The organism is Vibrio sp. 1CM23M (assembly GCF_023161755.1).
Lineage (GTDB): Bacteria > Pseudomonadota > Gammaproteobacteria > Enterobacterales > Vibrionaceae > Vibrio > Vibrio coralliirubri.
This window is the reverse complement of the sequence record NZ_JALNTR010000013.1, coordinates 1-57,671: the sequence shown is the minus strand read 5'-3', so window position 1 is coordinate 57,671 and position 57,671 is coordinate 1. Positions and strand designations below refer to the sequence as shown.

At 45.1% G+C, this 57,671-nt stretch carries 53 protein-coding genes, 4 tRNA genes and 1 other RNA gene (1 of these 58 running past the window's edge); 42 read left to right on the top strand and 16 right to left on the bottom strand.

Annotated features, from left to right (window positions below; all coding sequences use genetic code 11):
- Both fbaA and mscS read left to right on the top strand, forming a co-directional pair.
- A protein-coding gene (gene fbaA / locus MSG35_RS22525) for a class II fructose-bisphosphate aldolase (protein WP_010435694.1) crosses the window boundary here: on the top strand, nucleotides 1-684 show its 3' portion. Its footprint begins 393 nt before the window's first position; only the last 684 of its 1,077 coding nucleotides appear in the window; the start codon falls outside the window, past its left edge; the stop codon is at nucleotides 682-684.
- A gap of 377 nt (nucleotides 685-1,061) precedes the next feature.
- Entirely contained in the window at nucleotides 1,062-1,928 is an 867-nt protein-coding gene (mscS, locus tag MSG35_RS22520; RefSeq protein WP_048605830.1) for a small-conductance mechanosensitive channel MscS, read from the top strand.
- 95 nt (nucleotides 1,929-2,023) lie between these two features.
- Here mscS and MSG35_RS22515 read toward each other — a convergent pair whose 3' ends face one another.
- Nucleotides 2,024-2,653, bottom strand: a complete 630-nt coding sequence (locus MSG35_RS22515; RefSeq protein ID WP_248385034.1) for a LysE/ArgO family amino acid transporter — start codon at nucleotides 2,651-2,653, stop codon at nucleotides 2,024-2,026.
- Between the two features lie 142 nt (nucleotides 2,654-2,795).
- Here MSG35_RS22515 and MSG35_RS22510 point away from each other — a divergent pair, with 142 nt between their 5' ends.
- Together MSG35_RS22510 and MSG35_RS22505 are read left to right on the top strand one after the other, a co-directional pair.
- Nucleotides 2,796-3,692 (top strand): LysR family transcriptional regulator ArgP, encoded by an 897-nt coding sequence (locus MSG35_RS22510; protein ID WP_017059060.1) that lies wholly within the window; start codon nucleotides 2,796-2,798, stop codon nucleotides 3,690-3,692.
- Nucleotides 3,693-3,803: 111 nt separating this feature from the next.
- Complete coding sequence (locus tag MSG35_RS22505) at nucleotides 3,804-4,517, top strand: oxidative stress defense protein (RefSeq protein ID WP_048611414.1); 714 nt, start codon at nucleotides 3,804-3,806, stop codon at nucleotides 4,515-4,517.
- A 113-nt stretch (nucleotides 4,518-4,630) separates the two neighbouring features.
- Here the strand turns inward: MSG35_RS22505 and serA are convergent, their stop codons facing one another.
- From serA to zapA, 5 genes are all read right to left on the bottom strand, one after another.
- Nucleotides 4,631-5,860 (bottom strand): phosphoglycerate dehydrogenase, encoded by a 1,230-nt coding sequence (gene serA / locus MSG35_RS22500; protein ID WP_017059058.1) that lies wholly within the window; start codon nucleotides 5,858-5,860, stop codon nucleotides 4,631-4,633.
- Nucleotides 5,861-6,121: 261 nt separating this feature from the next.
- On the bottom strand, nucleotides 6,122-6,778 hold the full coding sequence (rpiA, locus tag MSG35_RS22495; protein WP_048605825.1) for a ribose-5-phosphate isomerase RpiA: 657 nt from the start codon (nucleotides 6,776-6,778) through the stop codon (nucleotides 6,122-6,124).
- Between the two features lie 102 nt (nucleotides 6,779-6,880).
- Entirely contained in the window at nucleotides 6,881-7,480 is a 600-nt protein-coding gene (locus tag MSG35_RS22490) for a 5-formyltetrahydrofolate cyclo-ligase (RefSeq protein ID WP_248366722.1), read from the bottom strand.
- Between the two features lie 6 nt (nucleotides 7,481-7,486).
- Nucleotides 7,487-7,670: non-coding RNA, 6S RNA (gene ssrS / locus MSG35_RS22485), on the bottom strand.
- Nucleotides 7,671-7,681: 11 nt separating this feature from the next.
- The gene (zapA, locus tag MSG35_RS22480) at nucleotides 7,682-7,990 is read right to left on the bottom strand and encodes a cell division protein ZapA (protein WP_004735366.1); all 309 of its coding nucleotides are present in this window, start codon (nucleotides 7,988-7,990) and stop codon (nucleotides 7,682-7,684) included.
- A gap of 308 nt (nucleotides 7,991-8,298) precedes the next feature.
- Here zapA and MSG35_RS22475 point away from each other — a divergent pair, with 308 nt between their 5' ends.
- Genes MSG35_RS22475 through MSG35_RS22465 form a run of 3 tightly spaced genes read left to right on the top strand, consistent with a single transcriptional unit; the run spans nucleotide 8,299 to nucleotide 11,312 of the window.
- Nucleotides 8,299-8,874 carry a YecA family protein gene (locus MSG35_RS22475; RefSeq protein WP_048605821.1) on the top strand — a complete coding sequence of 192 codons (576 nt, stop codon included), beginning with the start codon at nucleotides 8,299-8,301 and terminating at the stop codon, nucleotides 8,872-8,874.
- A gap of 24 nt (nucleotides 8,875-8,898) precedes the next feature.
- On the top strand, nucleotides 8,899-10,077 hold the full coding sequence (gene ubiH, locus MSG35_RS22470; RefSeq protein WP_172380401.1) for a 2-octaprenyl-6-methoxyphenyl hydroxylase: 1,179 nt from the start codon (nucleotides 8,899-8,901) through the stop codon (nucleotides 10,075-10,077).
- Between the two features lie 11 nt (nucleotides 10,078-10,088).
- Nucleotides 10,089-11,312: an FAD-dependent 2-octaprenylphenol hydroxylase gene (locus MSG35_RS22465; protein WP_048605817.1), complete on the top strand. Its 1,224-nt coding sequence runs from the start codon at nucleotides 10,089-10,091 to the stop codon at nucleotides 11,310-11,312.
- Nucleotides 11,313-11,423: 111 nt separating this feature from the next.
- On the opposite strand, the gene MSG35_RS22460 is transcribed toward MSG35_RS22465, so the two are convergent.
- The 3 genes from MSG35_RS22460 to ygfZ form a co-directional block, all read right to left on the bottom strand.
- A complete protein-coding gene (locus MSG35_RS22460; protein ID WP_009847660.1) occupies nucleotides 11,424-11,630 on the bottom strand; it encodes a DUF1107 domain-containing protein in 207 nt (68 codons plus the stop codon).
- Nucleotides 11,631-12,192: 562 nt separating this feature from the next.
- Nucleotides 12,193-12,654 carry a YbaK/EbsC family protein gene (locus MSG35_RS22455; protein WP_248385033.1) on the bottom strand — a complete coding sequence of 154 codons (462 nt, stop codon included), beginning with the start codon at nucleotides 12,652-12,654 and terminating at the stop codon, nucleotides 12,193-12,195.
- Between the two features lie 4 nt (nucleotides 12,655-12,658).
- The gene (gene ygfZ, locus MSG35_RS22450) at nucleotides 12,659-13,630 is read right to left on the bottom strand and encodes a tRNA-modifying protein YgfZ (protein WP_248385032.1); all 972 of its coding nucleotides are present in this window, start codon (nucleotides 13,628-13,630) and stop codon (nucleotides 12,659-12,661) included.
- 167 nt (nucleotides 13,631-13,797) lie between these two features.
- Between ygfZ and MSG35_RS22445 the strand changes: the two genes are divergently transcribed.
- Both MSG35_RS22445 and MSG35_RS24110 read left to right on the top strand, forming a co-directional pair.
- Complete coding sequence (locus MSG35_RS22445) at nucleotides 13,798-14,058, top strand: succinate dehydrogenase assembly factor 2 (protein WP_004735374.1); 261 nt, start codon at nucleotides 13,798-13,800, stop codon at nucleotides 14,056-14,058.
- Entirely contained in the window at nucleotides 14,006-14,425 is a 420-nt protein-coding gene (locus MSG35_RS24110; protein ID WP_348983491.1) for a protein YgfX, read from the top strand. Before MSG35_RS22445 ends, MSG35_RS24110 begins: the two co-directional genes overlap by 53 nt.
- Before the next feature lie 101 nt (nucleotides 14,426-14,526).
- On the opposite strand, the gene nadB is transcribed toward MSG35_RS24110, so the two are convergent.
- The gene (gene nadB / locus MSG35_RS22435; protein WP_050620518.1) at nucleotides 14,527-16,143 is read right to left on the bottom strand and encodes an L-aspartate oxidase; all 1,617 of its coding nucleotides are present in this window, start codon (nucleotides 16,141-16,143) and stop codon (nucleotides 14,527-14,529) included.
- A 389-nt stretch (nucleotides 16,144-16,532) separates the two neighbouring features.
- Here nadB and rpoE point away from each other — a divergent pair, with 389 nt between their 5' ends.
- From rpoE to acpS, 11 genes are all read left to right on the top strand, one after another.
- The gene (gene rpoE, locus MSG35_RS22430; RefSeq protein WP_008223963.1) at nucleotides 16,533-17,111 is read left to right on the top strand and encodes an RNA polymerase sigma factor RpoE; all 579 of its coding nucleotides are present in this window, start codon (nucleotides 16,533-16,535) and stop codon (nucleotides 17,109-17,111) included.
- Between the two features lie 26 nt (nucleotides 17,112-17,137).
- The gene (locus MSG35_RS22425) at nucleotides 17,138-17,761 is read left to right on the top strand and encodes a sigma-E factor negative regulatory protein (protein WP_048605810.1); all 624 of its coding nucleotides are present in this window, start codon (nucleotides 17,138-17,140) and stop codon (nucleotides 17,759-17,761) included.
- Nucleotides 17,758-18,720, top strand: coding sequence for a sigma-E factor regulatory protein RseB (gene rseB, locus MSG35_RS22420; protein ID WP_048605809.1), 963 nt, complete (start codon nucleotides 17,758-17,760; stop codon nucleotides 18,718-18,720). Before MSG35_RS22425 ends, rseB begins: the two co-directional genes overlap by 4 nt.
- Nucleotides 18,717-19,187: a SoxR reducing system RseC family protein gene (locus tag MSG35_RS22415; protein WP_248385030.1), complete on the top strand. Its 471-nt coding sequence runs from the start codon at nucleotides 18,717-18,719 to the stop codon at nucleotides 19,185-19,187. The genes rseB and MSG35_RS22415 overlap by 4 nt, the downstream gene beginning before the upstream one ends.
- Before the next feature lie 137 nt (nucleotides 19,188-19,324).
- Entirely contained in the window at nucleotides 19,325-21,118 is a 1,794-nt protein-coding gene (lepA, locus tag MSG35_RS22410) for a translation elongation factor 4 (protein WP_017059045.1), read from the top strand.
- Nucleotides 21,119-21,364: 246 nt separating this feature from the next.
- On the top strand, nucleotides 21,365-22,261 hold the full coding sequence (lepB, locus tag MSG35_RS22405) for a signal peptidase I (RefSeq protein WP_248385029.1): 897 nt from the start codon (nucleotides 21,365-21,367) through the stop codon (nucleotides 22,259-22,261).
- A 26-nt stretch (nucleotides 22,262-22,287) separates the two neighbouring features.
- Nucleotides 22,288-22,965, top strand: a complete 678-nt coding sequence (gene rnc, locus MSG35_RS22400) for a ribonuclease III (RefSeq protein WP_017059043.1) — start codon at nucleotides 22,288-22,290, stop codon at nucleotides 22,963-22,965.
- Nucleotides 22,958-23,929 (top strand): GTPase Era, encoded by a 972-nt coding sequence (gene era / locus MSG35_RS22395; RefSeq protein ID WP_017629580.1) that lies wholly within the window; start codon nucleotides 22,958-22,960, stop codon nucleotides 23,927-23,929. Before rnc ends, era begins: the two co-directional genes overlap by 8 nt.
- Nucleotides 23,930-24,031: 102 nt before the next feature.
- Nucleotides 24,032-24,760, top strand: a complete 729-nt coding sequence (gene recO, locus MSG35_RS22390) for a DNA repair protein RecO (protein WP_019826299.1) — start codon at nucleotides 24,032-24,034, stop codon at nucleotides 24,758-24,760.
- Nucleotides 24,757-25,494 (top strand): pyridoxine 5'-phosphate synthase, encoded by a 738-nt coding sequence (pdxJ, locus tag MSG35_RS22385; protein ID WP_048605801.1) that lies wholly within the window; start codon nucleotides 24,757-24,759, stop codon nucleotides 25,492-25,494. Before recO ends, pdxJ begins: the two co-directional genes overlap by 4 nt.
- A 78-nt stretch (nucleotides 25,495-25,572) precedes the next feature.
- Complete coding sequence (acpS, locus tag MSG35_RS22380) at nucleotides 25,573-25,953, top strand: holo-ACP synthase (protein ID WP_017059039.1); 381 nt, start codon at nucleotides 25,573-25,575, stop codon at nucleotides 25,951-25,953.
- Nucleotides 25,954-26,078: 125 nt separating this feature from the next.
- Here acpS and barA read toward each other — a convergent pair whose 3' ends face one another.
- Nucleotides 26,079-28,892 carry a two-component sensor histidine kinase BarA gene (gene barA / locus MSG35_RS22375; RefSeq protein ID WP_248385028.1) on the bottom strand — a complete coding sequence of 938 codons (2,814 nt, stop codon included), beginning with the start codon at nucleotides 28,890-28,892 and terminating at the stop codon, nucleotides 26,079-26,081.
- A 165-nt stretch (nucleotides 28,893-29,057) separates the two neighbouring features.
- On the opposite strand from barA, the gene rlmD reads away from it, so the two are divergent.
- The 13 genes from rlmD to rpoS all read left to right on the top strand — a co-directional run bounded on the left by rlmD (nucleotide 29,058) and on the right by rpoS (nucleotide 43,435).
- Nucleotides 29,058-30,377, top strand: a complete 1,320-nt coding sequence (rlmD, locus tag MSG35_RS22370; protein ID WP_248385027.1) for a 23S rRNA (uracil(1939)-C(5))-methyltransferase RlmD — start codon at nucleotides 29,058-29,060, stop codon at nucleotides 30,375-30,377.
- Between the two features lie 134 nt (nucleotides 30,378-30,511).
- Nucleotides 30,512-32,734, top strand: a complete 2,223-nt coding sequence (relA, locus tag MSG35_RS22365) for a GTP diphosphokinase (RefSeq protein ID WP_061040293.1) — start codon at nucleotides 30,512-30,514, stop codon at nucleotides 32,732-32,734.
- 330 nt (nucleotides 32,735-33,064) lie between these two features.
- Nucleotides 33,065-33,862: a nucleoside triphosphate pyrophosphohydrolase gene (mazG, locus tag MSG35_RS22360; protein WP_248385026.1), complete on the top strand. Its 798-nt coding sequence runs from the start codon at nucleotides 33,065-33,067 to the stop codon at nucleotides 33,860-33,862.
- A 150-nt stretch (nucleotides 33,863-34,012) separates the two neighbouring features.
- Nucleotides 34,013-35,653, top strand: coding sequence for a CTP synthase (locus tag MSG35_RS22355; RefSeq protein WP_017063214.1), 1,641 nt, complete (start codon nucleotides 34,013-34,015; stop codon nucleotides 35,651-35,653).
- Between the two features lie 81 nt (nucleotides 35,654-35,734).
- Nucleotides 35,735-37,033: a phosphopyruvate hydratase gene (gene eno, locus MSG35_RS22350; RefSeq protein WP_017059033.1), complete on the top strand. Its 1,299-nt coding sequence runs from the start codon at nucleotides 35,735-35,737 to the stop codon at nucleotides 37,031-37,033.
- A gap of 388 nt (nucleotides 37,034-37,421) precedes the next feature.
- Nucleotides 37,422-37,703, top strand: a complete 282-nt coding sequence (ftsB, locus tag MSG35_RS22345; protein ID WP_010435786.1) for a cell division protein FtsB — start codon at nucleotides 37,422-37,424, stop codon at nucleotides 37,701-37,703.
- Nucleotides 37,703-38,404, top strand: coding sequence for a 2-C-methyl-D-erythritol 4-phosphate cytidylyltransferase (ispD, locus tag MSG35_RS22340; RefSeq protein ID WP_050711945.1), 702 nt, complete (start codon nucleotides 37,703-37,705; stop codon nucleotides 38,402-38,404). Before ftsB ends, ispD begins: the two co-directional genes overlap by 1 nt.
- A gap of 2 nt (nucleotides 38,405-38,406) precedes the next feature.
- A complete protein-coding gene (gene ispF / locus MSG35_RS22335) occupies nucleotides 38,407-38,886 on the top strand; it encodes a 2-C-methyl-D-erythritol 2,4-cyclodiphosphate synthase (protein ID WP_004739053.1) in 480 nt (159 codons plus the stop codon).
- A gap of 22 nt (nucleotides 38,887-38,908) precedes the next feature.
- On the top strand, nucleotides 38,909-39,955 hold the full coding sequence (truD, locus tag MSG35_RS22330) for a tRNA pseudouridine(13) synthase TruD (RefSeq protein ID WP_248385025.1): 1,047 nt from the start codon (nucleotides 38,909-38,911) through the stop codon (nucleotides 39,953-39,955).
- A gap of 81 nt (nucleotides 39,956-40,036) precedes the next feature.
- Entirely contained in the window at nucleotides 40,037-40,780 is a 744-nt protein-coding gene (surE, locus tag MSG35_RS22325) for a 5'/3'-nucleotidase SurE (RefSeq protein ID WP_248385024.1), read from the top strand.
- Nucleotides 40,781-41,407: a protein-L-isoaspartate(D-aspartate) O-methyltransferase gene (locus MSG35_RS22320; RefSeq protein ID WP_017059029.1), complete on the top strand. Its 627-nt coding sequence runs from the start codon at nucleotides 40,781-40,783 to the stop codon at nucleotides 41,405-41,407. It begins immediately after the preceding gene.
- 34 nt (nucleotides 41,408-41,441) lie between these two features.
- The gene (gene nlpD / locus MSG35_RS22315) at nucleotides 41,442-42,356 is read left to right on the top strand and encodes a murein hydrolase activator NlpD (RefSeq protein ID WP_050620526.1); all 915 of its coding nucleotides are present in this window, start codon (nucleotides 41,442-41,444) and stop codon (nucleotides 42,354-42,356) included.
- 98 nt (nucleotides 42,357-42,454) lie between these two features.
- The gene (gene rpoS / locus MSG35_RS22310; RefSeq protein ID WP_017059027.1) at nucleotides 42,455-43,435 is read left to right on the top strand and encodes an RNA polymerase sigma factor RpoS; all 981 of its coding nucleotides are present in this window, start codon (nucleotides 42,455-42,457) and stop codon (nucleotides 43,433-43,435) included.
- Nucleotides 43,436-43,575: 140 nt separating this feature from the next.
- On the opposite strand, the gene mutS is transcribed toward rpoS, so the two are convergent.
- From mutS to cobA, 5 genes are all read right to left on the bottom strand, one after another.
- A complete protein-coding gene (gene mutS / locus MSG35_RS22305) occupies nucleotides 43,576-46,137 on the bottom strand; it encodes a DNA mismatch repair protein MutS (protein ID WP_050634018.1) in 2,562 nt (853 codons plus the stop codon).
- A 149-nt stretch (nucleotides 46,138-46,286) separates the two neighbouring features.
- The gene (gene asrC / locus MSG35_RS22300) at nucleotides 46,287-47,288 is read right to left on the bottom strand and encodes a sulfite reductase subunit C (protein WP_248385023.1); all 1,002 of its coding nucleotides are present in this window, start codon (nucleotides 47,286-47,288) and stop codon (nucleotides 46,287-46,289) included.
- A gap of 10 nt (nucleotides 47,289-47,298) precedes the next feature.
- The gene (asrB, locus tag MSG35_RS22295; RefSeq protein WP_248385022.1) at nucleotides 47,299-48,099 is read right to left on the bottom strand and encodes an anaerobic sulfite reductase subunit AsrB; all 801 of its coding nucleotides are present in this window, start codon (nucleotides 48,097-48,099) and stop codon (nucleotides 47,299-47,301) included.
- Nucleotides 48,086-49,147 carry an anaerobic sulfite reductase subunit AsrA gene (gene asrA / locus MSG35_RS22290; RefSeq protein WP_248385021.1) on the bottom strand — a complete coding sequence of 354 codons (1,062 nt, stop codon included), beginning with the start codon at nucleotides 49,145-49,147 and terminating at the stop codon, nucleotides 48,086-48,088. Before asrA ends, asrB begins: the two co-directional genes overlap by 14 nt.
- A complete protein-coding gene (gene cobA / locus MSG35_RS22285) occupies nucleotides 49,140-49,967 on the bottom strand; it encodes a uroporphyrinogen-III C-methyltransferase (protein ID WP_248385020.1) in 828 nt (275 codons plus the stop codon). The genes asrA and cobA overlap by 8 nt, the downstream gene beginning before the upstream one ends.
- 278 nt (nucleotides 49,968-50,245) lie before the next feature.
- On the opposite strand from cobA, the gene MSG35_RS22280 reads away from it, so the two are divergent.
- From MSG35_RS22280 to MSG35_RS22240, 9 genes are all read left to right on the top strand, one after another.
- Nucleotides 50,246-50,758, top strand: a complete 513-nt coding sequence (locus tag MSG35_RS22280; protein ID WP_248385019.1) for a CinA family protein — start codon at nucleotides 50,246-50,248, stop codon at nucleotides 50,756-50,758.
- Nucleotides 50,759-50,897: 139 nt separating this feature from the next.
- Complete coding sequence (gene recA / locus MSG35_RS22275) at nucleotides 50,898-51,938, top strand: recombinase RecA (RefSeq protein ID WP_017056586.1); 1,041 nt, start codon at nucleotides 50,898-50,900, stop codon at nucleotides 51,936-51,938.
- 333 nt (nucleotides 51,939-52,271) lie between these two features.
- Nucleotides 52,272-54,854 (top strand): alanine--tRNA ligase, encoded by a 2,583-nt coding sequence (gene alaS / locus MSG35_RS22270; RefSeq protein ID WP_048615632.1) that lies wholly within the window; start codon nucleotides 52,272-52,274, stop codon nucleotides 54,852-54,854.
- A 220-nt stretch (nucleotides 54,855-55,074) separates the two neighbouring features.
- Nucleotides 55,075-56,256, top strand: a complete 1,182-nt coding sequence (locus MSG35_RS22265; protein ID WP_248385038.1) for an aspartate kinase — start codon at nucleotides 55,075-55,077, stop codon at nucleotides 56,254-56,256.
- A 92-nt stretch (nucleotides 56,257-56,348) separates the two neighbouring features.
- Nucleotides 56,349-56,546, top strand: coding sequence for a carbon storage regulator CsrA (gene csrA, locus MSG35_RS22260; protein WP_004415691.1), 198 nt, complete (start codon nucleotides 56,349-56,351; stop codon nucleotides 56,544-56,546).
- 474 nt (nucleotides 56,547-57,020) lie between these two features.
- Nucleotides 57,021-57,113, top strand: a tRNA-Ser gene (locus tag MSG35_RS22255).
- Nucleotides 57,114-57,156: 43 nt separating this feature from the next.
- Nucleotides 57,157-57,233: transfer RNA gene (locus tag MSG35_RS22250), tRNA-Arg, on the top strand.
- A gap of 44 nt (nucleotides 57,234-57,277) precedes the next feature.
- Nucleotides 57,278-57,370, top strand: a tRNA-Ser gene (locus MSG35_RS22245).
- 89 nt (nucleotides 57,371-57,459) lie between these two features.
- A tRNA-Arg gene (locus MSG35_RS22240) sits at nucleotides 57,460-57,536 on the top strand.
- Nucleotides 57,537-57,671 lie beyond the last annotated feature (135 nt).

Genomic DNA, 57,671 nt, shown 5'->3' with positions numbered 1-57,671 from the left:
CAAACTGGTAAGCCTCTATTTTCTTCTCACATGCTAGACCTTTCTGAAGAGTCTCTAGAAGAGAACATCGAAACATGTGCTAAGTACCTAGAGCGCATGGCTAAAATGAACATGACAATCGAGATCGAACTTGGTTGTACTGGTGGTGAAGAAGACGGCGTTGATAACTCTGATATGGACGCATCTGAGCTTTACACTTCTCCAGAAGACGTAGCATACGCTTACGAGAAACTAATGGCTGTTAGCCCACGTTTCACTATCGCTGCATCTTTCGGTAACGTACACGGTGTTTACCAAGCTGGTAACGTTGTACTTACTCCAACTATCCTGCGTGATTCTCAAGCATACTGTGCAGAGAAGTTCGGTATCGCACCTAACGCTCTAAACTTCGTATTCCACGGTGGTTCTGGTTCTTCTGAAGCAGAAATCCAAGAGTCTATCGGCTACGGTGTTATCAAAATGAACATCGACACTGATACACAGTGGGCAACTTGGGACGGTATCCGTCAGTACTCTGCTGACAACTTCGATTTCCTACAAGGTCAAATCGGCAACCCAACTGGCGAAGCTGCTCCAAACAAGAAGTACTACGATCCACGCGTATGGCTACGTGCTGGTCAAGCTTCAATGGTTGCTCGTCTAGAGAAAGCATTTGCTGACCTTAACGCTGTAGACGTACTATAATTCTTTGAATTAAGTACTCTTTAAGTTTTAAAAACCCGCTCATCGAGCGGGTTTTTTTATGTCTGATAAAAACTTGTATTAAATATGTGAAAAACCTAGCCTACGGTGAATAAATTTCGTAGTCTTTTAGTTATCGGTATTTGTGTTTATCGGTAAGTTTTAGTAATTCAAAAGCTTACATAAATATGACTTTGTAATCTGTCAAAGATAGGATATCGTGCCGAAAAACTGAACTTGGTTCAGTTTATAAAAAGGACTTGGCTTTAATTTACTTTTAACACAATGACTTAACGGTAATTAAACTGTTTATTATATTGCAGAGTAAATTAGGCTTAAGGCAGTTTAGCCCATAGCATATTATATAGAGGATGCACATTATGGCTGATAGTTCGACAGCGATTGAGACTCCACTTGTGGATGGTTTGTCTCAAGCAGAGCAGTGGTTAACAAATAATTCAGATTTATTTATCCAATATGGCGTAAATATCATTTCAGCACTGATAATTCTATTTATTGGTAACCTTATTGTTAAAGCAGTAGCGAATAGCGTGTCTAAGGTTCTTCAGAAGAAGAAAATGGACCGAGCTGTTGTGGAATTTATTCACGGCTTAGTTCGCTACCTATTGTTTGTTATTGTTTTAATTGCTGCACTTGGTCGTTTAGGTGTTCAAACGGCATCTGTAGTTGCTGTTATTGGTGCGGCTGGTTTAGCCGTTGGTCTTGCACTACAAGGCTCACTATCTAACTTTGCTGCTGGTGTACTTATCGTTGCATTCCGTCCATTTAAGTCTGGTGACTATGTGGAAATTGGTGGTGTAGCAGGTTCAGTTGATTCAATTCAGATCTTCCAAACTGTTCTAACAACGCCAGATAACAAAATGGTAGTGGTACCAAACGGTAGCGTTATCGGTAGCCCAATTACTAACTACTCTCGTCATAATACTCGTCGTATTGATTTGATGATTGGTGTTTCTTACAACGCTGATCTTCAAAAGACAAAAGCGCTACTGACTAAGATTTGTGAATCTGATGAGCGTGTACTGAAAGAGCCTGGTGTTCAAGTTGGTGTTCACACGCTAGCGGACTCTTCAGTAAACTTTGTTGTTCGCCCATGGGTTAACACAGCAGAGTACTGGGATGTGTATTTTGACCTTATGCAAGCAATCAAAGAAGGCTTGGATAACGAAGGTATCGAAATTCCATTCCCGCAAATGGATGTACACATGAATAAAGTAGAAGCTTAATTTCTAGTTAGTTTTTATAACTATAAGCTTTTATAAGGAAAGGCGGATAACTTAGGTTATCCGCCTTTTTTGTTGGTTTTCTAAGAAAAACAGATTTACCAGTATTGTTCAATAAGCCCATTGGTAAGCACAGCTGCTATGGCGAACATCATGGTCGCTACCGCGATATCGATGCCTTTCTTAACCTTAGGTCTAGATAGCGTCGGGCCTAGTTTTGCAGCGCCTAATGACAAGGAATAAAACCAGACGAACGAAGCCAATATAGTCCCCATAGCAAACGCAATTCTGTCGTTGCCTTCAAATTGCCCACCAATGGATCCAAGAATTACCACGGTATCCAAGTAGAGGTGTGGGTTTAATACTGTTACTGCCAATGCCCCCAAAATAACGGTGCGCTTGCCACGCGCCAATATCTCACCTTTCGATTCATCACTGGTGCGCACTTTGAATGCACTGCGTAGTGATAGCAAGCCATACACAGTCAGAAAAGCGATGCCACCTAATGTTACGGAGGTAAGTAGTAATTCATTTTGCGATAAGATCGCTCCACCGCCAAAAATACCTAATGAGATAAACAGAGTATCGAGCAGGCTACAAATTGTTGCTGTTGTTAAATGATGATTGCGTTTTATCCCTTGATTTAGGACGTACGCATTCTGCGCGCCAATAGGGATAATCATGCTTGCCCCTAGACCAAAACCTTGTAATAAAACCCAAAAATTCATTTTAACCTCCACTTATTTAACGATATTTACGTGCTATATGGCGAAGATACTCCGACCTTTTAAATAAGTATAATTAATGATTTTAATCTATTATTAGAGTTGCTAATGTCATGGGGAGTTAGCTTAAAAAGGAAGTAAATTGATGCGCGGATTGGATTATAAATGGATAGAAGCACTGGATGCTGTAGTAAAACAACGTAGCTTCGAAAGGGCTGCTGAGCAGTTATATATCTCCCAGTCGGCGGTATCTCAACGCATCAAACAGTTGGAAAAGTGGTTAGCTCAGCCAGCCTTGGTGAGAGAAAGCCCGCCTAGGCCAACGCCTGCGGGTAAAAAATTACTGGGCTTATATCGCCGTGTTCGTTTGTTAGAGCACGAGCTTGTGCCTGAGTTGATGAATGAAGAGGGTACTCAACCACTATCGATATCCATAGCGACCAACGCTGATAGTTTGGCGACATGGTTGCTACCAGCTTTGTCGGATGTGATGAAGTCTCGCCAAGTCGAGTTGAACCTAGCGATTCATGGTGAGTCGAGAACCATTGAAAAGATTAAAAGTGGCGAGGTGGCTGGTGCAATCAGTTTGGAGTCTCAAGCGATTCCTGGCTGCAGTGCTGACTATCTAGGTAGGATGGATTATGTGTGTGTGGCTAGCCCTGACTTTCATCAGCGTTACTTTGCAGAGGGCGTAAACTACGCCACCTTAAGCAAAGCACCTGCGGTTTCCTATGATCAATATGATGATCTGCATAAGAAGTTTCTGCATGATCATTTTAACGTCCCGAGAGACAGTGTGATTAATCATACGGTCGGCAGTTCAGAAGCATTCGTGCGCTTAGCGTTGTCGGGTGTCGCCTATTGCTTGATTCCTCGATTACAGATTATCGATGAGCTCGAGTCTGGTGCTCTGATTGATATTACCCCTGGCTTTCTGCTCTCTTATCGCATCTATTGGCACCATTGGCAGCTTGAGAGTGGGGTATTAAAAGAGGTATCCCAAGCGATATTAAGTTTTGCTCACAATCACTTACCTCAGTAAACTGTTGGTTTTTTCAGCGTCAAAGTTCTGTTAGAAGTGCGTGCTCTGGATTGGCTAAACGATAAATTGCTCTATGATGAAAGTACATTTGTTTAGCATAGGTCATACCTAATGAAGCTTGTACCAAAGATGTTAGCAACGTCTCTTACTCTTACTGCGGCGTTGAGTGCTGTGAGTTTTCCATCATTGGCTGACTCTCCATCCTTTCCTCATATTTCAACGACAGGCTATGGTGAAGTGATCGCGACACCTGATATGGCGACATTCTCTGTGAGAGTCGTGGAATCGACGATGACTGCTGAACAGGCTAAAAATACCGTTGATAAAGTCGTGACAGGCTTTCTAAATAAGCTGCATCAAGCAGGTGTTGATGAGGCGAGTGTTCATAGCTCGAACCTGTATTTATCTCCTCAATATCATTACCCGAAAGATGGCAAACCGGAACTGGTTGGCTACCGCGCCTCACGTAATGTGACCGTTCAAGTCAATGAGCTAGCTAATCTGAACGAGTACATGGATATTGCTATTGGGCAGGGCATTAATCAGATCGACAACATCCAGCTGCAAGTTCGTGACCAAGCTAAGTATCAAGAACAAGCGCGCTTAGAAGCCATTAAAGATGCGACATCAAAAGCTAAATCATTAGCGAGTGGCTTTGAGCGCGAGTTAGGTGATGTATGGCGCGTGGACTACAACGCCCAATCTTCTCAGCCAGTACTCATGCGTTCAATGGCAATGGATGCAAGAACAGAATCGAACTCTTATGAAGATTCAACGATCACCATTCGTGATCGCGTGAATGTGATCTACCAGATCGAAGAATAATGACATTGCTATAGAAGGTTTTGGATCATGATGATCTAATTACCTACGATAGGCCAAATACTAAAAAGGCTCTCATAATGAGAGCCTTTTTTTATGCATTTTGAGTGCGATGATTAGTGAAGAAGACGAGCACGGATTGTGCCTTCGATCTCTTTCAGTTTAAGCAGCGCTTCTTCAGAGCGATCGGCTTCTACATCGATAACGACATAACCCATATCAGCCGCAGTCTGTAGGTACTGACCCGCGATGTTGATCCCTTCTTCAGCGAAGATGGTGTTGATCTGAGTTAGGATGCCTGGACGGTTTTCGTGAATGTGTAATAAACGAGACGTTCCAGTATGCAGTGGTAGTGATACCTCTGGGAAGTTAACACTTGATAGCGTAGAGCCGTTATCAGAGTATTTCGCTAGCTTACCAGCCACTTCAACACCAATGTTCTCTTGTGCTTCTTGAGTTGAACCACCCACGTGAGGCGTTAGGATCACGTTATCGAACTGCATTAATGGAGACTCAAACGGGTCTGCATTGGTTTTTGGTTCTGTTGGGAAAACATCAATCGCCGCACCTGCAAGGTGACCAGATTCCAGAGCGCCACACAGAGCAGGAATATCGACTACCGTGCCACGAGCTGCGTTGATAAAGATAGAACCAGGCTTCATGCGCTCGAACTCTTCTTTACCCATCATGTCTTTTGTTTCGTTGGTTTCAGGCACATGCAAAGAGATTACGTCACACTTGTTCAGTAATTCCGTCATGGTATGAACTTGCGTTGCGTTACCCAAAGACAGTTTGTTTTCAATGTCGTAGAAGTAAACACGCATGCCAAGGTTTTCAGCAATAATACCCAGTTGAGTACCGATGTGACCGTAGCCAATAATACCTAAACGCTTACCACGAGCTTCGTAAGAGTTGTCTGCACTCTTTTTCCAGATGCCACGGTGAGCAAGAGCGTTCTTTTCTGGGATACCGCGTAGTAGTAATAGAACCTGACCAAGAACCAGCTCAGCAACGCTTCGAGTGTTTGAGAACGGTGCGTTGAACACAGGGATACCGCGTTTTGCTGCTGCTTGAAGGTTGACTTGGTTAGTACCAATACAGAAACAACCGACGGCAACCAGCTTTTCAGCTGCATCAATAACTTCTTGGGAGATGTTAGTGCGAGAACGAATACCAATGAAGTGAGCATCTTTAACTGCTTCAAGAAGTTCATCTTCCGGCAGCGAGCCTTTGTGGTACTCAATGTTTGTGTAACCAGCGGCTTGCAGTACTTCTACAGAAGAAGGGTGAAGACCTTCTAGAAGTAGAATTTTTATTTTTTCTTTTTCCAGTGAAACTTTGGCCATTGTTCTCGTCCTTAAAATGGAAAGGTTGGGCAAATGCGGCGCACGTGCTACAAAATGGCTGAAAGGGGAACAAATTCACCACTCTGTTAGGAGACAAACGTTTTCCCTGTGCGTCTTCTGAACAATAAAGTAACAAAAAAAAAATGTTTTGGGTAAGAAAATTACGGAATAAGACATAATTTTACAGCAATAAAGCAAAAAAAACGGCGCCCTAGGGCACCGTATGTAATGAAGTAACAGAAAAACTCAATCTTCTATTATTTATTCTTCGATTTTTGCACCTTCAGGCGTACCTGTGATAACCACATCTGCGCCACGGTGAGCGAACAGACCAACCGTCACAACACCAGCGATACCGTTGATGATATCTTCTAGTTGTTTCGGGTTTTCGATCGCCATGCCATACACATCTAGGATCACGTTGCCGTTATCAGTTGTACAGCCTTCGCGGTAAACTGGGTCACCACCAAGCTTAACCAGTTCGCGTGCCACGTATGAACGTGCCATTGGGATTACTTCAACAGGCAGTGGGAATTTACCCAACACATCAACTGCTTTAGTTCCGTCAACAATACACACAAACTTGTCAGAGATAGCTGCTACGATTTTTTCACGAGTCAAAGCAGCGCCGCCGCCTTTGATCATATCGCGTGAAGCGTTAATCTCGTCTGCGCCATCGACATAGATGTCTAGTTTGAATACGTCGTTGCACTCAAATACTTTGATTTCTAGTGCTTCTAGTTTTTCAGTAGAGGCTACAGAGCTTGAAACCGCACCTTTGATTTTGTCTTTCATTGTGCCAAGTGCGTCGATGAAGTGATTTACTGTAGAGCCAGTACCTACACCTACAATACTGCCTTCTTCAACATATTGAAGTGCTGCCCAGCCCGCTGCTTTTTTCATTTCATCTTGAGTCATGCCATTCTCCTGAATAAGGTCTTGCGCTTTGAATTAATCGTTCGCGTATTGAAGTTAACGTTTATATATCGAGGTTAACGTTTGCGGCGCGATTATAGCGCTTTAATGGTTGTTTTCCCATTGCCAAGTTTTACTCGGAGTCACGATTTTAGGTAACGGAATGTCCCACTCTTCAATCGGTAGGGTATCGACATGTTGGCAATCATGTGCCAAACCAATAGGAGTTGCACCTTCGCCCGTCTCGAACCACTTCGCTAAGGTGCGATCGTAATATCCGCCGCCCATACCTAAACGGTGGCCATGGGAGTCAAAGCCGACAAGGGGCGTAAGAATGAGATCGAGTTGCTGACAAGGTTTAACCAGCATCTGATTGAGCTGAGGTTCGACAATACCGTACTTATTCAAGACCGTCGGTGTGGTTGGCGAGTAGTGCAGAAACAGCAGGTGTCCGGCAGAGAAGGGGTGCAATACTGGTAAATAAGTTTGCTTACCTTGCGCCCATAACCATTCGATTAAAGGTTGGGTATCGAGTTCGCCATCGATAGAGATATAGAGGGCAATATGCTGCGCAGACTGAATCTCATCAAGCTGCATGCATTGCTTAACTAAGTCGATACTGGATTGAGTTTGTTGGTCGCCAGATAAGGCATTGCGCTTGATACGGATCTGTTTGCGAAATTCGCTGCGTGTGAGCGTCTTCATAAGAAGGGATACCCCAAAGTGCCGTTGAGAATAGATGGCCCTTGAACCAGCGAGTTCAAGGCGGATCAGCAATGATTACCGTAGGCTTCTCGGTCGGGCCGAGCATGCTCAATAGCACTCAAGTACTAACCCTTAGGGATTGCTTATCGGCTCGGGGACGTGAATCCTCTGACAAACACTCCAGGGTAAATTTTGTGTACGCTATTGCTGTCCGTGCTTAACTTTACTGAGGACATCTGAAAGTGATGTCGTGAGCTGTTCCATTCGCTCGGTCAGTGCGTTTTGTTCATCATTTGCTTCAAACTTCTTGGTTTGTAATTCGTAGCAAATATTCAGAGCTGCGATAGTCAGCAGCTTCACTTCATTGGTTACCTTAGTACGTTCAGCCATCTCTTTCAATCGATTATCAAGATCGGCCGCCGCTGCAATCAATGACTCTTCTTGCCCTGGTGGACAATTCACTCGAGTCAGTTTTCCTAATATTTCAACGTCTACCGCTTGATTACTCATGATGGATGAACTCTTTAACGCGCTATTTTAAGGCTGTTGCCCTTCGCCATTTTTTGAGAAAGAAAAAGTGCAAGTACCGATGAGGAAGCAATCTCCTCTGAGGGAGAAACTATAGGTAAACCGCTATTAAGATTCAAGCTTTTCAGAGTGACTGTTTGTAAATGAGAGCTTGAGCACACAGTAATTCAGCAAATTGAACAATTGATAGTCAGTCATACTTCAATTGCTGGGGATCGATGCTTACCAGAATTGGGGTGAAGTGGTACGATTATACTATCGATATAAAGAATAACTGAGCGAGCTATCTGATGAGCGAAACTACTTTACCTGACTACCTAACGGTTGCGACTGAACTTCAATCGGCAAGTCTAGCCGTAACCCCTGCTGAGATGCACGGTTTATTAACGGGTATGTTAAGCGGAGGCTTAAGCCTTGCAGATAAAAGCTGGCAACCACTGATCTTCGATTACACCAATGAAGGCATGGGTTGGCCAGATCGCGCATTAACGCTAGCGGAAGCGACACTGAAAGTAACGACCAGTGAAATCACAGGTTCAGGCATGGAACTGTCTATGTTGCTGCCTGACGAAGACGCAAGCGCAAGCCTGTTTGACTTGGCTGACGGTGTGTCTGATTGGATTAACCATTTCATTTCTGGTTTAGGCTTGGTTGGCGCTCAATTGAACAAAGCGTCTGACAGTGCAAAAGAAGCATTAGCTGATCTAGAAGAGATGGCTAAGCTAGGCATTGACGAAGAAGATGATATGGAAGAACAAGCGCAGCTTCTAGAACACGTTATTGAGCACGTAAAAGCGTGCGCACTAACGATTCATGCTGAATTTGGTGCACGCCCATCTGAAGATGCGGCGCCTACCATTCATTAATTCGTTGGCCGGTTTGAGGTTATGATGGCTCAGTATGATGTTGTAATTGCTGGTGGCGCAATGGCAGGGGCAACCTTAGCCCTTGCTTTGAATCACCTAAGCCAAGGTTCACTATCGATTGCGGTAGTGGAGCCTTATCAGGTTGATCATCAAGCTCACCCTGGGTTTGATTCTCGTTCGATTGCTTTGTCTTATGGCACGGTGCAGATCCTGGATTCTTTGCAGTTGTGGCAATCTATCGCTCCGGTCGCGACCCCGATTAAAGATATCCATGTTTCGGATCGCGGGCATGCCGGAATGACAGACATCTACAGTGAAGAGCTTGCTGTAGATGCGCTTGGCTACGTGGTCGAGTTAGCAGATGTGGGTCGAATCTATCAACAGAAACTTGAATCAGAAGCGGCCATTACCATGCTTTGTCCTGAGTCTGTCAGTAAAGTTGAACGTGAAGATGCGTTGACGACGATTGAACTGACAAGTGGGCAAACAGTAACCACCAAGTTATTGGTTGCTGCTGACGGTGCAATCTCAACCTGTTGCCAACAGCTCAATATCTCATTGAGTGAGCACGACTTTGAGCAAGTCGCTGTGATTGCCAATATCGTTTCGAGTGAGCCCCACCAAGGTCGCGCATTTGAGCGTTTTACTCATCATGGGCCAGTTGCTCTATTACCGATGAGTGACAACCGTTTATCGCTGGTTTGGTGTTTAACACCAGAGCAAGCACAAAAAGTGATGACGCTAAACGACAATGAATTTCTTGATCAGCTGCAGAATGACTTTGGCTGGCGACTTGGCCGATTAGAGAAAGTCGGCAAGCGTGCGAGCTACCCTCTGATTCTTCGTCACCGACAGCAAAATATATCTCATCGATTTGCCATTGTTGGTAATGCTGCTCAAACGCTTCACCCAATTGCGGGGCAAGGCTTTAACCTAGGTATCCGAGATGTGGCTTCCTTGGCAGAAGAGTTGTGTACCCAGTTAGATGATGTGGGTCGTTACCGTGGTCTTGTTAACTTTAGAAAGCGTAGAGAACAAGACAGAGACGCAACGATTACGTTGACTTCAAGCCTAGTTCACCTGTTCTCAAACGATTATATGACCGCTCGCATTGGGCGTAATCTTGGGTTAGCCGTAATAGATAACCTTCCACCACTTAAAGGTCCACTTTTGCGTCATACGCTTGGCCTAGTAGAAAGATAAGGTAATAAATAATGATGCAAAGTGTTGATATCGCGATTGTTGGTGGTGGCATGGTTGGCCTAGCGCTTGCTGCTGCCCTGAAAGATAGTGACCTAAGAATTGCTGTCATTGAAGGCAGGGCTCCCAGCGAAGGGCTGAGTGAGCTGCCTGATGTACGTGTATCCGCGTTGAGTCGTTCTAGTGAAGTGATTCTTCGTAACTTAGGCGCATGGCAAGGTATCGAACAAAGACGCGCTGCACCTTATCAAGCGATGGAAGTGTGGGAGCAAGACAGCTTTGCTCGTATTGAGTTTGACTCGACACGCTTGGCTCAGCCTAATCTTGGTCATATCGTTGAAAACCGCGTGATTCAACTAGCACTGCTTGATCAGGTTAAGAAGCAAGACAATGTCAGTCTGTATATGCCTGCAACGTGCAAAACGATGGCGATTGGTGAAAGCGAAGCATGGTTAACGCTAGATAATGGCCAAGCTCTGACAGCTAAGTTAGTTGTTGGAGCGGACGGCGCAAACTCTTGGGTTCGTAAGCAGCAAGATATCCCACTAACACATTGGGATTACGGACACAGTGCGATTGTCGCGAACATCAAAACCACAGAGCCGCACCACAGCGTTGCTCGTCAAATATTCACGCCTCAAGGCCCATTGGCATTCCTACCAATGCAACCAAGCAACATGAGCTCGATTGTTTGGTCTACGGAACCAAACCGTGCCGAGAAGCTGGTATCCATGTCGGATGCTGATTTTAATAAGCAGCTAACGGCAGAGTTCGATTCAAAGCTTGGATTGTGCGAAGTGGTTGGTGACCGTTTTGCCTTCCCACTGCGCATGCGTTATGCGCGTGACTTTGCGGTAGAGCGTGTGGCTTTAGTTGGTGATGCTGCTCATACCATTCACCCATTAGCAGGGCAGGGCGTGAACCTTGGCCTATTAGACGCAGCAAGCTTAGCGCAAGAGCTGTTAAAGCTATGGTCTGCAGGTGAGGATATTGGCACCAAGCGTAATCTTCGCGGCTACGAGCGCTGGAGAAAAGCAGAGGCGGCGAAAATGATTGCTTCAATGCAGGGTTTTAAAGATCTGTTTGAAGGCGATAACCCAGCTAAGAAGCTGATTCGTGGTATCGGTATGAAGCTAGCGGGCCAATTACCGGGTGCGAAAGATGAGATCATGAAGCGCGCACTGGGTTTGTCTGGCAATCTTCCTGACTTAGCTAAGCGTCCTGTGACTCATCGATAATGAAATAGTGTTTTGGTGATTTATCGAATCATCATTGATACGAAACTTGGTACGAAAAAAGGGTTGGCATAATGCCAACCCTTTTTGTTTTTAATTCTGTAGATAATCAGGTCATGCGTACGCGCAGCGCAGTTTCATGATTTCACTATTTATTTCTTTCACTGTTTGAAAGTGACGTTTTTCTGCTCGGTCTGGTAGCACTAGCTTACCGTTATCAAACTCAAATTTTCCTACGCCGTAAATGTAGATTCGTCCTTTGAAAAGTCGACTTACATGTTTAGCAATCATACTCGGTGTATAGCGCTTAAACAGTCTCATTCTTAATTATCCTTATATTTACCTAGCCTGCATATTATAGAAAAACTCCGAGATAATAATTGTGATAAGCATGGAGTAATATGCAGTAGCATTGACGTTAATTAGATATTTGTGCTGTTCTAAGCACTTTCTTCAGTAAATATCTATTTTTACGTGAGCTCCTCCCCAAAATAATACTGAGTAGTGAACTGCCGTGAACTTTCCTGTTCGGTATTAAGCAGTGATAATGTTACAAGTATAAGAATAGGCGGGATTTTTTTGTTTGTGTAATCAAATTGTAAATTTCGGACAAAAAAAAGCCCGTCTAAAACGGGCGAATAGTCACAGATGCATTACACAAAAGTGGATACTGATGTTACTCAGTGGATTCACTTACACTGATTTGCTTAATAGCTAGTCAGTAAATTTACAATAACGCAAATTTAACTTTGTGACTACTTATGCCTTTATTTTGAGTAACTATTTATTAATGGTGTGTTCTTCTTATGACGAAGTTCACACTAAAAATGTACTCAATGAAATATTCAAATGAAGTTTGCGAAGCATGTTCTGATCGAAACGATCATCGACTGATGTCCGCGACAGTCGGTGCACATAGCGCCATAAGATCATTGAGATCCAACGCAACGCCAGCTATTCTGTCGCCGGAGCTAATGGTTACGGTCGAGTTGTTTTGAATGGAAGGATCAAAAATGATCGGCATGTGTCTCTTGAGAGCGAGCGGGCCAACACAACCCACTTTAAAGCCGGTGATCGCTTCAACATCAGCGAGCGACACGCAGGTCATTCGACGGCAATTCAGTACCGAGCGTACTTTCTTGGGGTCGACAGAGCGATCGCCAGCAGTACAGGCTAACGCATACTGGTTGCCCATATCCTTGAGCAGGATGCACTTCACCATTTGAGAGGCGTCGATGCCTCGCTCTTGTGCGGTTTCTTCAATGCTGGTGGTTGGCTTGCTTTGCATCAGCAGGCGATAGTTCACCTGCTGTTGATCCAGCCATTGTGTAATCAGCGTTTCCACGTGGTTACTCATCGTCAAGGCTGTACGGCAGTGGCAGGATATTCCATGTTTGATCAGGCTGCGCGGTCAGTCGAAGCTGAACATCGTCATCAAGGTTGTTTGGAAGTACCATCAAACCAATCGCTTGGTTATCAGCAAATTGATAGACGTTTAATAGTCGGCCTGCGCCACGCCAGTTCTCACCCACGCTACGCTCTAGTTCAATTGGGTTCTCTAGAGACAATACTTCTGCTGTTGTTCCTGAAACAATACGCATCTCACGCTTGTTCATGCCACGATACTTGGCACGAGCTACCGTTTCTTGACCTGTGTAACAGCCTTTTGAAAAGCTGATACCACCAATCGCTTGCAGGTTAAGTGCTTGAGGGATGTGCTCGTTTTGTTCTTCTTTCGATAGGTTAGGCTGAGCATCAAGAATTTCATGATATTGCCAAAGTGCTTCTGATACTTTTTCTGCTGAGCCACTTGATACTAAAGTTGCAGCAACATCTTCCGTAATAAGCAGCGCCCAACGATTGTCAGAGACTTTAACCGCTGTGCCACCAGAGATAGCACGCACGTTACCTTGGACTTCTGAAATTGAATCAATGTATTGATCCGCAGACGCGCCCATCACACCGATAACAACATCTGTCGTTTGTTCAATATCAACCTTAGAGAACACGGCGTATTTTTTGATTTCGACCAGTTCTACTTCAATCGCAGATTTAGGCTGCATGAGTGCGTAACCGCCATTGTGATGGAACAGGCGGAAGATACTCCATACCTTTCCTTTTGCATCACAGTGCGCGCCTAACGTGGATTCATCATTAGGAAGAGTGACGACATCGCACGTTACTTGACCCTGTAGGTACGACTTTTTGTCATCGCCTATCATGGTAATTGCACTCCAGTCTGACACGTGTGTCATCATCAGTTCTGGAAGCGATTCATTTTGCGTATGAGCGAGTGGCTGAAATGTGTTTTTCCAATCCATTTTATCTTTCCTAAGAATTTTATTTGGCTCTATGTTAATCCGGTTCTGTTTCTTTGTCAGCCTAGGTTTTTTTGTGAGCTTAGATAGGGACTGTGACTCACATAGTAGTTGCAGGGCGTATGACTTGTTACACTCCGAGAAAGAAAAATTATAGGTGAGGATAGCCAATGTACACTGCAGAGCAGAAAGCACGAATTAAATGGGGTTGCCGTCGCGGCATGTTAGAACTTGATGTAGTCATCATGCCATTTTTCGAAGAGTGTTTTGATTCATTGCAAGAGCAGGAACAGCGCGAGTTTGTTTCTCTGTTAGAGTGTGATGACCCAGATTTGTTTACTTGGGTAATGGGACACGGACGCAGTGAAAACCTAGGTCATGCATCAATGGTTGATAAAATTGTCGCACACAACCTCAGCAAGGTTCGTTAAGCTTCAGCTTAACCCTTCGTATTCCGCATTATTTGCAAAAGGCACTATTTTTGGGTGCCTTTTGTTTTTCATCGCCCTGTCTTCTATTCCACTTACCGCCAGCCTTTATTGCTTAGCTTTAATGATCCGTTTGTTCAGAAGCAACCATGTGATTCTAAATAGTGCCTACGGGCGTTTTGATTACAAAGAGGATGGTGATATTCGACTCAATGACCGAACTTACCGACTCAAGTCCGTTGATAGAATCTGGGCGCAGTTCTTCGTTAAATTGCAGTTTGAATGCGGGTATTCGGTACTGCTTTGGCGAGACAGCTGTTGCGAGCGCGAATATCGTCATTTTCTGGCGAACTTACAACGAGCACGCTAGATAAAAGAAAGCGTTAGACAAAAGAAAAGGGAGCACTCGGCTCCCTTTCGTTTAATCATTTTTCGCTGACGGCTAATTCGCTAAGCACGTTTAACCAATTATTATGCTTGGCGTTTCTCTGGCGTCAGAATCGTTGGGCCACTGTCTTCAGCAAGTTCAGGGTAATCCAACGTGTAGTGAAGGCCGCGGCTCTCTTTACGTTGCATTGCACAACGAACCATTAGCTCTGCCACTTGTAGCAAGTTACGCAGTTCTAATAGGTTATTCGAAACCTTGAAGTAGCTGTAGTACTCATGAGTTTCTTGTTGCAGCATCTGAATACGACGCAATGCACGCTCTAGTCGTTTATCCGTTCGAACAATGCCCATGTAATCCCACATGAACAGGCGCAGTTCGTGCCAGTTGTGTTGAATGATAACTTCTTCATCACTGTTGGTGACTTGGCTTTCATCCCATGCTGGCAGTTCAGCGCACAGTTGAGATTGGTCGATGTTCTCAACGATATCTTTTGCTGCTGCCCATGCGTAAACCACACACTCAAGCAGTGAGTTAGAAGCCATACGGTTTGCACCGTGTAAGCCGGTGTAGCTCACTTCGCCAATCGCATACAAGTTCGTTAGGTCGGTTTGACCTTGCTTATTCACCATGACACCACCACAAGTGTAGTGAGCAGCTGGCACGATAGGGATCGGCTCTTTGGTCATATCGATGCCCAAGTCCATCAAGCGTGTATGGATCATCGGGAAGTGCGTTGTGATGAATTCTTCAGGCTTGTGGCTGATATCAACATACATGCAGTCGGCACCCAAGCGCTTCATTTCGAAGTCAATTGCACGAGCAACCACATCACGTGGCGCCAGTTCACCGCGCTCATCGAAGTCCTTCATAAAGCGAGAGCCATCTGGACGACGCAAGTAGGCACCTTCACCACGCAGTGCTTCCGTTAACAGGAAGTTACGCGCTTCTGGGTGGAATAAACACGTTGGGTGGAACTGGTTGAACTCAAGGTTTGCCACACGACAACCCGCACGCCAAGCGATAGCAATACCATCACCTGAAGAGACATCTGGGTTAGAGGTGTACTGGTAAACCTTTGAAGCGCCGCCTGTTGCTAGTACAACAAATTTAGCGCGCACGGTTTCAACGTGTTCTTGGTTACGGTTCCAAATATAGGCACCGATCACCTTGTCTTTTGAACCACCAATCTTATCTTCAGTAATCAAATCCAGCGCATTGTGGCGCTCGAAGATCTCGATATTTGGGTGGTTGTTGACGTTATCTTGTAGTGAGGTTTGCATCGCCATGCCAGTTGCATCGGCCGCGTGCAGTATTCTGCGGTGACTGTGGCCACCCTCACGAGTGAGGTGATATTTTGGTTGGCCTTCTGTGCTGTTCTCATCTTTATCAAATGGAACACCGCCATCAATCAGCCATTGCACACACTCTTTCGCATTTTCAGCAATGAATTGAACTGTATCTTCTTCGCATAACCCAGCCCCAGCTATTTGAGTATCCTCTACATGAGACTCAATACTGTCCGACTCATCGAACACCGCGGCGATACCACCTTGTGCGTAATACGTCGATCCTTCGCTGCGTGGTCCTTTGCTTAATACAATTACTTTTGCATGTTCTGCTACGCGTAAGGCTAATGACAAGCCTGCCGCACCACTTCCTACCACTAATACATCACACTGATGTTCACGGTTTGCGTTCATAAAACTTATTAAATCCCGGGCTATAGTCGAGTTGTCTACTCTCAATTGACTTTGTCTTGTTTTAGGAGTTTGGGTAAGACTGTTATAATCTCTCCAGAGTCATCCTTAAACGCTATGCAAAATCAATATATAGACAGCTATCTAGAAATATTTAATTGCTCAATACCATTGCTTTTGCTCAAGTTTCCCCAAATTGATAGGGATAGCTATTTTTATTACATCACATTGTGAAACAATAATGGCAAATAATTTTAAGAAAGTTGGAACTTTCGGTATTTGGCTTAGTCACAATAGTGCTCTTGTAGACGGTGGTGTCAATACTACATTTCGCATAATTAGTACCCATATCTGTGAAGGTGAGGGTTATAACAATAGGAGTACCCGCTCGAATGAACGAGCAGCTAACCGATCAAGTGTTGATTGAGCGAGTTCAGAGTGGAGATAAGCAGGCATTTAACTTACTAGTGGTTAAGTATCAAAACAAAGTTTGTAATCTTATCTCTCGATACGTGAATAATTCCGGTGATGTACCTGATGTAGCACAAGAAGCTTTTATTAAAGCTTACCGCGCGATACCTAACTTTCGTGGCGAGAGTGCCTTCTATACATGGTTGTACCGAATTGCCGTGAACACCGCTAAAAATCATATCGTTGCTCAAAGCCGTAGGCCGCCAGCAACAGATGTAGATGCAGAAGATGCAGAATATTACGAAACAGGCAGCGCGTTAAAAGAAATATCGAACCCTGAGAACTTAACGCTGTCAAAAGAATTGAAACAAGTCGTTTTTGGAGCGATTGAAGCGCTACCAGAAGACCTAAAAACTGCAATGACGTTGCGAGAGCTCGAAGGTTTGAGCTACGAAGAGATTGCAGAAGTAATGGATTGCCCTGTAGGAACCGTACGTTCGCGTATTTTCCGAGCTCGTGAAGCGGTGGAAAAGAAAATCAAACCTCTTTTGCAACGCTAGAACTTGTAATAATTATGGTGAAAATAATGGCTGATAAAGAAAAGCTTTCGGCACTCATGGATGGTGAAACGATCGATAAAGCTCTCATTGTAGATCTCGAATCCGATCAAGAAAGCATGGATACCTGGCAGAGTTACCATTTAATTGGTGATGTTATGCGTGGGGATGCGCCAGAAACTCCAGAGTGGAACATTGCTAATAGTGTAGCGGCAGCGCTTGAGAACGAGCCTGCACATGGTTCAATGTCGAACCTGCACCAAGTTAATGTTGAACCTACTGTTGCTCCAATTGAAGAGCAGCCTAAACCTCAGCAAGCGAAGCGTCAGCTTCCGGCGTGGTTACAACAGTTTGGACAAGTTGCCGTGGCAGCGTGTGTTTCATTAGCCGTTGTATTAGGTGTGCAACAATATGGTGGCAGCGACCCTGCAGCACCAGAGCAGTTGCCTGTACTCCAGACGATTCCATTTGCGGGTTCTGCGGAACCAGTAAGCTTAACGCGTGACTCTGTTGAGAAACCAGCATCTGAAGCTAACTTGCAAGAGCAGCGCAAACGCGTTCATGCAATGTTAGAAGATTATGAGCTGCAGCTAAGATTAAACAGTGATGCATCGCCAATGCAAGATGCACATCTAGAATCGGACATTGAATGAAGAAAATCCTGGTCAGTGCACTGACACTGTTCAGCTTGATGTCTCCAACAGCCTTTGCAGAGGAAACCACTGCAAAGGCCTTGTTGCATCAAATGAACGAGGCCAGTCAGCATCTAAATTACGAACTCTCCTACATTTTGATAAAGAAGAGCAGTATTGAGCCTCTTGTTTATCGCCATGCGGTTAACGACGACCAACAACTTGCACACCTTGTTTACCTAAGCGGCCCTGTTCGTGAAGTCATTCGACGTGGCAATGAAGTTAGCTACATCGAACCGGGTACAGAGCCATTTACGATTCAGTCTGGCAGCATGGTTGCACCTGTTATTCCGATGATTAATCGAGATATCGAATCTCTGAATCAGTACTACGACTTTGTGAAAGTTGGGCGCTCTCGTGAAGCGGGCAGCACCACTCAAGTGCTGCGCGTCGTGCCGAAAGACGGCCTTCGCTACTCTTACGTGGTTTGGGTCGACGAAAAAACGAGTCTTCCTTTGCGTGCCGACCTTTTGGATCGTGATGGCGAAGTGCTTGAACAGTACCGCACTATCTCTTACGTGGTGAACGATAAGATTGCTGAAGCGATGGGTGGCTTGAACCAAGCTCAATTGCCGAAAGTTTTATCCTTGCCGGAAGGCTTAGTGAGTGAAACTAACTGGCAAGCGTCGTGGATTCCTGAAGGGTTTAAGTCAAAAGAGCTTAGCCGCTATCAAATGGCTGCGACCGATAAAATGGTTGAAAGTCAGCTTTTCAGTGATGGATTGTTTAGTTTTTCGGTTTATATCGCTGAAAAAGACGAGCACTCATTGAAAGGGCAGCTGGTACGTCAAGGGCGTAGAACCTTGCATAGCTTAGTGATTGGCGACAAAGAGATCTCAGTGGTTGGTGACATTCCGCCGGCAACTGCAAAACGTATTGCTCAGTCAGTTACATTCAATAAATCGGTACAAGCGCAATGATGACCGCGCTGGCGACCGTTAGCTCGGTTGAACAAAAAGGTAAGCAATACTTTGTTCAACTGAGCTGCGAACAACAAACCAGTTGCAGCAGTTGCTCTTCTCAAAAAAGTTGCGGTACGGGTATTGTGACCAAGGCTGTTGGCAATAAATCTTTGTTTTGGCAGCTTAAAACCAAAAGCTTAGTTAAAACAGGACAAATCGTAGAAATTGGCTTTCCAGAAAAAAGCCTACTTCAATCGGCAGCCATTGTTTATCTCATCCCACTTTTCATGTTGATGATTGGTGCTGGTTTTGGACAACTCTTGTTACAACCCTTACTCCAAGGGGGCGAGGGCATTGTTATCTTAAGTGCAGCGCTGTTTACTGCTGGTGGGATTGCCTTAGCGAAGCGGTTAGCCAAACCCATGGAAGACAAATCCAAGCAAGAAGTCGTCTTGATTCGAATCCTAGGTGAGTCTCTCGTCTAATTTATGATGCTTCTTGCCCTTAAATTGGGTAGAATCTGCCAACTTGATTGAAATGCCGCCACCAATGCTGACTGTAGATTGGACGCGTCGCGGCTTTCTTATTATCCCTATTCAAAGAGTTTAGTCACACCAAGCCTATGAAGCACATTCGTAATTTTTCGATTATCGCCCACATCGACCACGGTAAGTCGACCCTTTCTGACCGCTTAATCCAAGTTTGTGGAGGATTAAGTGAACGTGAGATGGCAGCTCAAGTCCTCGATTCTATGGATATAGAACGCGAGCGTGGTATTACAATTAAAGCGCAGAGTGTGACTTTAGATTACAAAGCTAAAGATGGTGAAACTTACCAACTTAACTTTATCGACACTCCTGGACACGTAGACTTCTCTTACGAAGTATCTCGTTCTCTAGCGGCTTGTGAAGGCGCACTACTTGTAGTGGATGCTGGCCAAGGTGTTGAAGCACAAACTCTAGCAAACTGTTACACAGCAATCGAAATGGAACTGGAAGTAGTGCCAATCTTGAACAAGATTGACTTACCTGCAGCTGAACCAGAACGTGTTGCTGAAGAAATCGAAGAGATCGTTGGCATCGATGCGATGGAAGCGACTCGCTGTTCTGCGAAAACAGGTTTGGGTGTTGATGATGTTCTAGAAAACATCGTAACGGCAATCCCGCCACCGGAAGGTGATCCTGAAGCGCCTCTACAAGCGTTGATCATTGACTCTTGGTTCGATAACTACCTTGGCGTAGTTTCTTTGGTTCGTATCAAAAACGGTAAGCTGAAGAAGAACGACAAGATCAAAGTAATGTCGACAGACCAAGTATGGGGTGTTGACCGTCTAGGTATCTTCACGCCTAAGCAAATCGACACGACAGAGCTAAATACTGGCGAAGTAGGTTGGGTTGTTTGTGGTATTAAAGACATCCTAGGTGCACCAGTTGGTGATACGTTGACGCTTGCAAAAGGCGGCAGCACTGAACGTCTACCTGGTTTCCAAAAAGTGAAGCCTCAGGTATACGCAGGTCTATTCCCTGTATCATCTGATGACTACGAAAACTTCCGTGACGCGTTAGGCAAACTAAGCCTGAACGATGCATCACTGTTCTTCGAACCAGAAAGTTCAGCAGCACTTGGTTTTGGTTTCCGTTGTGGCTTCTTAGGAATGCTTCACATGGAGATCATCCAAGAGCGTCTAGAGCGTGAATACGACCTAGACCTAATCACAACTGCTCCAACAGTAGTGTATGAAGTTGTAAAAACAGATAAAACGGTTCTTTACGTTGATAGCCCGGCTAAACTGCCAGCGGTTAATGACCTAGAAGAAATTCGTGAGCCAATTGCACGCTGTAATATTCTGGTACCTTCGGATTACCTAGGTAACGTAATCACACTGTGTGTTGAGAAGCGTGGCGTACAAGTAGACATGGTTTACCACGGTAACCAAGTTGCTGTGACGTACGATCTTCCTATGGCAGAAGTAGTTCTAGACTTCTTCGACCGTCTGAAGTCAACGTCTCGCGGCTATGCATCATTGGATTACAACTTCCAACGTTACGAGCCATCAAACATGGTACGTGTAGACGTACTGCTGAATGGCGAAACGGTTGATGCACTAGCGATCATTACGCATAAAGATATTGCTCAGTCTCGTGGTCGTCTACTGGTAGAGAAGATGAAAGAATTCATCCCTCGTCAGATGTTCGATATCGCGATTCAAGCAGCGATTGGTAACCACATCATTGCTCGTTCTACAGTGAAACAACTGCGTAAGAACGTAATCGCAAAATGTTACGGTGGTGATATCAGTCGTAAGAAGAAACTTCTTAAGAAACAAAAAGAAGGTAAGAAGCGTATGAAGCAGATCGGTAACGTTGAACTGCCTCAAGAAGCATTCTTAGCAATTCTTCATGTTGGTAAAGACTAGGTATCAATCGCACTAACTATCTGCTGAACATTACTGGTTAAAATCGTTTATTTCTTTGTTGCAAAGATTGCAATTAGGCCCACTAGTCACTGCACTTTGCGCCTCGAACTAAACGATTTTTCCTGCGTAATCTCCCCCAGCATTTAGTCAGCATGATTGATACAGATTAGAAATATTAAGCAGAGTGAAAGGGTTATACTCTTTCACTTTCGTTATTTTTAAAGAAATGAAATTTAAGGGATATCAATGGCTAATACATTTTCGCTTATCTTAGTGATCGTAACTCTAGTGACCGGTATTGTATGGGCGTTGGAAAAGTTTGTGTGGGCGAAGAAGCGCCAGAAAAAACTTGCTGACGTTGAAGCACAATCGAATGGCCTAGACGCTGAAACGAGCGCAAAAGTTACGGCTCAGCCTTGGTGGGTTGAGAACAGTGTGTCCATTTTCCCGGTAATTGCATTTGTTTTGATCTTGCGTTCATTCATCTATGAACCGTTTCAAATCCCTTCTGGCTCGATGATGCCAACTCTTTTGGTTGGTGATTTCATCTTGGTAGAGAAGTACGCGTACGGTCTAAAAGACCCAGTATGGCGCACTCAATTGGTAGAAACAGGCAAGCCAGAACGCGGTGACTCAATCGTATTTAAGTACCCACCTCAGCCAAATATCGACTACATTAAGCGTGTTGTTGGTATGCCTGGTGACACGATTCGCTACAGCAGTCGTAAAGAGATCTGCATTCAGGCGAAGGGTACAAGTAGCTGTGAACCAGTGAAACTAAGTAATGTTGAAGAGAGCCAATTTATTCAAGATGGTGTGCCTCTGATTCAGCTGAACGAACAGCTTGGAGACGTAGAGCACCAGATTTTAGTTAACCCATTACGCCGTGATCGTGTGCAAGCATATCAGCCTCGCAATGGTGTTAACGAATGGGTCGTTCCAGAAGGCCAGTACTTTGTGATGGGTGATAACCGTGACAACAGTGCCGATAGCCGTTACTGGGGCTTTGTCCCTGAAGCAAACCTTGTTGGTAAGGCCGTTGCTATTTGGATCAGCTTCGAGTTTGAACGCGGTTCAGACAGTGTACTTCCAACATGGATTCCTACTGGTGTGCGTTTTAATCGCATCGGTGGGATTCATTAATCGATCACATAACACATCGAGAGAGCATGAATTCTCCAATTGATAAACTAGAGAGAAAGATTGGCTATCAGTTTAATGATGCCGATCTTATCCACTTGGCGCTGACTCACCGCAGCGCCGCAGGTAAACATAACGAACGTCTTGAGTTTCTGGGCGATTCAATTTTAAGTTTTGTTATCGCTGATGATCTTTACCACCGTTTTCCTAAGGTAAACGAAGGTGATATGAGCCGCATGCGCGCAACATTAGTACGTGGTCATACATTGGCAGAACTAGGTCGTGAATTCGAACTAGGAGATTACTTAAAATTAGGTCCAGGTGAGTTGAAGAGTGGCGGTTTCCGTCGTGATTCTATTCTAGCGGATGCGGTTGAAGCGATCATCGGCGCTGTCTATTTAGACAGTGATACCGAGACGGTTCGCGGCATTATTTTAAGCTGGTACCAATCTCGCCTAGATGCTATTCAGCCTGGAGTATCTCAAAAAGATCCGAAAACTCGCCTACAAGAGTTTTTGCAAGGTCGAAGAAATCCTCTACCTGTCTACACAGTGACTAATATTAAAGGTGAAGCACACAACCAAGAGTTTACGGTTGAGTGTGAAGTGGCAGGTGTGGATAAACCTGTTATCGGTAAAGGCACTAGCCGCCGCAAGGCAGAACAAGCGGCTGCTGAAACAGCATTAGAGCAACTAAGCAATGTCTGATAACAACCAAGATTTCGATATCGATGCATTCTTTTCATCTGATAGCAAACAAACAGGCCTACCGGAAAACCAACACTGTGGCTTCATCGCTATTGTCGGTCGCCCAAACGTAGGTAAGTCGACGCTTCTGAACCATATTCTGGGTCAGAAGATCTCTATTACATCACGTAAACCACAGACGACACGTCACCGTATTATGGGCGTTGAAACTGAGGGTGATTACCAAGCGATCTTTGTTGATACTCCTGGACTTCATATTGAAGAAAAGCGTGCCATCAACCGCTTGATGAACCGTGCGGCGAACAGCTCACTGAGTGATGTAAACCTAGTATTCTTTCTTGTCGATGGTACTCACTGGACTGACGACGATGAGATGGTTCTGAACAAACTGAAGAAGACTGACTTCCCAGTTGTACTTTGCATCAACAAAGTAGATAACGTTCAAGACCGTACTAACGTGATGCAGCACATGATGGAAGTCTCTAAGAAGATGGACTTCATTGATGTTGTGCCAATCTCTGCGAAGCAAGGTAAAAACATTGATGTACTGCGTAAGCACGTACGTGAACATTTACCTAAAGCGACACACCACTTCCCTGAAGAATACGTGACTGATCGCTCGCAACGTTTTATGGCCTCTGAAATTATCCGTGAAAAGCTGATGCGCTTTACGGGTGACGAGCTACCTTACTCAGTAACGGTTGAAATCGAACGTTTCGATTACAACCCAGATAACGATGGCTTTCACATCAATGCACTGATTCTTGTTGAGCGTACAGGTCAGAAGAAAATGGTGATTGGTAAAGCGGGCGAGAAGATCAAAACGATTGGTCGTGAAGCGCGTATCGATATGGAAGAGCTATTCGGCCGTAAGGTTTACCTAGAGACTTGGGTCAAGGTTAAATCTGGCTGGGCTGATGATGAGCGTGCACTTCGCTCGTTAGGCTACATCGACGATCTATAATATATTGAACGTCACTTTCTGAGATTAAGAAAGTTGAACTGAAGATAAATCCAAGAGAGAGTGCGAACTCTCTCTTTTTGTATCTGTAATAAGGGTAAGTGATTGAGCGAAGGGTTACAGCGATGCTTTGTGTTGCACCGTCGACCATACAGTGAGTCGAGCCTGATCTTGGACGTCTTCAGCGAAGAGTTCGGTCGGGTGACGTTGATGTCTAAAGGCGCTCGCAGCAAGCGTTCTAATTTGAAAGGTGCATTACAACCTTTTACGCCGCTACTGCTTAAGTGGTCTGGTAATGGTTCGATGAAAACCTTACGCCAAGCTGAACCCATCAGCTTGGGGCTTCCTCTCGCCGGTATTAATCTGTATTCAGGCATGTACGTGAACGAGCTTATCGGTCGCGTATTGATGGCGGAAGTACCGATGCCTGCACTTTTTCACGACTATCTTCATGCTTTAACAGAGCTGGCGCATAATGATAACCCTGAGCCAGCACTGCGCCGCTTTGAGCTGGCTCTATTATCCGCTATGGGTTATGGCGTCGACTTTTTACACTGCGCGGGCACTGGCGAAGCGATTGATCCGAGCATGACTTATCGCTATCGAGAGCAAAAAGGTTTCATCGCTTCGGTGCGTCGAGACAACCTGACTTTTATGGGCGATGAACTTATCGCAATTAGTGAACGTAGGTTTATCACTAAAGAGCAGTTAAAAGCGGCAAAACGCTTTACACGCATAGCCTTAAAGCCGTATCTTGGCGGCAAACCATTAAAAAGTAGAGAGCTATTTATGCCAACAATAGCCCTCTCTAGAGCACGGAGTATTGGAAAATGAGCTCAATCCTTTTAGGCGTTAATATCGACCATATTGCAACACTACGTAATGCACGTGGTACTAAATACCCAGATCCAGTACACGCAGCTGAAATTGCTGAACGTGCGGGTGCTGACGGCATTACTGTTCACCTGCGTGAAGACCGTCGTCATATCGTTGACCGCGATGTACGTATTCTGGCTGAAACACTTCAAACTCGTATGAATTTGGAGATGGCAGTAACGGATGAGATGGTTCAAATTGCCCTCGATACTAATCCTGAGTTTGTTTGTCTGGTTCCAGAGAAGCGTGAAGAGCTGACCACTGAAGGTGGCTTGGACGTGGTTGGTCAACTTGAAAAGATCAAAGCGGCGACTGAAAAACTGTCTGCTGCTGGCATTAAGGTGTCTCTGTTTATCGATGCTGACCGTGAGCAAATCGACGCAGCAAAAGCGTGTGGCGCACCGTTCATTGAGCTGCACACTGGTCATTACGCCGATGCTAAAACAGAAGAAGACCAACAAGACGAGCTGAAAAAGATTGCTGCAGGCGCAAGCTACGCGGACGATCTTGGTATCACAGTCAATGCTGGCCATGGTCTGACTTACCACAACGTCGCCCCAATTGCGGCTCTTCCTGAGATCTACGAGCTGAACATCGGTCACTCGATCATGGGACGTGCAGTGTTTGATGGTTTGAACAAAGCCGTTGCAGACATGAAAGCCGTGATGGAAACAGCACGCAACAACGCTTAGTTTTTTAAACCGTAAGCGTTAAGTCGTAAGCGACGAATTAGTAGAATTAATAGATAGAAGTTTAGTAGTAGGGTAAGCATGGCTGTTGTTGGATTAGGTACAGATATCGCAGAAATTGAGCGTGTTGAAAAGGCATTGTCACGAAGTGGTGACGCTTTTGCTCAGCGTATTTTGACCGATTCTGAATTTGAAGTATTCCAGCAACTCAAGCAAAAAGGGCGTTACCTTGCAAAACGTTTTGCTGCCAAAGAAGCGGCATCTAAGGCGTTGGGCACGGGGATCGCGCTGGGTGTGACCTTTCACGACTTTGAGATTTCAAACGATGAGCATGGCAAGCCAGTTCTGAGCCTGCATAAAAAAGCGCGTGAAATCGCAGAGGCAAATGGCACAACATCGATTCATCTGACTATCTCGGATGAGCGTCACTACGCAGTGGCAACGGTGTTACTCGAATCGTAAACAGATTATCGCTACTTTATATCTAGTGCTCTTGGCTCTAGACAGAAAAAAGCAGAGCTCATGAGCTCTGCTTTTTTATTGGCGGGTAAACCGTTTACTGAATGTTGGTGAGTAACAAGTACCCGCTAGGTCTTAGCCGGTTTCAAGTAATGAATCGCGGTTGCTTGAACCTTGTCTAATTCATCCTGAAGCTCGAAAAGCTCCGGTTCAATGTCTTCAACAGAAGTGCCAGAACGCAGCTCCTTCTCTATCGTCGCACATACCGATTTTAGTCTTGGTACGCCACTGTACGAGCTGCTGCCATGCATCTTGTGGATGATATGTATCAGCTCTTCAACTGGGTAGTCACTGTCTTCTATCGCTTTGTCTGCTGCCTCATAAACCTCTGGAATAAAGTCTACGAGCATTTGCAGCATATCGCGTGCGAGGTCTTCTTTATTGGCGGCTTGTTTCATCGCAGCTTGCCAATCAATGATGATGTTTGTGTGCACGCTGGCTTCAGTTTCTGACACTGGACCGCTATCGACTTCAGCAGAGACCGCTGGGTGGTCTGGATCTATTTTTTCGATGTGCTCAACCTCAGAGGTCGAGCTCCAATGAATCAGAACCTGCTGTAAAACATGCTCTTCAATCGGTTTGGTTAGGTAGTCATCCATGCCCGCATCAAGCAGTCGGTCACGTTCGCCAATCATTGCATGCGCGGTAACGGCAATCACAGGCGTATTTGCATTGTTCGCCAGCTTCTTGATGTTCTGACAAGCGGTCACACCGTCCATCTGTGGCATTTGAATATCCATGAAGATGATATCAAATGGCGTCTCTGTCGCTTTGTCTATCGCCTGCTGACCACTGGTACAACTGATGACGGTTTCTACACGCTCTTTGAGCAGTGCGGTGATCAGTTTAAGGTTGGCTGGATTATCGTCGACCGCCAATACCGTAAGCGGGAGCTTCTCTTCTGAATGTGTTTCAATCGCTGGTGCAATCAAAGTTGGTGCCTGATTCGATACCAGAGTTTGCAGCAACTTCTTACGAGAAAGAGGCTTAGTGATGCACTGAACATCTACCTCTTTCATTAGTTGCTCACCCAACGCTAACTCGGTACTTGGTGTGCCAATTATCACGTTTTGAGCAATCTTCTTCGCACCGATCGCCCAACCACTCACGGTATCAAATTGATATTCTTGGTTGGCGGCTAGGTTAAGCAGAACGTAGTCATACGAGGTGGTCTCGTCTGGCATCACCGAACGATACGTTACCACTAAGCCTTCTTGAGTTAGGATTTGCTGAGTAATCGATGCCGCTTGCATGTTTGGCTCGATAAGCAGCAGTTGTTTGTCTTGCAGACACTGCGTCTCAATCAGCTCTGTCATCGGCATATCAGTCGTTGATAGTCTCAAGGTGAACCAGAAGGTAGAGCCTTGGTGAAGACGACTGGTTAGGCTGATCTCTCCGCCCATTTGGCTGACCAGTTTTTGGGTGATAACCAGACCTAAGCCTGTACCACCATAGCGACGAGAGATACTTGCATCGGCTTGGCTGAAGGCTTGGAACAGCTGAGCTTGTTGACGCTCCGAGATACCAATGCCCGTATCGCGAACCATGAACTGCAGCTCGATGTTGTCTTCGCTTTGTGAACGCAGCTCAACGCTGATATCAATGTTGCCGCGCTCGGTAAACTTAATTGAGTTACCGACTAGGTTAGTCAGGATCTGTTGAATACGCAGTGGATCACCCACCACGCCTGGCGGTACTTTAGGGTCGATCTTCAGTGTCAGCTCTAGGCCTTTCTCATGAGCGTTGGTTGCTTGAAGGTTTACTACCTCTTCAAGGCTAGCTTGGAACTCAAATGGAATGTTCTCTAGGGCTAATTTACCCGCTTCAAGTTTCGAGAAGTCCAAGATATCGTTGATGATGCTAAGCAGGTTGTTTGCTGAGCGTTCAATGGTTTGCAGGTAATCGGTTTGACTGTTCGATAGGTGAGTCTTGAGCATCTGACGAGTAAAGCCAATCACACCGTTCAGAGGCGTTCTCAGTTCGTGTGACATATTCGCTAAGAATTCAGATTTAACACGAGCGGCTTCTTGAGCACGCTTCTTCGCGATGTCTAACTCAACGTTTTGAATCTCTAGCTGCTCAAGGGTTTCACGCAAATCTGATGTGGCTTGGTCGATACTGTGCTGCATCTCGACGTGATATTCTGATAGCGATACCGCCATCGCGTTGATACCGTTTTTCAGCGAATCTAGCTCACCATGCATCTTACCTTCGATACGTACATCTAGGTGACCACGACGAATTCGGTCGACCATATTTTTCATGTGCGTGATCGGTTGAGTCACATCGTGCATTAATCGGAACGCAAACACGCCCGATAAACCAAGCCCGAGAATCAATACCAAGAAGGCAGAGAATACTTCTTGATATTGCTGCAATCGAAGTGATGACAGATCTAACTCAATCGCAATATAGCCGATCGCTTGGTTGGCTTGAGACTGACCGTTGGCTGAGTTGATGTACTGGCCTTCGGCGATGATAGGCGTCCGCAGGATCAGCGTATTATCGAGCAGATTCGATGAGCTTAAATGCGGGATCGGTTTATCTTTGGGATAGGTTAGGCTTTCAAAATCGGGGTGGAAGTTTGAGGTTACAAACAACTCATGACGTTCATCAAACACCGCGATACTGCGCACCAGCTTAGAATTTTTTCGATGCGCATAGCTAATAAGCTGACGAACAGACTCTCGACTTTCGAGCTTCATGCCTGATTCACTCGCAATCGCAAGTGGCTCAATGATGCTAGTACCAGTGTTAACCACTTGACCCTCAAGGTCTTGATAGCGGTTAAATGAGAAAAATGCACTCAATAGCAACCCAATAATCAGGGTTGGAGCTAGAGTTAAGGTAATTACACGGGCTCTTAAGCCATATCTGGTCATGTTCTTTAATTACATCGAGGTCTGGATATGGGAAAATAACGCACACAATGGCGGTTAAGTGAACGGTAAGCTTAATCAAAGCCGTGACGTTCGACAATGATTCCAAGACATAATAGTGAGTCCTGGATACCAATTACTTATTAAAAGATACATTAGGCACAAGCAATGGCACGTTTTTTCCAACCAAAAAAGAAAACTCAACTCGAGACCAAGCATCAATCGGTTTTGGTTGAACGAATGGATCACAATGGCGCTGGCATCGCTTATCAAAAGAATAAACCGGTTTTCATTGATGGCGCATTGCCCGGTGAGCAGGTGGTTATTCAACTTACTGAGAGCAAAAGTAAGTTTTCGCGAGCTAAGCTCATCAAGTTATTGAAGCCGAGCGAGCAGCGTTTAAAGCCGTTTTGTAAGCACTTTAATCAGTGTGGTGGCTGTCACCTTCAACACCTAGGTTACTCTTCCCAGGTTGAGCATAAATCGCAATCTCTGACGCACCTTATGAGCCAATACCAAACAGCGAACACTGAAGTTGCACAACCTATTATTGGTGATGAAATCGGTTATCGACGTCGCGCACGTATCAGCCTATTTGTTGATAAAAAGACACAGCAGCTTCAATTCGGTTTCCGTAAGAAGCAGAGTAAGCAGATTGAAAATATCACCGACTGTGCCGTGCTTGATCCTCGCCTCAATGTATTGCTGCCAAAACTGAAAAATTTACTGAACACTTTCAACAGCCTTACGTCTTTAGGACACGTTGAATTGGTGTTGGGCGATACTGGCCCTGTTATGGTGCTACGTCACCTTAAGCCTTTGGTTGAAAAAGATGAGCAAGCGCTGATTGCGTTAGCTAAAGAAGAAGGCGCTACGCTGTACTCGATGCCTGAAACCGATAAGTTGGTCCGTCTGGTTGGTGATGCGCCTAGCTACAGCGAAACAGGTGTTACCTTACCGTTTGAGCCAAACCACTTTATCCAAGTAAACCAGAAAGTGAATCAGCAGATGGTGGCTCAAGCGATTGAGTGGTTAGAGCCTCAAGCGGATGAGCGAGTGCTAGACCTGTTTTGTGGTCTCGGTAACTTTAGTCTGCCTATCGCGCAACAATCGGCGTTTGTGGTTGGTGTAGAAGGCGTTGATGAAATGGTTCAGCAAGCCACATCTAATGCAGCGTTAAACCAGTTAAGCAATACGGAATTTTACCAAGCTAACCTTGAAGAAGACTTATCTTCACAGCCTTGGGCAAAAGAGAAATTCGATAAAGTATTGCTTGACCCGGCACGTGCGGGAGCGAGTGGGATCGTTGATCAAATTTCAGCGTTAGGAGCGAAGCGTGTGGTTTATGTTTCGTGTAATCCTGCTACTCTAGCTAGAGATTCTGAGAGCTTAGAAAAACAAGGCTATCAATTAGCCAAACTGGGTATGTTGGACATGTTCCCACACACCAGTCATCTAGAATCGATGGCTCTCTTTATCAAGGCTTAGAGGCCCTTAAACAAGGCTTCAAATGAATCACAAAGGCGCAGGGAAGCCTGCGCTGATATCAATATGGTCGAACTAACTTGGAACCAGTTAGTCATATTGAATTGGGTATAAAACATAATAACTAGGAAGGCATGATGGTTGCGGTACGAAGCGCACATTTAAACCCAAGCGAACAGTTTGAGCTAGAAAGTTGGATTGCGTCATTGAATCAAGACGCAAAAACCTCGAATAAACTGATTAAAGTTTATCGTCACTGTGAAGAACTTTTAAAAGATCACGAGCAAGCATCGCTCTTGCTTTGGCGTGGCCGTGAGATGATCGAAATCTTGGTCACCTTGTCCATGGACCGTGCCACTTTAATTGCAGCGCAACTTTTCCCCGTCGTCTCAAGCGGCGTTTTTGAGCGCGAAGCGTTTGAAGAAAGCTACGGTAAAGAAACCGTAAAGTTGATCGATGGTGTTGAAGAAATGGCGGCCTTAGGCCAGTTAAACGTGACTCTTGAAGGCAGTGCTGCCTCGGGTCAAGTTGATAACGTTCGCCGTATGTTACTGGCAATGGTCGACGACTTCCGCTGCGTAGTCATCAAACTCGCTGAACGAATCTGTAACCTTATCGAGGTAAAAAAAGCCCCTGATGCTGTGCGTCGCGCGGCCGCAAAAGAGTGTTCTAACATCTACGCTCCGCTCGCTAACCGTTTAGGTATTGGTCAGCTTAAGTGGGAAATCGAAGATTACGCATTCCGCTACCAACAGCCAGACACCTACAAGCAGATTGCTAAACAGCTGTCTGAGCGTCGTATCGTACGTGAACAATACATTAAAGATTTCGTTGACGACTTAACGGCTGAAATGAACCGTTCAAGCATCAATGCTGAAGTCAGCGGTCGACCAAAACACATCTACAGCATCTGGCGTAAAATGCAGAAGAAAGGCTTGGACTTCGATGAGCTTTTTGACGTGCGTGCGGTACGTATCATCGCCGACCAGCTTCAAGACTGTTATGCCGGCCTAGGTGTGGTTCATACTAAATACAAACATCTACCAAGTGAATTTGATGACTATGTGGCGAACCCTAAGCCAAATGGTTACCAGTCTATTCACACCGTGGTTCTGGGACCAGAAGGCAAGACCATTGAGATTCAGATCCGTACCAAGCAGATGCACGAAGACTCTGAGTTGGGTGTAGCTGCGCACTGGAAGTACAAAGAAGGAGCTTCAAGCGGACGCAGTGGTTACGACGAGAAAATCACTTGGTTGCGCAAACTTATCGATTGGCAAGAAGAGATGTCGGATTCTGGCGAGATGCTGGATGAAGTTCGTAGCCAAGTATTCGATGATCGCGTATATGCCTTTACACCGCGCGGTGACGTAGTCGACTTGCCAATGGGTGCAACCCCACTGGACTTCGCTTACCACATCCATTCAATGGTTGGACACCGCTGTATCGGTGCCAAAGTAGCAGGCCGTATCGTACCGTTCACTCATAAATTATCGATGGGTGATCAGGTTGAAATCATTACTCAGAAAGAACCGAACCCATCACGTGATTGGTTAAATCCAACCACAGGCTTTGTTCATTCAGGTCGTGCTCGCGCGAAAATCAACGCATGGTTCCGCGCGCAAAGTCGTGAGAAGAACCTAGAAGCGGGTCGAGACATCCTTGAGGCGGAACTTGCGAAAGTGGGTGCAACCTTAAAAGATGCCGACCAATACGCGCTAAGACGCTTTAACGTCAACACGCCAGATGAGCTCTATGCTGGTATCGGCAGTGGCGACTTACGTATTAACCAAGTGGTTAATCACATCAATGCGTTGGTCAACAAGCCTACGGCGGAAGAAGAAGACAAGAAAGCGCTCGAGAAATTGCTTGAGTCGGAAAACAAGCCAGCACAACAGAGTCGTCCGAAGAAAGATGCGGTAGTGGTTGAGGGCGTTGATAACCTAATGACTCACCTAGCGCGTTGCTGTCAGCCAATCCCTGGCGATGTGATTAAAGGTTACATCACTCAAGGCCGTGGTATTTCGGTTCACCGCGCTGACTGTGAACAACTAGGCGAGCTAAGTGTGCATGCGCCAGAACGTATCATTGATACTGTTTGGGGCAATGGCTTTGTCGGTTCATACATCCTAACGCTGCGTGTTGAAGCACTAGAGCGTAATGGCTTGTTAAAAGACATCACCTCACTGTTCTCGAATGAAAAGATCAGCGTGACCACAATGAAGAGCCGCATCGACTACAAGCGTCAGCTATCGGTAATGGATTTCGATTTGGAAGTGACCAATATTGAAATTCTGAGTCGCGTGACCAGCCGAGTTGAACAAATCAAAGATGTTATGAGCGTTAAACGCTTGGGCTAGTTTTTACGTCGTACTTGGCTTTCTAACTGCGTTAGTTTCACTTATTTCACTCCATCACATAGGCAAGCTATGCTCAGGAGCCTCATAAGTTTACTGCCTTGTTAGAAGAGCTAATTACTTAGTAAAAAAATATAGCTGTCATTCCCTACAGTGAGGGACGAACGTGATAGGGAATCTCGTAAAGCGATTTGAGATCCCCAACTCGCTCATTCTTCGCTCTTGGGGATGACGGAAAGAATAGAAAGGTGAGTGGTTTTGGCTGCTCACCTTTTTTAGTTTTAGAAGACGTTATAAATTTAAAAATCAAAGACAGTGAATAGGAAGAAAGCGATGAATCACCCGATTGAACAACTTGAACAGATCATGACTAAGCTGCGCGATCCAGAAGGTGGCTGTCCTTGGGATTTGAAACAAAATTTTGAAACAATTGTGCCGCATACTATCGAAGAAACCTACGAGGTGGTGGACGCGATTCGCAACAAAGATTGGCCGAACCTACAAGAAGAGCTAGGTGACCTGCTGTTTCAGGTGATTTTCTACAGTCAGCTCGCGAAAGAGCAGGGGCTGTTTGAGTTTTCTGATGTGGTTGATGGCATCAATGAGAAGCTAACGCGCCGTCATCCTCATGTATTTTCTGATACCGAGTTTGCCAATGATGAAGAAATTAATGCCAACTGGGAAGCTGAAAAAGCCAAAGAAAAAGCACAGGCAGGCAAAACTCAAGAAAGTATTCTAGACTCAATACCAAACTCTCTACCTGCGCTTTCTCGTGCTACAAAGATTCAAAAACAGGTAGCGAAATATGGCTTCGATTGGGACTCTATTGGCCCAGTGGCTAATAAGGTTTTAGAGGAAGTCGATGAGGTGCTAGAAGAAGCGCTTCAAGTGACGCCAAATGAAGATTTGGTTGAAGAAGAGTTGGGTGATTTGTTGTTTGCGACGGTCAATTTGGTGCGACATTTGGGTAAAAATCCAGAGTCGGCTTTAAATAAAGCCAATCTGAAGTTCTCACGTCGCTTTAAAGGGGTGGAACAAAAAGTTCGTCAGCAAGATAAAATTTTGACCGATTTTTCACTACAACAGCTTGATTCCATGTGGGATGAAGTCAAGGTGGCGGAGAAAAGATAACCAAAGCTTTTATCATGAATTGATTTGAAGCAAAAAATAAAAAATAGCAGTGTGATAGATTTCACGTTGTGGCGATAAGGGGCTTCTGGTATATTTTCATCCCGTCCAGAAGTAGTCCATTTCCCTCATTCAACCAATTTCAGGTTAAACATGACGACAAATTACATTTTTGTTACTGGCGGGGTTGTATCCTCTCTAGGTAAAGGTATTGCTGCAGCATCTCTTGCGGCTATTTTAGAAGCTCGTGGTCTTAAAGTGACTATGATGAAGCTTGACCCTTACATCAACGTTGATCCAGGCACTATGAGCCCGACTCAGCACGGTGAAGTGTTCGTTACGGAAGATGGCGCTGAAACAGACCTTGACCTTGGTCACTATGAGCGATTCATTCGCACCAAGATGACTAAGCGTAACAACTTCACTGCAGGTCGTGTTTACTCAGACGTACTCGCTAAAGAGCGTCGCGGTGATTACCTAGGTGCAACTATTCAGGTTATCCCACACATCACTAACTCTATCAAAGAGCGTGTAATTTCTGGCGCAGCTGGCCACGATATCGCGATCGTTGAAGTAGGTGGTACGGTTGGTGATATCGAATCTCTACCATTCATGGAAGCGATTCGTCAGCTAGCAGTAGAACTAGGCCGTGAACGCGCAATGTTCATGCACCTTACTCTAGTGCCATACCTAGCAGCTGCGGGCGAAGTGAAAACTAAGCCAACGCAACACTCTGTAAAAGAGCTACTGTCTATTGGTATTCAGCCAGACATCCTAGTTTGTCGTTCAGACCGCAACATTCCTTCGAACGAGCGTAAGAAAATTGCTCTGTTCTGTAATGTGCAAGAAAATGCAGTTATTTCTATGCGCGATGTTGACTCTATCTACAAGATCCCTCAGCTTATTAAAGCTCAAGGCACTGATGAACTTGTATGTAAGCGTTTCGGCATCACAGCTCCAGAAGCAGACCTGTCTGAATGGGAACAAGTAATTTACGAAGAAGCTAACCCAACGGGTGAAGTGACGATTGGTATGGTTGGTAAGTACATTGAACTACCAGACGCATACAAATCAGTAAATGAAGCGTTAAAACACGCGGGCTTGAAAAATCGCCTAAGCGTTAATATTAAATACGTAGATTCACAAGATGTTGAGTCTCGTGGCGTAGAAGTTTTAGAAGGCCTAGATGCAATCCTAGTTCCTGGTGGCTTTGGTGACCGTGGTGTTGAAGGTAAGATTCTTGCTGCTCAATACGCTCGTGAAAACAAAGTACCGTACTTAGGTATCTGTCTAGGTATGCAAGTAGCACTTATCGAGTACGCTCGTAACGTTGCGAAAATGGAAGGGGCACACTCTTCTGAATTCTGTACTGAAACTAAGTACCCAGTTGTTGGTCTTATAACTGAGTGGACTGATGGCGAAGGTAAAGTTGAAGAGCGTACAGAAACATCTGACCTTGGCGGCACAATGCGTCTTGGTTCACAGCTTTGTCACCTAGCGAAAGGGACGAAAGCTTACGAATTATACGGTAGCGCGACGATCCATGAACGTCACCGTCACCGTTACGAAGTGAACAACAATCTTCGTCCACAAATCGAAAAAGCGGGCCTAAAAGTATCGGGTCTATCTGCGGACAAGAAACTGGTTGAAGTTATTGAGAACCCGAACCACCCATGGTTCGTTGCTGCTCAATTCCACCCAGAGTTCACTTCAACACCTCGCGATGGTCACCCATTGTTTGCAGGTTTCGTTAAAGCGGCTGGCGAGTTCCAGCGCGGCGAGTTAGAGAAGTAAAAAGGAATACAGGTAGCTGCGTAAGTTGTGCTGCTACCTTTAAATTTGACATTTATATATTCAACGAGAAGGAAACATTCAATGTCTAAGATCGTTAAAGTTCTAGGTCGTGAAATCATCGATTCACGTGGTAACCCAACTGTAGAAGCTGAAGTACACCTAGAAGGCGGTTTCGTAGGTATGGCTGCTGCTCCATCTGGCGCATCTACTGGTTCTCGCGAAGCTCTTGAGCTACGTGACGGCGACAAATCACGTTTCCTAGGTAAAGGTGTTCTTAAAGCTATTGAAGCTGTAAACGGCCCAATCGCTGAAGCTCTAGTTGGTACTGACGCTAAAGCACAAGCTGACGTTGACCAAATTATGCTTGACCTAGACGGTACTGATAACAAGTCTAAGTTCGGCGCGAACGCTATCCTAGCTGTATCTCTAGCTAACGCAAAAGCTGCTGCTGCTGCGAAAGGCATGCCTCTATACGAGCACATCGCTGAGCTAAACGGTACTGCTGGTCAGTTCTCTATGCCTCTACCAATGATGAACATCATCAACGGTGGTGAGCACGCAGATAACAACGTTGACATCCAAGAGTTCATGATCCAACCAGTTGGCGCTAAAACTCTTAAAGAAGGTCTACGTATCGGCGCTGAAGTATTCCACAATCTAGCTAAAGTTCTTAAGTCTAAAGGCTACAGCACTGCAGTTGGTGATGAAGGTGGTTTCGCTCCTAACCTTAAGTCTAACGCTGAAGCTCTAGAAGTTATCGCAGAAGCTGTTGCAGCTGCTGGTTACGAACTAGGTAAAGACGTTACTCTTGCTATGGACTGTGCAGCATCTGAGTTCTTCGACAAAGAAGCTGGCATCTACAACATGAAGGGCGAAGGTAAAACTTTCACTTCTGAAGAGTTCAACCACTACCTAGCTGAGCTAGCGAACAACTTCCCAATCGTTTCTATCGAAGACGGTCTTGACGAGTCAGATTGGGATGGTTTCAAGCACCAAACTGAACTTCTAGGCGACAAGCTTCAAATCGTTGGTGACGATCTGTTCGTTACAAACACTAAGATTCTTGCTGAAGGTATCGAGAAAGGCGTAGCTAACTCTATCCTTATCAAGTTCAACCAAATCGGTTCTCTAACAGAGACTCTAGCTGCTATCAAGATGGCTAAAGACGCTGGCTACACTGCAGTAATCTCTCACCGTTCTGGCGAAACTGAAGATGCAACTATCGCTGATCTAGCGGTAGGTACAGCTGCAGGTCAAATCAAAACTGGTTCTATGAGCCGTTCTGACCGTGTTGCTAAGTACAACCAACTTATCCGTATCGAAGAAGCTCTAGGCTCTAAAGCTCCTTACAACGGTCTTAAAGAAGTTAAAGGTCAATAATTCACTCTGAATTATTAGCTTAAAGCTTTTGAAAGCGCTCTACTTCGGTAGGGCGTTTTTTTTGCTTGTAGGAAAGTGAGATCTAATTTCTAAAGCTCCTCCTTTTTACAACAAAAGCGGTCTTAAAGAAGTTAAAGGTCAATAATTCCTAGCGAATTGTTAATCTAAGCTTTTTAAATACCTCGCTTATGCGGGGCATTTTTTTGCCTAAAATTCGTCATTCCCTAGACTGACGAAGGAAGGAATAGGGAATCTCACATAGGTTTCGAATAACAATAATTCCCCGACTTATTGATTCCCTGACACCACATATCTCGCACCAATAAGCTCATTATGGTATATATGTGCCTTATTCTAGTTCCTTCTTTTTCAACCGGCGAAAGGTGTTATGCGAATTTTTGCTTTAGTACTGCTCATAGTGTTTGGCTGGCTACAACACACACTGTGGCTCGGTAAAAATGGTATCTCTGATTACTACGGTGTGAACAACGAAATCCAAGTTCAACAGCAAGTCAATGAAAAGCTGCATATTCGAAATGCAGAAATGTTTGCTGAAATTGACGATCTACGCCAAGGCTTAGACGCGATAGAAGAACGCGCACGTCATGAACTTGGAATGGTCAAAGAAGGCGAAACGTTTTATCGCATCATTGGTGAGGAATCCCATTAATGTCGACTCAACTTCAAAGCGTGATTGCCGTTGTACCTGCAGCGGGCGTCGGTAGCCGAATGAAGGCAGACCGCCCTAAGCAATATCTCAAGATTCACGGTAAAACAATTTTAGAGCACACCGTTGAGAAATTACTGTCTCACCCACAAGTCGCTCAAATTGTCGTTGCGATCAGCGATGATGACCCATACTACCCTGAGCTAGCACTCAACCTGAACCCGAAAGTGATCAGAGTGTCAGGCGGAAGCGAGCGAGCAGACTCTGTACTCTCTGCGCTAAACTATATCGCTGAGCAGCAGCTTAGTGATTGGGTAATGGTTCACGATGCGGCAAGGCCGTGTGTTCAGCTAAGTGATATCGACAAGCTAATTTCCGGTGCAATGAGCCATGATGTGGGCGCTATTTTAGCGGCTCCAGTTCGTGACACGATGAAGCGCGGTGCCCAAGGGCAGATTGAGCATACCGTTGAGCGAGCTGATTTATGGCATGCACTTACGCCACAAATGTTCAGAGCAAAGCCTCTGTGGAATGCACTAAGTGAGGCGTTGCAACAAGGTGCTTCGATTACTGATGAAGCCTCAGCCTTTGAATGGAAAGGTTTATCGCCCGCTTTAGTGGCAGGGCGTTCAGATAATTTTAAGATTACTCAGCCTGAAGATTTAGCGCTTGCTGAGTTCTATTTAAGTCAGAATAAGGAATAATGATGATTCGTATTGGCCATGGCTTTGATGTACATAAGTTTGGTGGTGAAGGCCCGGTAATTATTGGTGGTGTAAGCATCCCTTACGAGCAAGGTCTTATTGCACACTCAGACGGTGATGTTGCCCTTCATGCGTTGTGTGACGCTCTATTGGGTGCGATTGCTGCGGGTGATATTGGTCGTCATTTCCCTGATACTGATGACGAATGGAAAGGCGCGGATAGCCGTGAACTACTGAAAGATGTTTACCGTCGAGTAAAAGAACAAGGTTACGTGATTGGTAATGCCGATATTACTATCATGGCGCAAGCTCCAAAGATGGCGCCTCATATAGACTCTATGTGCCAAGCTATTGCTCAAGACCTAGAAACCAGCATTAGCAATGTGAATGTAAAAGCGACGACCACTGAGCGTTTAGGTTTTACAGGTCGCAAAGAGGGCATCGCATGTGAAGCGGTGGTCCTAATTACTAAAAGTGCGTAAGCACCAACACGAAAAGAACAGCATGTCAGATATTTTATCTTCATTGGCTTATCTAAACGGTAAACCAACTGTGAAAGCAAAACTAAAAGCAAAAGCCGAACACTTTGTCGTTAATGAAGACTTGGGTTTTGAGTTTACTGGTGAAGGCGAGCACCTAATGGTTCGTATTCGTAAAACTGGTGAAAACACGAGTTTCGTAGCAAACGAGCTGGCTAAAGCTTGCGGTGTTAAGTCGAAAGACGTGAGCTGGGCAGGTTTAAAAGACCGTCACGCGGTGACTGAGCAGTGGTTGAGTGTACACCTACCAAAAGGTGAGCCTGACTTTTCAGCTTTCTTAGCACAGTACCCAAGCATTGAGATCTTGGCGACAGCACGACACAACAAAAAGTTACGCCCGGGTGATTTAGTTGGCAACCAATTCGAGCTGACTTTGTCTGAAGTAACAGACTGTGATGATGTCGTAAAACGTTTGGAAAAAGTCGCTCAAGTTGGCGTGCCAAATTACTTCGGTGCTCAGCGTTTTGGTAATGAAGGTAACAACTTATCTGAAGCTCGTCGTTGGGGCCGTGATAACGTTCGTACTCGTAACCAGAATAAGCGCAGCTTGTACCTTTCTGCGGCTCGCTCGTGGATTTACAACCTGATCCTGTCAGACCGTATTGAGCAAGATGCGTTTGCATCGGCATTGGTTGGCGATATTGTCATGAAAGACGGCGCTCAACTAACGGTAACAGCGGACAATATCGAAGCAGTAAACCAAGACATCGCGAATGGATCTGCATTGGTTACTGTTGCTTTGGCTGGCGATAATGCTTTGCCAACGACTGATGAGTCTCAAGCGTTAGAGCAAAAACATCTTGATTCTGAACCTGACCTAATGGCGCTGATTCGCGGTAACCGCATGCGTCATGACCGTCGTGAAGCATCGTTAAAACCAACCGATTTAACTTGGGAAGTGAACGAAGATAATGTCACTCTTAAGTTCTCTCTAGACGCAGGTTGTTTCGCAACTGCTATCGTTCGAGAGTTGGTTGAAGAAGTACACGTAGAAAGAACCTACGAGCAATAACGATTCTGCTTGGAGCTGGGTCACTTGATATTGGAATTTAAGTGGCTTGGCTTAGCATGGGAACAAAAGAAAGGATACAAGATGAAGATTTTACTCAGCAATGATGATGGTGTGCACGCTCAAGGTATTCATGAGCTGGCAAATGAGCTACGTGATCTTGCTGAAGTTATCATTGTTGCCCCTGACCGTAATCGCTCGGGTGCGTCAAATTCATTAACTTTAGAACAGCCTCTGCGTGTACAAGAGATTGCTGAAAATACCTATTCGGTACAAGGAACACCGACCGACTGTGTGCATTTTGCGTTAAACGAACTGCTAAAGAATGACATGCCTGATCTGGTATTAACGGGCATTAATCACGGTGCTAACCTGGGTGATGACGTGCTTTATTCCGGCACGGTGGCAGCAGCAATGGAAGGGCATTTTCTAGGTGTTCAATCGGTAGCGTTTTCTCTGGTGGGAAAAAAACATTTTAAGACAACGGCAGCGATTGCTCGTCGTATTGTCGAACAACATTTAGCAAACCCAATCCCGACCAATCGCTTGTTGAACGTGAACGTTCCTGATTTAGCCTTAGAACAACTGTCCGGTACTCAGGTGACACGCCTAGGTGCTCGTCATCACGCTGAAGATATGATCAAGCAAAAAGACCCGCGTGGTCACGATATCTATTGGCTCGGCCCTCCGGGCAAAGAGCAAGATGCCGGTGAAGGTACCGATTTTTACGCGATTGAGCATGGCTTTGTGTCGGTAACACCGTTGCAGGTTGATCTGACGGCGCATGAGTCGTTGGGCGCGATGGCAACATGGTTAGGGGAGAAGTAAGTGAGTAATCCGCAAGCTGAGCGTTTAATTACTTTTCTGATTGAAAATGGTATTCAGGACCAAAAGGTTCTTGATGCGATTTACCAACTGCCGAGAGAGAGTTTTTTATCACAGGCGATGTATCACCAAGCCTATGATAATAATGCGCTGCCTATCGGTCAGGGTCAGACAATCTCACAGCCATACATTGTTGCTAAAATGACAGAGCTACTTGAATTACAACAAGATAGCCGTGTCTTGGAGATCGGAACGGGTTCTGGTTACCAAACTGCGGTATTGGCTCAACTTGTTGATCATGTGTATTCGGTTGAAAGAATAAAGTCGCTACAATGGGATGCGAAACGTAGGTTGAAGCAACTCGATTTCTACAACATCTCAACTAAGCATGGTGATGGTTGGCAAGGATGGTCTTCAAAAGCCCCTTTTGATGCGATTATTGTCACCGCCGCTGCAGAGTCGATTCCTCAAGCGCTTCTGCAACAGCTGAAAGATGGCGGTCGTTTACTGATTCCAGTCGGTGATGACGAACAGCAACTATTGAAGATCGTTCGACACGGCGATGAGTTTTTATCGAGTGTTATCGAGATGGTGAGATTTGTACCTCTTGTTCCTGGTGAGCTAGCTTAATAAAAGACTAATGGTGTAGGTGGATAGAGAGTCGATGCGTTCGAAGTTGTTAAAAGGAAGTACTTTACTGCTTAGCTGTGCCCTTGTTGGGTGTGCAGCGAATTCGCCTGCGCCCGTTTCAAGCCTAAACAAGAATTACTCATCGATAGATCGTGGTAGTTACCGTGGCAGTTACTATGAAGTTAAAAAAGGCGACACCCTTTACTTCATTGCCTATGTCACCAATAAAGACGTTAAAGATCTTATCGGTTATAACAAGTTGTCTGCTCCTTACACTATCCACCCAGGGCAGAAGCTTAAGTTATGGCGTCCTAGCTACAACGCGCCAGCGTATGGTAAGTCAACGGTAGCGGCAGCAGCAGTTGCTGCGCCTGTCGCCGCATCCACAACGTCATCTGCGGCAAGTAAACCGAAAACCACACCACAAAAGAGCAAAAACTCTAAACCGGCTCCAGCTCAAACTACCACCAAAGTGGTGAAAAAAGATCCACCAAAGAAGGTTGAACAATCCAAATCAAAGGAGTATGTTGGTTCTAAAGGTAAACAGAATGTTACACCGTCCACCAAACCAACAAGTGATAAAGTATCCAAATGGTTATGGCCAACTAAAGGGAGAGTAATCAAGAATTTCTCTGTAGGCGAACAAGGAAATAAAGGCATAGACATAGCAGGACAGCGAGGTCAGCCAATAGTATCTACTGCAGGGGGAACGGTTGTTTATTCGGGTAATGCACTACGAGGCTACGGCAATCTAGTGATTGTGAAGCACAATGATAATTACTTAAGTGCATACGCGCATAACGACCGACTATTAGTATCTGAAGGGCAAAGTGTGAAACCAGGGCAGAAGATTGCAACAATGGGAAGCTCTGGAGCTAGCAGTGTTAGGCTGCACTTTGAGATTCGTTACCAAGGTAAATCCGTTAATCCAAAACGATATTTACCTTAAATACAATATGCAAAAATTACGTATTGTATGGAGTGACATAGTCATTTAGCGACATATGAAGTTGTAATGTCATGCTAATTTCGCCAGGGGGAGGCGTTATGAGTATAAGCAATGCAGTAACCAAAGAAGAGTTCGATCTTGACCAAGCAACCACGGAACCGGAAGCTCTTGGAAAAGCAAAACGAACAGTCACTAAGAAAACCGAAGCGAAAGAAGAAGTTGAAGTTACGTCTAAAAGTTTAGATGCCACTCAACTCTACTTAGGCGAAATCGGTTTCTCACCACTACTAACCGCTGAAGAAGAAGTGCTATACGCACGTCGAGCTCTACGCGGTGATGAAGCAGCACGTAAACGCATGATCGAAAGTAACCTGCGTTTGGTGGTAAAAATTTCACGTCGTTATAGCAACCGCGGCCTTGCACTTCTCGATCTAATCGAAGAAGGCAACCTAGGTTTAATTCGCGCCGTAGAGAAGTTTGATCCAGAGCGTGGCTTCCGCTTCTCAACTTACGCGACATGGTGGATTCGTCAAACCATTGAACGTGCGTTAATGAATCAGACTCGCACTATCCGTTTGCCAATCCATGTTGTGAAAGAGCTGAACATCTACCTACGTACTGCAAGAGAGCTATCACAAAAGCTTGACCATGAACCAACGGCAGAAGAAATTGCTTCTAAGCTAGATAAACCGGTTGGTGATGTGAGCAAGATGCTTCGTCTAAACGAACGAGTGAGCTCTGTTGATACGCCAATTGGTGGTGACGGTGAGAAAGCGCTGTTGGATATTATTCCAGACATCAACAATTCAGATCCTGAGGTTTCAACTCAAGATAGCGATATCAAGAACTCGTTGATTTTCTGGCTTGATGAACTGAATCCTAAGCAGAAAGAGGTGCTTGCACGTCGCTTTGGACTACTGGGTTACGAACCGTCAACACTAGAAGAAGTAGGCCGTGAAATTAGCCTGACTCGTGAACGTGTTCGTCAAATCCAAGTTGAAGGTCTTCGCCGTCTACGTGAGATTCTTATCAAGCAAGGTCTGAATATGGAAAACCTGTTCAACGTAGAAAACGACTAATTGAACGGATGATGCTTCTCTAAATAGAAGACAAATAAAAACGCTGACTTTAAGTCAGCGTTTTTTTGTTTGTGGCTTTGGTATTTCATGCCGTCTAATGAAAATAGCAGTACGGCCATAACAAGCTACTTGGTAAGAAACTAAAGCAGCTTCTTCAAGCGGTAAAGTTCTTCTAATGCTTGGCGAGGAGTTAGATCATCAGGATCAACATTCGCCAGTGCTTGCTCTACTTCACTCGGTTCTGGGATCAGGCTCAGCTGATTTGCGATATCGACACCGCTTGGCTTCGATGTTGGCGACTCCATACTTAACGCTTCTAACTGAGTCAGCTTCGCACGAGCATTCTTAATCACCGCTTTCGGTACGCCAGCTAAACCTGCAACCGCTAGGCCGTAAGATTTACTTGCTGCACCTTCCTGAACTGCGTGCATAAAGGCAATGCTGTCACCATGCTCAACCGCATCTAAGTGTACGTTTGCTAAAGTTGGAAGTTGGTTAGGTAGTTCAGTTAGCTCAAAGTAGTGCGTTGCAAACAGTGTCATCGCATTGATTTGATTAGCTAGCCACTCTGCACTTGCCCAAGCCAGAGACAGACCATCGTAAGTACTGGTGCCACGACCGATTTCATCCATTAGCACTAGGCTATTTGGTGTCGCGTTGTGCAGGATATTTGCGGTTTCTGTCATCTCAACCATGAAGGTTGAACGACCAGAAGCCAAATCATCGGATGCGCCAATACGCGTAAAGATACGGTCGATAGAGCCGATGGTTGCGCTTTCTGCAGGAACATAACAACCGATATGAGCCATCAATGCGATGAGTGCCGTTTGGCGCATGTAGGTCGATTTACCACCCATGTTGGGACCCGTGATGATCAGCATCTTACGTTGATCATTCAGGTCGATAGGGTTAGCAATGAAAGGTTCGTCCATCACTTGTTCAACAACAGGGTGACGACCGGCCTGAATTTGTACGCCAGCAGACTCTGTCATGGTTGGACGACAGTAATCAAGGGTATCTGCACGCTCAGCCAAGTTCTGTAGAACATCAAGCTGAGATACTGAAGAGGCGATATTTTGTAGGCGCTCTAGATACGGCAGTAGTAAGTCAAACAACTCTTCCCACAGCTGTTTCTCGATAGCGAGTGCTTTCGACTTAGAGTTAAGTACTTTGTCTTCGTGCTCTTTTAGCTCAGGAATGATGTAACGCTCAGCATTTTTCAGCGTTTGACGACGAACATAGTGTGGCGGCACAAGATGACTTTGCCCACGGCTTACTTGAATGAAGAAACCATGTACGTTGTTGTAGCCAACTTTTAGCGTGTCGATGCCATGACGTTCACGCTCTTCTTGCTCAAGCTTATCAAGAAATTCAGTTGCGCCTGCTGCAAGGTCGCGCCATTCGTCTAACTCGGCATTGTAGCCTTCTGCAATCACACCACCGTCACGGATAACCACCGGTGGGTTCTCTTTGATTGCACGTTCAAGCAGCTCAGAAACCTCATCCACAGGAGAAGCATATTGAGCAAGTTGAGTTAGGTATGGGTGCTTCAGTTGCGTCAGTGTTTCAGCAAGCTCTGGCAAATATTCCATTGCTTGGCGAAGACGCGCCATATCGCGAGGGCGAGCAGAGCGAAGTGCTAATCGAGCGAGAATACGTTCGATATCACCAATCTGCTTTAAGGTTGGTTGTAGCTCTGTGAATAGAGCCAGATCTTTCATCTCACCAATCGCATCTAGGCGCTGATCGAGTGCAGAGATATTGCGCATTGGTTGATGTAACCAGCGCTTAAGCATACGGCTACCCATTGCTGTCGCAGTGTGATCAAGTACTTCGGCAAGGGTGTTATCAGTACCACCACCAAGATTTTGCGTGATCTCCAAATTACGACGAGTTGCAGCATCAAGGATCACCGAGTGATCTTGTTTATCCATCGTCAGTGAACGGATATGAGGAAGGGCAGTACGCTGGGTATCTTTCACGTATTGGATCAAACAACCAGCCGCACATAGACCCAGTTTCGCACCTTCTACGCCAAAGCCAACCAGATCGCGAGTACCAAACTGCTTATTCAATTGCTGCTTAGCGGTGTCTAATTCAAATTCCCATACCGGGCGGCGGCGGTTGCCATTACGGCTTGCCATTAGATTGACAGGTTCGAAATCTTCAGGGAAGAGTAGCTCACGTGGTGAGGTTCTCTGCAGTTCTGCGGCCATTGATTCTTCGGTTTCTGGCTCGCAGAGTTGGAATCGACCGGAGGTAATATCCAGTGTCGCGTAGCCAAACTTACCGTTGTGATGGTAGATGGCTGCAATCAGGTTATCAACGCGCTCAGAAAGCAATGCCTCATCGGTCACGGTACCGGGTGTAACGATACGTACAACAGCTCGCTCAACAGGGCCTTTTGAAGTTGCTGGATTACCAATCTGTTCACAAATTGCTACGGACTCACCAAGTTGCACTAACTTTGCAAGGTACCCTTCAACGGCATGGTAAGGAACACCCGCCATAGGAATTGGCTCACCGTTTGATGAACCGCGTTTAGTCAGTGAAATATCGAGGAGTTGAGAAGCTTTTTTAGCATCATCGTAGAAAAGCTCGTAGAAATCGCCCATGCGGTAGAACAGCAGAATTTCTGGGTTTTCTGCTTTCAGTTTTAGGTACTGCTGCATCATGGGAGTATGTTTTTGATCGGCTTTCACAGTTAACTTCTTTCGTTTATTTCTATTGCGGCTTAGGATACGTGAAAGCGTTTCGTGCGAAAAGCAGCTCAAGCGAAAAGATGCAAAAGCCCTAACAAAAAACACCTCGTTAAAGGTGTTTTGTTTTTGTGCTGTCTGATTTTATCGGCTTATTTTACATGTATGTTCGCCATATATTCATCTTCAGCCCAGTACATTCGTTGTGCTACTTTGGCTTCTGGATTCAATTCAACACCGTCTAATACGCGTTCTTTGAATCTTAGGTAGCCACCTTGGTCAATGAGGTGACCCATATGTAAATACTTAGGAATACCTTTCAGCATTTCTTTCTCAAACTCAAATAGGTTTTCAATAACCTGATGAATCACTTCTTCGGTTACCCAATTTAAGAATAGTTTACCCACACGTGGGGTTTTCTTCGACGTACGTCCACCTAGCTTAACCATGTACAACTGTTTTGGATTACGTTGCCATGCCAAAGTTGGGCAGGCAAGAACACACTCACCGCAGCCGATGCATTTGCTTTCTTCTTTGGTTGCTTTGCCATCGACAATAGATAGGCAGTTCACAGCATGGTGAGAGCAAGCGTCAACACAAGCACCACAACCAATACAACGCTCTGATGTGAAATCAATCTTTGCTATGCCTAATATACCGAAGTCTGCCATGTTGGCTTTAGCGCAATCATTAGGGCAGCCCGCAGCGACAATCTTCAAGTGATATTTGCTTGGGTATACGTGATGTTCTAAGCGCTGTGCTAGTCCAGTCGTATCGGTATTGGCTTTTTGACAAATTTGGCTGCCTTGGCAAGCGACAATATTTCGTCCACCAATTGATTGGTAACCTGCCTCAAGATCCTCCACTTCAATGCCACAAATATCTTGAGTAATGTCTTCAATAAATGGGCGCAGTGCTTTATTTACTTCTGGAATATCTTCGTAGCGTATACCTGGCATCGCCAATTTTTGGCGAGTCGTGAGGTGGATAATACTGTTACCCCATTTCTCGGCAATTTCTTGCGCAGTTGCAAGTAGGTGAGCGGGCATGATGCCACCAGGGATTCGAACACTGATCATGCATTCGCCACGAACTTTCGATAGACGATAGTCCGCATCAGCACGCATCTTGATAATATCTACATCTAAACTCATCGTCGTCTCCCTAATCAACCAGTGACTGTGCTTCGTCGTATTGGAATACAGGCCCGTCAACACACACGTACTTTTCACCAATACGGCAGTGCCCACATTTACCTACAGCACAAGCCATTTTTCGCTCGTAATCTACCCAGATTTGCTCTTCTTTAAGACCAAGCTCTAGAAAAGCTTTCACAACGAACTTGATCATAATTGGAGGGCCAACAACAATCAGTTGCACGTCGTGAATATCTGATAGATCAAGCGTTTCGATGTATTTAGTCACAAGACCAGTTTGATAAAACTCGTTGTTGGACTCTTCATCCAGCGTACAAATCAGGTTGATTGTGTCGTTCCAATGCTTCATTTCTTCTTTGTAAAGGACGGCTTGATCGTTTTTGTAACCGACAACCACGTCCATTGATTTTACTAACTGAGTCTCGTGACTGAAGTGGTTGATCAAACCTTTTACAGGCGCGACACCAGTGCCACCAGCAATCACAATTAAGTGCTTACCGTAGTATTTTTCCATTGGATAACCATTACCATGAACACCACGCATCCATACCATGTCACCAACATGTTTAGTAAATAGCTCATCGGTAACCTTACCGACTTTACGGATCAGTAGGTCGATATAGCCTTCACCAAAGTCTGAAATGGAGATAGGAGCTTCACCGAATAATGGTAATGAAACTTCAACAAATTGGCCGAACTTCACATCGAAGTCACACTCGACACGAAAGTTCCATTCGATCTCAGTATGCTTAGTGATGTCTAAGATCTTGTACGGTTGAGGTACTAATTGATTTTTACACTGGCACATTTTCGGCCTCATTCTTCAAAGTTAATTCAATTTGATCAGACATTTTATTGATTATGTTGCTGAACGAAATGTAATGCGGACAGCGGTCATCACAGCGACCACAGCCAACACACATATGGTGCTCACCTTGGCGTGCTTTGAAGTCATTAATTTTGTGCAGAGCGCGGTAACGAAGTCGTTCGCCCGTCTTCTGCCTGAATTGGTGTCCACCAGCCATATCGGTAAAGTTGCCTGTCATACAGCTCGCATGCTGACGACGGCGCTCACCCACTTTAGCTTCTTGGTTGTAAGCCACATCAAATACGCTGTAGCAGCTACAGGTAGGGCATGATGTTGTACAGCGACCACAGCCAATGCAGCGGCTGTCGTATTCATTCCAAATCGGGTTGCCTGTTAGGATCTCGCGAACCTTAATTGGGTCACCATATATTTGGTCAGGTGTGCGTACTTTTACGTGGTTTTCTTGAACAAAACCTGTTTTATGATTTGATTCAATGCCGACTTCAGCCAAGTATTTAGCAAAGGCTTCATCTTGAATTACCACATCAGCGCCGCCACCAGAAGAGAAGCGAATAGAGGCCGCAAAGTTAGTGGTCGTATTGGCATTCATTGATACGCAGAAGCAATTTTCAAAGCTTGATTCGCACTCAATTAAAACTAATTTGAGCTTTTCGCGTAGACGTTTGTAGTAGAAATCTTCATTTCCCCCATTTTTTAAGAACATGTGATCCAAGCTTTTTAGGGCATTGATATCGCAAGCTCGCAAAAATAAAACAACAGGTCGAGGGTCGACTTTTGACTCTCTGAGTTCGTTTCCATCTAACCAAAACAGAGTTTCAGTGATAGGAAAAACCACTTCTTTTGGAGAGAAATGAGACTTTTCCTTCCAGACGATATCGCTAAAAGACTCTATTTCGTCGTAGATTAGGTTATCAGTATGAGCAAACCGGCCGCCCATACGTTCGTACATCGGTGACATCACTCGGTAGGTTTCTTTCAAATCTGAAATGACACCTTGGAGTTCATCATTAGTTAAAAATTTAGACATGTTCTGCCTCTGGCATTTTTGTGAAAAATCTGCGTACGTAACCATCGAACGTTTCACGCTTGGTGAACCAGTCAATGGTTTCTGAAAGTTTGACGACGTGGCCTACGACGATGACGGCAGGCATGGGTGGATTACAGATATCGACAGCATCGGGGAGTTCACTTAACGAGCACCGAATGACGCGTTGGTCATGTCGCGTACCGTTGCTGATAATGGCTGTCGGAGTCTCTTTTCTTAGCCCATGGTCGATGAGGTTCTTTGAAATGTTGCCCGCTTTGTGTAGACCCATATAAAACACAATGGTGTGATTTACATTCGCGAGACCTTTCCAGTTAATGTGGTCTGAATCATGTTGGTCGCGTGCAGTGACAATCGTGACGCCGTTAGATATGCCGCGATGAGTGACGGGGATTCCAGCGTAACTGCAACAACCAACTGCAGCTGTGATCCCGGGGACTATGTCAAATGCTATGCCTGCATAGTCGAGAAAAAGCGCTTCTTCGCCACCACGTCCAAATACGAAAGGGTCTCCGCCTTTAAGGCGACAAACTGTCTTGCCTAGCTCTGCGTGTTTTAGGATCTTCTGGTTGATCTCAGATTGAAGTATGCACTTTGAATTGAAAACTTTGCCGACGTATACCTTTTCAGTCTCTTCGGGGACAAATGCAAGAATGTCAGCGGATATCAGATTGTCGTAAATAACTACATCGGCTGTTGAAATGATGCGTAATGCCTTAACCGTAAGAAGGTCAGGGTCACCGGTTCCAGCACCAACAATATACACATGCCCGTTTTGTTTAATACTTGGGGTTAGTTTCATTTCATTACTCAAATTGTGGTTATATGAGAATGGTAAATGACGGAAGTGTTCAGGAAAATTAAGTTCTAATTAACATGCGTTAATCATTATTGAATATTTAGAGATAAAAGATGTTGCGTGTGAATTAAGCAATAGCGACAACATTGAGTTGGAATTCGCGGAAGTTATGAGAGGCTGTTTGTTATCGAGTTTAGGTTTTGCTCTTTCGTTTACTGTGGTTGAGTAATACGATGTCGTAAATCAATTTTAATGATCATTTCCATCGTTAGTCGTTAAACATGAGAAGGAGTATCGTTGTGCAAATAGAAAAGACACTATGTGAGAAGTTAGGTGTATTACTAGTGAAACACAAACACGTGTTAGTGACGGCTGAATCTTGCACTGGCGGAGGTGTCGCGAGTGCAGTCACCGAGATTGCGGGCAGCTCTGGGTGGTTTGATCGCGCTTTTGTTACGTACAGCAATGAAGCCAAACAAGAGATGATAGGTGTACAACTTAAAACCTTAATTGAGTTCGGCGCTGTTAGTGAGCCTGTCGTAATAGAAATGGCGAGCGGGGCATTGCAATATTCAAACGGGACTATCTCTGTATCAATCAGTGGCATTGCTGGCCCAGGTGGCGCGACCGAAGATAAGCCTGTTGGTACGGTATGCTTCGCGTGGAAAGCGCTAAATGGTTGGGATAAAGTAGAAACGCATGTATTTACAGGCGACAGATCACAAGTACGCCAACAAGCCACGCACCATGCCCTGCAAGTTATTTATGATTACCTATCAATGGAAGGTAAGTAACATTTGTACAAATTATTTTCATACAGGTATAGACACTGTATGAATCAACAGTATAATGAAAGCCAATTAGTCACCCCTATGTGGGTTAGAAATAGATTCTAGATCGCTTGTTGAGACAACCGATTATGTGGAGATAGAAATGGACGAGAATAAACAAAAAGCGTTAGCCGCAGCCCTTGGTCAGATTGAAAAGCAATTTGGTAAAGGTTCTATCATGCGTCTTGGTGATAACCGCACAATGGACGTAGAAACTATTTCTACAGGTTCTCTATCTCTAGATATCGCACTAGGTGCTGGTGGCCTACCGATGGGACGTATCGTAGAAGTTTACGGTCCAGAATCATCAGGTAAAACAACGCTAACGCTTGAGCTTATTGCTGCAGCACAGAAAGTGGGCAAGACGTGTGCATTCGTTGATGCGGAGCACGCACTAGACCCTATCTACGCTCAAAAGTTGGGTGTGGATATCGATGCACTTCTTGTTTCTCAACCAGATACTGGTGAGCAAGCGCTTGAAATCTGTGATGCACTGGCTCGTTCAGGTGCAATCGACGTTCTTGTTATTGACTCAGTAGCAGCACTAACACCAAAAGCAGAAATTGAAGGCGAAATGGGCGACAGCCACATGGGTCTTCAGGCTCGTATGCTTTCTCAAGCGATGCGTAAGCTGACGGGTAACCTTAAGCAGTCTAACTGTATGGCTATCTTCATTAACCAAATTCGTATGAAAATTGGTGTGATGTTCGGTAACCCAGAAACAACAACAGGTGGTAACGCACTTAAGTTCTACGCATCTGTTCGTCTTGATATTCGCCGTACTGGTGCGATTAAAGATGGTGATGAAGTTGTTGGTAACGAAACTCGTATCAAGGTCGTTAAGAACAAGATTGCTGCACCATTCAAACAAGCTGAGACTCAAATCCTTTACGGTAAAGGCTTCAACCGCGAAGGTGAGCTTATCGACTTAGGTGTTAAGAATAAGCTAGTAGAAAAAGCAGGCGCTTGGTACAGCTACAAAGGCGATAAGATCGGCCAAGGTAAAGCTAACGCTGGTAAATACCTACGTGAAAACCCAGAAGTTGCTCTAGAGATCGATACTAAACTTCGTGAGCTACTACTGACTCCTGCTGTTCTTGAAGAGAAAGACGTAGAGAAAGAAGAAGAAAACGAAGAGCTATAAGCTCACGTTTTATAGAGTGGATGTTTGAAAGAAGCATCCGCTTTGAAAGAAATTTAAAGCCTCGCATATTTTATGCGGGGCTTTTTTATTGGAGCAGCTCCGTCGAGCATGTATTTGGTCAACTCTCTTTCGTTGACTGAGTTTCTTCGGTACTAGGTCGTCAATTTAGTTCTGCTTTTCCACGGTTAGATATAGTGGAATATTCTTCATTTTATCGAATTCCCACTAAAATCCTGCCCAAGGGTGTCTTTTCTACAAGAAAACTAGTCGAAGCCTTAACCATGATCTACAATACGGCAAAATTCTAACTCGACTATTTTCAGGAAGAGCTGCATGTACATGAGCACTGATGAGGTTCGCAACGCGTTCCTTAAGTTCTTTGAGAGCAAAGAACACCAAATCGTAGACAGTTCATCGTTAGTTCCACATAACGATCCAACCCTGCTATTTACTAACGCAGGTATGAACCAATTCAAAGATTGCTTCTTAGGCGCCGAAAAGCGTGCCTACACTCGAGCAACTACGGCTCAGCGTTGTGTACGTGCGGGTGGTAAACACAATGACCTTGAAAACGTAGGTTTCACGGCTCGTCACCACACGTTCTTCGAAATGCTAGGCAACTTCAGCTTTGGCGACTACTTCAAAGAAGAAGCGATTGGTTTTGCTTGGGAATTCCTGACAGAAACTCTTCAACTGCCAAAAGACCGTCTGCTGGTAACGGTATACGAGACAGATGATGAAGCATTCGATATCTGGAACAAGAAAGTAGGTGTTCCTGCTGACCGTATCGTTCGCATTGGCGACAAAGAAGGCGGTAAACAGTTCGAGTCTGATAACTTCTGGACGATGGGTGACACAGGTCCTTGTGGTCCATGTACTGAAATCTTCTACGATCACGGTGAGCACATCTGGGGCGGCCGTCCTGGCACACCTGAAGAAGATGGTGACCGTTTCATCGAGATCTGGAACAACGTATTCATGCAGTTCAACCGTCACGCTGACGGCACAATGGAACCGCTACCTAAGCCTGCTGTAGATACAGGTATGGGTATTGAGCGTATTTCTGCAATCATGCAGGGCGTTCACTCTAACTACGAAATTGATGTATTCCAAAAGCTAATCAAAGCGACTGCGGAAGTTGTGGGTCATGACGATCTATCTAACCAATCGCTACGCGTTATTGCTGACCACATCCGTTCTTGTTCATTCCTAATCGCTGACGGCGTTATGCCTTCAAACGAAGGTCGTGGTTACGTTCTACGTCGTATTATTCGTCGTGCAGTTCGTCACGGTAACAAGCTTGGCGCACAAGGCGTGTTCTTCCACAAACTTGTGGGTGTACTGGCTGAAGTGATGGGCTCTGCGGCAGATGAACTTAAGAAACAGCAAGAGCTTGTTGAAAAAGTACTTCGCATTGAAGAAGAGAACTTTGGTCGTACTCTAGAGCGCGGCATGGTTATTCTTAATGACGCACTAGACGCACTTGAAGGCAAAGAGCTTGACGGCGAAACAGTTTTCAAACTTTACGATACATACGGCTTCCCAGCTGACCTTACTAACGATGTAGCTCGCGAACGCGACTTTACTATCGATGAAGAAGGCTTTGAGAAGGCGATGGAAGCGCAGCGTAAGCGTGCTCGTGAAGCGGGCCAATTCGGTACTGATTACAACGCGACGATCAAAGTAGACACCAATACTGAGTTCTGTGGTTACACAGCTACTGAAGGTGCTGGTGAAATCTCTGCGCTATTTGTTGACGGCGAAGAAGTATCTTCACTATCGGCTGGCGACAAAGCAATCATCATCCTTGAAGAGACGCCATTCTACGCTGAGTCAGGCGGTCAGTGTGGTGATGCTGGTACACTAAAAACAGCGTCGGGTCTTTTCAAAGTACAAGACACTCAGAAGCTAGGTAACGCATTTGCGCACCACGGTGAGCTAGTTGAGGGTGTATTTGCTAAGGGCGATAAAGTAGAAGCAACGGTTGACGCTGAGCGTCGTGCTGCTATCTCACTAAACCACTCTGCAACTCACTTACTTCACTCTGCATTACGCGAAGTGCTAGGTGAGCACGTTGCTCAGAAAGGTTCTTTAGTTAAGCCAGACAACCTTCGTTTTGACTTCTCTAACCTTGAAGCGGTAACACCGGCACAGATTAAAGAAGTAGAGCGTTTGGTTAACGCACAAGTTCGTAAGAACCACGTGATTGAAACCAACATCATGGACATCGAGTCAGCGAAAGAGAAAGGTGCAATGGCACTGTTTGGCGAGAAGTACGATGATGAAGTTCGCGTTCTATCTATGGGCGATTTCTCTACTGAACTTTGTGGTGGTATCCACGCAAGCAACACGGGTGATATCGGCCTATTCAAGATCACTTCTGAAGGTGGTATTGCTGCGGGTATTCGTCGTATTGAAGCGGTAACGGGTGAAGCTGCTCTAGATGCAGTAGAAGCTCAGGCTAACGCTTACGAAGAGAAACTTGCTGAATCAGCTAAGAAAGCGAAATCGCTAGAGAAAGAAATCCAACTGCTTAAAGAAAAGATGGCTGCTGCAGAAAGCGCAAACATCATGGGCAAAGTAGAAGACATCTCTGGTACTAAAGTTTTGGTTGCTGCAATTGAAGGCGCAGACAACAAGAACCTACGTACTATGGTTGATAACGCTAAAAACCAAGTAGGTAGCGGTATCATCCTGATCGCAAACGTAGCAGACGGTAAAGTTGGCTTGATTGCTGGTGTAACCAAAGACCTAATCGGCAAAGTAAAAGCGGGTGATCTCGTTAAGATGGTTGCTGAGCAAGTTGGCGGTAAAGGCGGCGGTCGTCCAGATATGGCTCAAGCGGGCGGTACAGATGTTGAAGCACTGCCAGAAGCGCTTAAATCTGTACGTACTTGGCTAGAAGAACGTCTTTAAGCTTAAGTAATTGATACAAAGATGCCCAATCAGTTGATTGGGCATCTTTTATTTTGCTTATTGGAAGTGTGTTTAAACAAGGTTTGATTGAGATTAACCAAGAAGTCTAATGGTGGCGTTAGACTCCTTGGTTAATTTTTTATTGCTTCGCCCTGACGCGGAGTATGTGTTTTTTTGTCATATATAGACATTGGTCTTGGGAAGGTGAGGACGGGTGAAAATGCCTCTTATCGTGCAGAAATTTGGTGGAACGTCGGTGGGTTCAATTGAACGAATCCATCATGTAGCAGAAAAAATCATTGAAGCGAAAAATGAAGGGAACCAGATTGTGGTTGTCGTTTCTGCTATGTCTGGTGAAACAAATCGGTTAGTTAACTTAGCCACACAAGTTGATAGCGTACCAAACGCTAGAGAACTGGATGTGTTGTTAACGGCTGGCGAGCAAGTTTCCATGGCCTTGTTAGCAATGACGTTACACAAGTTAGGTTATGAAGCGACATCGATGACTGGCTACCAAGCCAAGATACACACGGATTCTAATCATAATAATGCAGCGATTGAGCGTATTGATACTGGCCCGATTCAAGCACTGCTAGATGACAACCAGATTGTCATTGTTGCAGGCTTTCAAGGATTCAATGCGAAAGGCGATATCACAACATTAGGTCGCGGTGGTTCAGATACTACAGCGGTCGCGCTTGCAGGTGCCTTGCAGGCGAAAGAATGCCAGATCTATACTGATGTAGATGGTGTTTACTCTTGTGACCCTAGAGTCGTAAAACAATCTCAGAAACTAGATACTTTAGACTTCCCTTCTATGGAAGAGATGGCTCGCCGAGGCGCTAAGGTATTGCACCTTCCTTGTGTTCAGTATGCATGGCAGCACAACGTGCCATTGCGAGTGCTTTCAAGCTTTGAACAAGGCGAGGGTACATTGATCGCGGGTAATCATTGTTTGAATGATATTGCTGGCATCGCCATCCAAAGAGATATGGTGCGTATCGAGTGTTTGAATGAAGATTTACCGTCTTTCATTTCACATTGCCAACTGTTGGGGATCGAAGTCTGTAGTGTGATCGAGGAAACAGAACGGGCAGCACTCATTATTAAACAAGACATAAGTGCCAAATTAAAACTAGTTTTTGATGAGAAAATCCGTAATAGTGAACAGGTTAGTTTGTTAACTGTGGTAGGAAGCCGAACACAAGAAATTGTGGTCAGTTCACATGGATTGTTGTCTGAAGGCGAAATTGATGTACAGCATCACTTATTGCAGCAGCAGTCTTTAACTTTGGTGATATCACCAACGCAAGTCGATATGGCTGCTAACATATTACACAATGCATACATCGTAGCGCGTGAAACACAGGGTTATCCTAAAAAAGAAGTGCATTTTGGTTAAATAAACTCAATCGATAGTTTACGAAAATATAACTTTTGTTGGATAATGCTCTCGTAGCTAGATAAATTTAGAGATTACTCAAGGAGCAAAGAATGCTAATTTTGACTCGCCGCGTTGGCGAAACACTGATGATTGGTGATGAAGTAACAGTTACTGTACTAGGCGTTAAAGGTAACCAAGTACGTATCGGTGTTAACGCACCTAAAGAAGTATCTGTTCACCGTGAAGAGATCTACATGCGCATTCAAGCTGAAAAAGGTAATGGTAACGTTGCATCTGGCAACTACTAATACTTTTGCGTAGAGAAGAGGCTAGCATTGTTGCTAGCCTTTTTTGATCTTGGGGAATAGAAACACTCATTGCGATATAGATAGGTTGGATAACGCTTCGGTCTTAAAGTGGTGAAGTGAATGCTTTGTGATGTTGTGAGATACAGACAAGGTTGAACAGAACGGTTGCTCTGTATTTTGTTTGGCAAAACTCAAGATTTATTAGCTTCCCCTATGGCGAAAATACGCATCCCGTAGTATTGTGCCATCAGCGGTAGCACTTGCTGCTGGAGAAATTAGATAATTGTTTTCGGCTGTTTATTATTGCCAATCTTTCACCTTAATTTTTAAGGGAAAAAGCGCGATTTGAATCTTATAAGTTCAATTTGCAAGCGCTTTGATTAAATAGCAAACGGTTGAGTGTTTTTGTCCAATTTTTTTCAATAAAGTGTTTGACATATTTTCGGTAAAACGTAATATGTGCCTCCGCAAGACGGTGAGGTGGCCGAGAGGCCGAAGGCGCTCCCCTGCTAAGGGAGTATGTGGTTTGTAGCTGCATCGAGGGTTCGAATCCCTCCCTCACCGCCATTTCTTGCGAGTCTAAAATTAGCAATTTAGACAATGTAAATGTGCGTCCTTAGCTCAGCTGGATAGAGTACCTGGCTACGAACCAGGCGGTCGGAGGTTCGAATCCTCCAGGACGCGCCATTCTCTCTTTTCTTACTTGTAAGTGATTTGAGAATAATGAATTAGGTGAGGTGGCCGAGTGGCCGAAGGCGCTCCCCTGCTAAGGGAGTATGTGGTTTGTAGCTGCATCGAGGGTTCGAATCCCTCCCTCACCGCCATTCATTACAGGCCGATGGCCTTTTTTTTTCTTCGTAGCAACAAGAATGTGATATATTTCACAACTTCATTCTTAATGAATGAACACCGTGCGTCCTTAGCTCAGCTGGATAGAGTACCTGGCTACGAACCAGGCGGTCGGAGGTTCGAATCCTCCAGGACGCGCCACTATTTAAGGGTTTATTTCTTTTAAGAATGAAAGTCCTTGTATTGACTAAGTTGATACTAAAACCGTGCGCTCTTAGCTCAGCTGGATAGAGTACCTGGCTACGAACCAGGCGGTCGGAGGTTCGAATCCTCCAG

Bases quoted from the DNA above. Each gene is read 5' to 3' on its own strand.
- mscS (WP_048605830.1), top strand. From the start codon at position 1,062: ATGGCTGATAGTTCGACAGCGATTGAGACTCCACTTGTGGATGGTTTG.
- MSG35_RS22515 (WP_248385034.1), bottom strand. From the start codon at position 2,653: ATGAATTTTTGGGTTTTATTACAAGGTTTTGGTCTAGGGGCAAGCATG.
- MSG35_RS22510 (WP_017059060.1), top strand. From the start codon at position 2,796: ATGCGCGGATTGGATTATAAATGGATAGAAGCACTGGATGCTGTAGTA.
- MSG35_RS22505 (WP_048611414.1), top strand. From the start codon at position 3,804: ATGAAGCTTGTACCAAAGATGTTAGCAACGTCTCTTACTCTTACTGCG.
- serA (WP_017059058.1), bottom strand. From the start codon at position 5,860: ATGGCCAAAGTTTCACTGGAAAAAGAAAAAATAAAAATTCTACTTCTA.
- rpiA (WP_048605825.1), bottom strand. From the start codon at position 6,778: ATGACTCAAGATGAAATGAAAAAAGCAGCGGGCTGGGCAGCACTTCAA.
- MSG35_RS22490 (WP_248366722.1), bottom strand. From the start codon at position 7,480: ATGAAGACGCTCACACGCAGCGAATTTCGCAAACAGATCCGTATCAAG.
- zapA (WP_004735366.1), bottom strand. From the start codon at position 7,990: ATGAGTAATCAAGCGGTAGACGTTGAAATATTAGGAAAACTGACTCGA.
- MSG35_RS22475 (WP_048605821.1), top strand. From the start codon at position 8,299: ATGAGCGAAACTACTTTACCTGACTACCTAACGGTTGCGACTGAACTT.
- ubiH (WP_172380401.1), top strand. From the start codon at position 8,899: ATGGCTCAGTATGATGTTGTAATTGCTGGTGGCGCAATGGCAGGGGCA.
- MSG35_RS22465 (WP_048605817.1), top strand. From the start codon at position 10,089: ATGATGCAAAGTGTTGATATCGCGATTGTTGGTGGTGGCATGGTTGGC.
- MSG35_RS22460 (WP_009847660.1), bottom strand. From the start codon at position 11,630: ATGAGACTGTTTAAGCGCTATACACCGAGTATGATTGCTAAACATGTA.
- ygfZ (WP_248385032.1), bottom strand. From the start codon at position 13,630: ATGGATTGGAAAAACACATTTCAGCCACTCGCTCATACGCAAAATGAA.
- MSG35_RS22445 (WP_004735374.1), top strand. From the start codon at position 13,798: ATGTACACTGCAGAGCAGAAAGCACGAATTAAATGGGGTTGCCGTCGC.
- MSG35_RS24110 (WP_348983491.1), top strand. From the start codon at position 14,006: ATGCATCAATGGTTGATAAAATTGTCGCACACAACCTCAGCAAGGTTC.
- nadB (WP_050620518.1), bottom strand. From the start codon at position 16,143: ATGAACGCAAACCGTGAACATCAGTGTGATGTATTAGTGGTAGGAAGT.
- rpoE (WP_008223963.1), top strand. From the start codon at position 16,533: ATGAACGAGCAGCTAACCGATCAAGTGTTGATTGAGCGAGTTCAGAGT.
- MSG35_RS22425 (WP_048605810.1), top strand. From the start codon at position 17,138: ATGGCTGATAAAGAAAAGCTTTCGGCACTCATGGATGGTGAAACGATC.
- rseB (WP_048605809.1), top strand. From the start codon at position 17,758: ATGAAGAAAATCCTGGTCAGTGCACTGACACTGTTCAGCTTGATGTCT.
- MSG35_RS22415 (WP_248385030.1), top strand. From the start codon at position 18,717: ATGATGACCGCGCTGGCGACCGTTAGCTCGGTTGAACAAAAAGGTAAG.
- lepA (WP_017059045.1), top strand. From the start codon at position 19,325: ATGAAGCACATTCGTAATTTTTCGATTATCGCCCACATCGACCACGGT.
- lepB (WP_248385029.1), top strand. From the start codon at position 21,365: ATGGCTAATACATTTTCGCTTATCTTAGTGATCGTAACTCTAGTGACC.
- rnc (WP_017059043.1), top strand. From the start codon at position 22,288: ATGAATTCTCCAATTGATAAACTAGAGAGAAAGATTGGCTATCAGTTT.
- era (WP_017629580.1), top strand. From the start codon at position 22,958: ATGTCTGATAACAACCAAGATTTCGATATCGATGCATTCTTTTCATCT.
- pdxJ (WP_048605801.1), top strand. From the start codon at position 24,757: ATGAGCTCAATCCTTTTAGGCGTTAATATCGACCATATTGCAACACTA.
- acpS (WP_017059039.1), top strand. From the start codon at position 25,573: ATGGCTGTTGTTGGATTAGGTACAGATATCGCAGAAATTGAGCGTGTT.
- barA (WP_248385028.1), bottom strand. From the start codon at position 28,892: ATGACCAGATATGGCTTAAGAGCCCGTGTAATTACCTTAACTCTAGCT.
- rlmD (WP_248385027.1), top strand. From the start codon at position 29,058: ATGGCACGTTTTTTCCAACCAAAAAAGAAAACTCAACTCGAGACCAAG.
- relA (WP_061040293.1), top strand. From the start codon at position 30,512: ATGGTTGCGGTACGAAGCGCACATTTAAACCCAAGCGAACAGTTTGAG.
- mazG (WP_248385026.1), top strand. From the start codon at position 33,065: ATGAATCACCCGATTGAACAACTTGAACAGATCATGACTAAGCTGCGC.
- MSG35_RS22355 (WP_017063214.1), top strand. From the start codon at position 34,013: ATGACGACAAATTACATTTTTGTTACTGGCGGGGTTGTATCCTCTCTA.
- eno (WP_017059033.1), top strand. From the start codon at position 35,735: ATGTCTAAGATCGTTAAAGTTCTAGGTCGTGAAATCATCGATTCACGT.
- ftsB (WP_010435786.1), top strand. From the start codon at position 37,422: ATGCGAATTTTTGCTTTAGTACTGCTCATAGTGTTTGGCTGGCTACAA.
- ispD (WP_050711945.1), top strand. From the start codon at position 37,703: ATGTCGACTCAACTTCAAAGCGTGATTGCCGTTGTACCTGCAGCGGGC.
- ispF (WP_004739053.1), top strand. From the start codon at position 38,407: ATGATTCGTATTGGCCATGGCTTTGATGTACATAAGTTTGGTGGTGAA.
- truD (WP_248385025.1), top strand. From the start codon at position 38,909: ATGTCAGATATTTTATCTTCATTGGCTTATCTAAACGGTAAACCAACT.
- surE (WP_248385024.1), top strand. From the start codon at position 40,037: ATGAAGATTTTACTCAGCAATGATGATGGTGTGCACGCTCAAGGTATT.
- nlpD (WP_050620526.1), top strand. From the start codon at position 41,442: ATGCGTTCGAAGTTGTTAAAAGGAAGTACTTTACTGCTTAGCTGTGCC.
- rpoS (WP_017059027.1), top strand. From the start codon at position 42,455: ATGAGTATAAGCAATGCAGTAACCAAAGAAGAGTTCGATCTTGACCAA.
- asrC (WP_248385023.1), bottom strand. From the start codon at position 47,288: ATGAGTTTAGATGTAGATATTATCAAGATGCGTGCTGATGCGGACTAT.
- asrB (WP_248385022.1), bottom strand. From the start codon at position 48,099: ATGTGCCAGTGTAAAAATCAATTAGTACCTCAACCGTACAAGATCTTA.
- asrA (WP_248385021.1), bottom strand. From the start codon at position 49,147: ATGTCTAAATTTTTAACTAATGATGAACTCCAAGGTGTCATTTCAGAT.
- cobA (WP_248385020.1), bottom strand. From the start codon at position 49,967: ATGAAACTAACCCCAAGTATTAAACAAAACGGGCATGTGTATATTGTT.
- MSG35_RS22280 (WP_248385019.1), top strand. From the start codon at position 50,246: ATGAGAAGGAGTATCGTTGTGCAAATAGAAAAGACACTATGTGAGAAG.
- recA (WP_017056586.1), top strand. From the start codon at position 50,898: ATGGACGAGAATAAACAAAAAGCGTTAGCCGCAGCCCTTGGTCAGATT.
- alaS (WP_048615632.1), top strand. From the start codon at position 52,272: ATGTACATGAGCACTGATGAGGTTCGCAACGCGTTCCTTAAGTTCTTT.
- MSG35_RS22265 (WP_248385038.1), top strand. From the start codon at position 55,075: ATGCCTCTTATCGTGCAGAAATTTGGTGGAACGTCGGTGGGTTCAATT.
- csrA (WP_004415691.1), top strand. From the start codon at position 56,349: ATGCTAATTTTGACTCGCCGCGTTGGCGAAACACTGATGATTGGTGAT.